This window comes from Modicisalibacter coralii, from assembly GCF_004117855.1.
GTDB classification, from domain to species: Bacteria; Pseudomonadota; Gammaproteobacteria; order Pseudomonadales; family Halomonadaceae; genus Modicisalibacter; species Modicisalibacter coralii.
In genome coordinates, this window is sequence record NZ_QWBW01000012.1 from 1 (window position 1) to 56892 (window position 56892).

The following is a 56892-nucleotide window of genomic DNA, read 5'->3' on the forward strand; positions in this document are numbered from 1 at the left end:
ACGGCCTCGCCGGCGTCCCGACAAACTCCATGCGGACAAGGCGTACGATCATCGCCGTTGCCGCCGAGCCTGTCAGCGACGGGGCATTCAGCCCCGTATTGCTCGTCGAGGTGTCGAGGATAGTCAGCGACTCGGCTGCCATCGCTGGGTTGTCGAACGAACCTTTGCGTGGCTGAGCCGGATGAGGCGACTTACCACGCGCTATGAGCGGCGAGTCGATATCCATTATGCCTTTACGCTGTTGGGCTGTTCCTTGGTCTGTCTGAACAAGCTTCAAGGCAGGTTTTGAAAGGCGCTCTAAGCGGCACTTCCTGGTTATCCAGTTGAAAAGAATGCCTGTGGCTATTCCCGACTCAACTGATCGATATAGTCGCCATAGGCGAACACCCGGTTGCGCTTCTGGCCGGTCAACTCCCGTACGATATTCAACTGCTGCGCCAGGGCTTCCAGCACCTTGCCGACGGTGGCCTGGGTCAGCCCGGTGTCCCGATGCAGCGTGGCGATATTGGCGATGGGGTGACGGTAGAGCGCTTCCAGCACCTGGGTCGCGGAACCGGATAGGCGGCCAAGCTCGCTCAGGCGCGCCTTGTCCCGGGCCAGTAGCGCATTGAGCGCCTGCGCCGTGGCAACGGCATGGTTGGCGGTATCGGCGATGGCATCGACGAAAAAGAGCAACCAGCTTTCCCAATCGCCGGTCAGGCGCACGTTCTGGAGGTGATCGTAATAGACCTGCCGGTGACGTTTGAAGAACACCGAAAGGTAGAGCAGCGGCTCCGTCAGAAAGCCTGCCTGCACCAGAATCAGCGGGATCAACAAGCGCCCGAGCCGACCATTGCCATCCATGAACGGGTGGATGGTTTCGAACTGCACGTGTGCCAGGGCGGCCTTGATCACCGGTTCCGTCGCCGCCGGCTCGTCATTGAGAAAGCGCTCGAAGGCGCCCCAGCAGTCAGCGAGTTGGTTGGCCGGGGGTGGCACGAACGCGGCTTCGTCCGCCCGGTGCCCGCCGATCCAGACCTGGTTCTGGCGGAACTCCCCCGGGCGGCGATGCGCACCGCGCCCGTGAGTCATCAAGGCGTCGTGTAGCTCACGCACGAGCCGGATCGTAATCGGCTGCCCTTCGCGAATGCGCTGAACGCCCAGGTTGAGCGCCCGCACGTAGCAGGAGACCTCCTGCACGTCATCCATCGGGACACCGGGAATGCCGTCCATCTCATAGATCATGAGATCGCTGAGCGACGACTGCGTGCCCTCGATCTGCGAGGACATCACCGCTTCCTTGCGCACATAGCTGTAGAGAAATAGCTGTGCGTCGGGCAGCAGCATCGAGATGCCATCGAGCCGCCCCAGGGCGATGTGGGCGGCGGAGAGCCGACGCTGTAGCTTGTCATCCAGTGACAGCGCGGGCTCGGGGGGCAGTGGCGCCGGAACGAACGCCTGGCAGCCGACGCCACCGGCGATGCTGGGGGTGTATTGGCCGGTCAGCCCGCGCTGCATGAGGGTATCCTGGCAAGGTGAAATAGACTGAAAGACTATTTCATTTTTACCCATAAATTGAAATAGTGGCCCTGGCTATTTTAACGTCCCGCCCTTCGCTCGAGCGTCCCAGCAGCACGGCGACCCCTCGTCCACGCTTCAGAAGGCGTTTTTCAGTCGCTATTCCCTCTTGGGCAGCACAGCCGGCCCCGTCACTCGAAGCGTACCCGCAACGCCTCCACCACGACCCGAAAGGCCGCGGTCTGCTGGCGGCGATTCGGGTAGTAGAGATGATAGCCCGTGAAGGGCTCGGACCAGTCGGCGAGGACCTCCTGCAGGTCGCCGCGCTCCAGGTGCGCCTGAACCAGCCCGTCGGGCAGTTGCGCCAGGCCCACCCCGGCAAGACAGGCATCGAGGATCTGTTCCACGCTGTTCATGATCAACGGGCCGCTGACGCGGACCCGAAATTCGCGGCCGCCGTTGCCGAACTCCCAGGCATAGAGACCGCCGTGGGTGGGCAGACGCAGGTTGATGCAACGATGGCTCGTCAACGCTTCCGGCGTCCGGGGCGTGCCATGTCGCGCCAGATACTCGGGTGAGGCCACGGTGACCAGCCGCATGCGCAGGCCGATCGGCACGGCGATCATGTCGGCGGCGACGGTGCCACCCAGGCGCACCCCGGCGTCGAAGCGTTCGGCGACGATGTCCGTCAGCCCGTAGTCGGTGGTCAGTTCGATGGTGAGTCCGGGGTAGGCTTCCAGCAGGGGGAGCAGCTTCGGCCACAGGACGTGACGCGCCGCGTATTCGTCGGCGGTGATGCGTACCGTGCCCGCCGGGCGCTCTCGCAGTTCGGTCACGGCGGTTACCTGCGCCTCGATCGCCTCCAGCAGCGGGGCGATCTCGCGCAGCAGCTTCTCGCCTGCCTCGGTACGCGTGACGCGACGCGTCGTGCGCGTCAGCAAGCGCACCCCGAGGCGCTCTTCCAGCCCTCGCAACGTCTGGCTCACCGCCGAGGGCGATACGCCGAGATGCGCCGCCGCGCGGGTGAAGTTGCCTTCGCGCCCCACCGTCACGAAGACGGCCAGATCGTCCAGCCGATACGCCGCCATTATGAAGCTCCCCTTCATTCTGCATTCAGGATCTTACATATACTCGGCTCAATCGCGGCCTGCTACCGTTCAACGGACACCACGACACGCAGCAATCGCAGGAGGTTGCCATGAATGAGACCCACGCCTCGTCAGCAGACATGCTGGTGCAGCGCGCCGGTTCCAGCGACGCCATCCAGGGGCCCAGCGAGTATTTCACCGGCCAGGTTCGCATCGACCGGGTCTTCAGTGCGCCGGCGCCTTCGCGGGTGGGCGTCGCCGTGGTCAATTTCGAGCCGGGTGCGCGTACCAACTGGCACACGCATCCGGTAGGGCAGATCCTGCTGGTGACCGACGGCGTGGGCTGGACCCAGTGCGAGGGCGGGCCGAAGACCGAGATTCGCCCGGGCGACCTGATCTGGTGTAACTGCGGTCGTCGCCATTGGCATGGCGCCACCGACAAGACGGCGATGCAGCACGTCGCCATTCAGGAGTCGCAGGACGGCTCGCCGGTCGAGTGGATGGAGCCCGTCCCGGACGCGGTCTACCTCGCCGGCCCGGTCAAGACGGACTGAGTGGTATCGATCGACAGGGGGCTGTCTCGGGCGACGTGCCCACCGGCTTGAGCCGGCGCGTCTCTCGAGAGCGGGCCCTTACGCCAGGGCCGCTCGCCTCAGATGGCGTTCAGGTTGCGGAACATCTTGCTCAGGCACTGGTTGACGTAGACGATCTCGTCTTTCTCCAGGCCGTCGAAGGCCTTTTCGACGATGCGCCCGGTGAGACCCCGGGCCTCCGCCAGCTTGGCCTCGCCATCCTCGGTCAACGCCACTTCCGTGACCCGGCCGTCCTGCGGCGAGGGTGCCGTCTCGAGCAGGCCGGTTTCCTGCATCTTGTAGACGATCTTGGTGACCGTGGAGAGCTTGGCCACGACATGGGTGGCGATGTCCGACATGCTCAGGCGGCCCTGCTCGTGGAGGATCATCAGCACGCGCCACTTGGAGGAACTCAGCCCGAGGGGCTTGAGCAGCGCGTCCACCTCGGCGCTGTACTTGGCATTCAGTCGCGCCACCCAGTAAAGCGGAAAATCCCGGGCGCGGTAGTCGTCGGAGAGCGGAAAGAAGGGAGAGGCCAGTTCTTCCTTGTCGACCATGCGTGAGCGCTCCAAGACGATAAAATAGTTGAATAGTCTAGCATATCGCCCTTTTGGAGAAAGCGCCTGGCGCTCGCGCTGCCCTGGCTGGCCGACTCTTCCGCGGTGAGGCCGCGGGTTCGACGCATCGCCCGCCGTCAGTCGCTGCGCGGTGTTTCGGAGGGGTATTCGCCGAACAGCGTGTAATAGCTCGCCGAGAAGTGGCTGAGATGGCGGAAACCCATCGCGTAGGCCACATCGCCCACCGAACTCTCGTCGGCGGACGACGCCATCAACTGGCGGCGCACGGCGTTGAGCCGGATGCTGCGCAGGAACTCCACCGGACGCATGCTCACCACCCGCTGGAAGCTGTTCTGCAACGTCTTGCGGCTGACGTGCAGCTGCTCGCACAGGTCCAGTACGCTGAGCGGTCGTTGCGGATCGGCCAGGGCCAGTTCCTGGCTGCGCTTGACCAGATAGGTGCTCACGGCGAGTTCGTTGCGGCGTTTCTCGCCATTGGCCTGCAGGAAGAGATCGAGCAGTACCGCCATCAGGGTGTCTTCGATACGTTTTTCGAGAACCGGGTCGTCGTGGCTGCCCCGCGCGACCAGGCCGTCGAGATCGCGAAAGAGCCCCACGCTGATCGCTTTCAGCAGCCGCATCGGGACATCCATGCCGGGCATCGCGGCGAACCGGGCGAAGCGCTCGGCCCCCAGCTCGACCTCGGCCAGGCGGCTGAAGCGCTCGAGGTCGACGCACAGAGCCAGAAACGCCAGGCCTTCCGGTGCGTGCAGCATGAATTCCTCGCCGTCGCGCAGCAGCAGCACGCTGTTCGAAACGACCTTGCAGCCCTGGATGACCGGGGTCCTGGCGGTGGAGAACGCCATGCAGAAACGCTTGCGGGGCGACTGGCCGTGCTGCACCACCCGCTTGTCGAGCACCTCGTGGAAGACCTGGAAGCGCTCCCCCGAGACCTGCAGGAGTTCACTGGAAGGGCGGCCGGCGCCTAGCTGGTCGTAGACCTGCTGCCAGCCAGCGATCGCCGCCGCATGTCGCTGAGAATCCTGAAAGGAACGCAACTCACATAACATACCCGCCCCCGTGGATGGCACTCGCCGGTTGGCCGCTGCCGCCTGTCGAGCCACGGCTTGGCGGCCTCTCGTCATGCCGATCCCTCAGAAGAACGCCGCCAGCACCAACTGCGCATACACATTGGTATCGTTATCCCCGACCTGGGTGCCCCCATCGGCCGCGCTCTTGTCGGGCTTGTAGAAGCCCACCAGGGGGCTGACGGCGATATGCTCGGTCGCCATCCAGCTCGCGTACAGGTCCAGCTCCCGAGCATCCAGATTACGCGCATCGCGGTGCTCCAGGGTAGTGAAGTCGAAGAACAGCGCTCCCAGGGACAAGCTTTGCGTCGGTCTGAGGCTCAGGCCGACATGATGGATTCCCGTGTTGCGCGCGAAGATGCCCGCGTAGTTGGAGGCCACCTCGCCCTGGAACCAGGTGCCCAGATCGGGACTGTTCTGGCCGGTGAACAGCGAGTCCCAATCCGCCGAGTAGCGGGTGTAGCGGTAGGTCAGCGTCGGCGTCCAGGCGAGGTCCGCGAAGGTGTACCGGGCCTGGCCGTACCAGGCAGTCTCGGTGCCGGCATCCTTGTACTGGCGGGCGTACTCGAAGGCGAAGTCGGCATTGGCGATGCCGAGGTCGCTGTCGCCGCGCAGGCTGTAGACGTTCATGCCGTCGCGCTGACGCAGGAAGTCGTCGGCCCAGGCGTCGTCGACGTCGAGCCCGTGCACCGCGGTCAGGCCGAGGGTACCGGCCTCACCGGTGTAGTCGAGGGTACCGGCGAGCAGCTCGGTGTCCGCCTGGGCGCGGTTGTCCGAGGCGAGCCAGGCGGCCGTGCCGTGCAGGCCGCGGTCACCGCCGATGCGTGCCACCGCGGTGCGGTCGAAGGCGTGCCGCGCCGCCAGGTAGTAGGCGCCGCCGCGATCGAGGGCGCCCCCGGCCGGCCCCTCGCCGAGATTCAGGCCGTCGTCGTTGATGATGAAGCCCTTGCCGAGCTGGACCACCTGCCGACCGGCGGAGAGATCCAGCCCATCCGTGCCGAGGAAGGGGAAGCGCTCGCCCGATCGCCAGCCCAGATAGGCTTCCTCGAGCGAGGTGCGCCGCTCCGAGCCGATGCTGTTGCCGCCGGCGTCACCATCGCCCCAGGTGGCGGAGCTGACCCAGTCGAGGGCACCGTAGACATCGCCGGTGCCACCCAGCGTGCGATGGCCACTGAAGCCGTACTTGGCGAAGCCCTCGCGCCAGCTCGAGCCACCGCTGCGACCGTCGTAATTCTTGCGGCTGTGCATCCAGCCATGCACGGCCAGCACGTCGATGTTGAGGGCGCCGTCGGGGCTCGACAGCAGTTCGTAGGCCTGTGCGGTGCCGGTCTGCGCGAGCGTGAAGCCCAGCACGGCGAGACCGCCGGCGAGCCGGGTCGTCTTGAGAAGTGTCATGTGAGTACCTTATCGGTGTTGTTGTTGTGACGTGGGAACCGACCACCGGGACAGCCGGTCGCGCCTGCGCGAAGGGCGGCTGGCCCGGCGCGCTCATTTCGTCGGGAACGTCCGGACGTAGTGCAGTTGCGGCGTGGTGAACTCGAGCAGCCCCTGGAGGCCGAACTCGACGCCGAAACCGGACATCTTGCAACCGCCGAAGGGCGTATTGGGCTGGATCTGCGCGTGGCAGTTGACCCACGCCACGCCACTTTCCAGGCGGCTGGCAACGGCCTGGGCACGGACCTCGTCGCTGCCCCAGACCGAGCCGCCCAGCCCCATCGACGAGGCGTTGGCGCGGCGCAGGGCGTCCTCGACGTCGCTATAGGCGATCACCGGCAGTACCGGACCGAACTGCTCCTCGTCCACCAGGCGCTGACCGTCGCTGACGCCGGTGACGATGGTCGGCGGATAGAAGAAGCCGGGGCGGTCCAGGCGCTCGCCGCCGCACAGCACCTCGGCGCCCTGGGCGCGGGCGTCGTCGACGAGTTCGCTGACCAGTGCGAGCTGGTCGGCATTCTGCACCGGGCCGAAGGTCACGCCAGCCTCCAGGCCATCGCCGACCACCTGGCGCCGCGCGATGTCGGCCAGCGCCTCGGCGAATTCACGATACTGGGATTCGTGGACGTAGAGCCGCTTCAGCGCCGAGCAGGTCTGGCCCATGTTGAGAAAGGCCGCCTGGAAGATTTCCTCGGCCACCGCCGCTACCGGCGTCTCCGGCAGCACGATGGCGGCGTCGTTGCCGCCCAGTTCCAGGGTCAGACGCTTGAGATTACCGGCCGAGGCTCGCATGACGCGCTGCCCGGTCTCGGTGGAGCCGGTGAAGACGATCTTGTCGATGCCCGGATGGCCGGTAATCGCGCTACCCAGGCCCTGCTGCCCGGTGACCACGTTGATCACGCCCCGCGGTACGTGGCGGGCGATGATCTCCACCAGCCGGATCGTGCTCAGCGGGGTCAGGCTGGAGGGCTTGCTCACCACGCAATTGCCCGCCCGCAGCGCCGGCATGATGTGCCATACCGCGATCATGAAGGGCCAGTTCCAGGGCGTGATCGAGGCCACCACCCCCACCGGCCGGTGGTGCAGCTCGATACGCTGGGTGGGCGTCTCCTCGATCCACTCCACCGGGATCTCCTGGCCCGCCGCGTAGCGCGTCCAGGCCACGCCGCCGGCGATTTCCGACTGGGCCAGCGCCAGCGGCTTGCCCTGCTCGCGAACGATCAGCCGCGCCAGTTCGTCCGCTTCGCGCTCGATGTCGTCGGCGACCCGGGTCAGCGCCTCGCAGCGTTGTGCGTGGCTCAGGGCCTGCCACTCGCCACAGGCGGCCCGGGCGGCATCGACCGCGCGATCCAACTGCGCGGGGGAACCCGCCGGGCAGCGCGCGAAGGCCTGACCGCTGGCCGGGTCGATCACCGCGAAGTGCCCGTCGTCACCCGGCACGCTGTCGCCACCGATCACTAGTTCATGGTCACGCATGACGCTCGTCCTTTTTCTGCATGTGGTGGAAATCGCCGTCTAGATTCGCTGGGCGCCGATCTGCTCGAACCGCGCCGGGGCCAGCCGACGCAGACGTATCGCCAGCATCCCGCCCACGCCGAGCGCCACCAGGATGAGCACGCAGAGCCCATAGGAGAGCAGCTGGCTCGACCCGGTCAGCACGTCGAAGTGGATGACCGCGATCACCATCACGGCGAGCAGCAGCAGACCGGAGATGGCCGGCAGGATTCGTCCGCGCCAGACCCCGACGTTCAGCTCGGGATGGCGTTGGAAGTAGAGCGTCACCGCCAGCGAGGTGATGGCCATCAGCAGGATCAACGACAGCGCCGCCAGGCTGGAGAACCAGGCGAACAGCTGCAGGATGGGATCGCTGCCGCAGGCGGCGAAGATCATCACCGCGGTCGCCGCGATCAGGGTCTGCAGGAGCGAACCGACGTGCGGGCTCTGGTGAACGGCGTGCGTCGTCCCCAGGGCGTCGTGCAGCAGGCCGTCGCGACCGATGGCGTAGAAGTAGCGCGCCGCCGAGTTGTGGAAGGCCAGCAGGCCGGCATAGAGGCTGATCAGGAACAGCACGCGGGCGATGTGCGTGAGCCAGCCCCCCACATAGTGGTCAGACAGGGTGTAGATCAGGGTGGTGGGATCCTGGAGTCCCTGCAGGGTCGTCACGATCTTGTCGGACCCCACGCCGATGATCATCGACCAGGTCGACAGGGCATAGAAACAGCCGATCAGCAGGATCGAGGCGTAGGTGGCCAGCGGAATGTCGCGGCGGGGGTTCTTCGCTTCCTCGCCATAGATGGTGGTCGCCTCGAAGCCGATGAACGCCGCGAAGCAGAACAGCATGCCGATGGAGGGGGCGCCACTGAAGATATGCTCGGGCTGGAAGGCGGCAAAGTCGACGCCACTGTCCCCGCCGCTGGAAACAATCGCGATATCCAGGATCAGGATGACCGCGTACTCGGCCATGACGATGAAGCACAGCAACTTGGCCGAAAGATCGATCTGCCGATAGCCGAGCAGGGCGATGCTCGCCATCGCGATCAGCGAATAGATCCACCAGGGCAGGCTCACGTCGAAGACCGCGCTCATGCTCCCCGCGGCGACACCGCCGAACATGCCGTAGATCCCGATCTGCAGGATGTTGTAGGCGAAGACCGCCAGCCCCGCGACCGCCCCGCCGGAGACCGGCCCCAGGCCTTTCGCCGAGAAGGCGTAGAAACCGCCCGCGTTGGTCACGTAGCGCGACATGGTGGTGTAGCCCACCGAGAACAGCAGCAGAATGAGCAGTACCAACACGATCAGTGACGGCGTCCCGGCGCCGTTGCCGAGCATGATACCGATGGGAAAGCCGCCCGCGAGCACACTGAAGGGGCTCGCCGCGGAGACCACGAAGAAGATGATGAAGCCGACACCCAGAGCGCCGCGCCGGAGCTCCGTCGAGGTCATCGCAGGGGAGGAGGTCACACTCATTGTTCTATGCCTTCGTATTATGATTGTTGGAATCGACAACGCGTCAAACTCGATGATAAGCACATCCAGACTGCCGACGTTATCCCAAATTGGAACCAATAATTCCTTTAAAAACAGTTAGTTGAAATAAAACTAAAGCGCCCCGAGCGGCCCGCATCAGCCGCTTGGCGCCACCGTCCGGCAGGCCGGCCCCGGACTCTTTCTTTCGAAAGCCGCCGGCCGGACGCTCCCGTCAGTCGTCGCGGGCGCCGACCATGACGAAATCGAAATCCACCTGCCATGTCGTGTCCCCCGCCGTGGCTTTTCGATAATCCACGATCAACGCTTCCTTGACGCCGAAGACGGCATCCGAGGTCAGGTAGTCGTCGCCCGAGACGAAGGTATGGGTGACGATCCGCTCGTGATCCGGGTGGGTGATCAGAAAGTGCATGTGGGCCGGCCGCCAGGGATGACGCCCGAGACGCGCCAGCATTTTGCCCACCGGCCCGTCGTCGGGGATCGGATAGGAGACCGGCTTGATGCCGACGAAGTCGTAGCGGCCGTCGGGGCCGGTGACGAACACGCCGCGGTTGTTCCATTTCGGCTGCCGGCCGGGCTGCTGGACGTCGTAGAAGCCCTCGCTGTTGTCCGACCAGACATCGAGGCGCGCGCCGGCGAGGGGCCGGCCTTCCAGGTCCAGCACGCGGCCCGTGTAGCGGCACGATTCGCCCTTGCCATCCAGCGAGATGCAGCTGCCCATGGGCAGCTCCGGGGCGCCGTCGACGTGGAAGGGGCCGAACACCGTGTTCTCGGTGGCGCCCGCCGGGCGGCGGTGGGCGATGGCGTCCACCAGCATGGAGACGCCGAGGGTATCGGAGAGCAGGATGAACTCCTGGCGCTCGGCATCGCACAACTGGCCGGTGCGGGTCAGAAAGTCGATCGCCGCCTCCCATTCGCGCTGGGTCAGCCCGACCTCCTTGACGAAGTCGTGCAGGTGGCGAACCAGCGCCGCCATGACCTCGCGCAGCCGCGGGTCGGTCGCCTCGCCCATGCGCGCGTTGACCGCCTCGACGGAGTTGGCTTCGGTGAAATAGTCGATCCGGGGCATGCTCTCTCCTCCTTGTCGGCCCGGTGACCGGGCCTCGATACGGGAACGCGGCCTTACACCGGGCGCTCGCCACGCCAGGCGCGGCCCAGCAGCTCGCGGATGGCGTCGCGCTCGATGGGGCGCGGGTTCCAGTAGGGATTCATGACCGCCAGCTCGGCGGCACGGTCCAGATCGGACTCGCGCAGCCCCAGGGCCTCGAGGGTCAGCGGTGCGCCCAGGCCGGCGGCGAAGTCGTGGAGGCCGCCACCCAGCTCGCCACCGAACAGGCGCGCCGCCGGCGCCAGGACATCGGCCGCCGCCTCGGCGTTGTAGGCGGCGGTATGCGGCAGCAGCACGGCGTGGGTCTCGGCGTGGGGCAGATCGAAGCTGCCGCCCAGGGTGTGGCACAGCTTGTGGTGCAGCGACATGCCCACGCTGCCCAGCACGCTGCCGCACAGCCAGGCACCGTAGAGCGCGTCGCTGCGCGCCTCGAGATCCCGCGGATGCTCGACGATCGCCGGCAGTGCCCGCTTCAGGCTGTCGAGCCCCTCCACGGCCATCCGCCCGGTCAGCGGGTTGCGGTCGCGGGCGTAGAGCCCCTCCACCGCGTGCGCCATGGCGTTAAGGCCACTGGTCACGCTGATCGCCGGTGGCAGCTCGAGGGTGAGCTCGGCGTCGTAGATCACCACCTCGGGCAGGATGCCGGGGCCCTTGAGCGTGGTCTTCACGCCGTTCTCGGTCTGCCCCAGGATCGGCGTGACCTCGGAGCCGGCGTAGGTGGTCGCCACCACGATCTGCGGGGCGTCGTTGCGGTGGGCGATCGCCTTGGCCAGGCCCACGGTGGAGCCACCGCCCAGCGCGACGACACAGTCGGCATCGGCCTGCGCGAACGCCGCCATGGCCCGCTCGGTCACCGCCACCGGGGTATGCATGGCGGCCTCGCTGAACACCCCCGCGGCCAGCTCGCCGAGCCGGGTCTGGAGCTCGAGCGCCGCGTCGCGGCGGGTGGGCGTGGCGAGCACCAGCGCCCGGCGGCACGCCAGGCGGCGGATCTCGTCGGCGATCCGGGCCCGGCTGCCGGGCCCGAAGAGAATACGCGCCGGGTTGCCCGTGTACACGAATTCGTGTGCCATGACGCCTCCTCAGTCCTTGAGCAGCACCGACTCGCTGGGATAGTCCGTCGCCCAGCCTTCCTGCAGCGGCGCCACGAAGACGTTCTCGGTGCGCGTGCGGGTGATCTTCCACTGCCCGTCGGGCTCCTTGCGGAAGGCATTGTTGAGCCGCGACGAACGCAGCAGCGCCTTGCCGTTGGAGAAGATCCAGGGCTGGCAGTGGACCCACTGACCTTCGGCGACGTCGCCGCGCACATGGATCTGCTCCGAGGTCAGATAGTGGACGTTGAGCAGCAGCTTGGGGTCCGCGTCCTGCTTCCAGAAACCCTCGAAATGCCGCCGGATCGCCGCCGCGCCCTCGGCGCGCCCGAACTGGTCGTCGTAGTACTCGCCGACGCCTTCCCAGACGGCATCCTCGGTATACAGCGCCATGATCCGGTCGATGCGTTCGGCGTCGCTGGTCACTCCGTACTCGGGGATCGGAGTGTCGCAGAGGAACATGTAGCGCGCCTGCAGGCGGCGGATCTCGGCTTCGGCCTCCAGCGTCTCGATGCGCGCCACCAGGGCGTTCACTTCAGCACTCGTTACTTCCGACATGGTCGGTCTCCTTGGTTTGCTTGGCTTTTTTGGCTTGCTTGCACATTGGCCTCTCGCTCGGAGAGGTCACGAAGGGGCGCCGAGACGCTCGATCACACGCCCCAGCCCCGACTTGAGGGCATCGGCCTCGTTAGGCGCCAGGCTCTCGAACAGGCGACGCTCGTAGTCGTCGGCCATCGCCAGCAGACGCAGCGCCAGGCTCTGTCCGTCCTCGGTGAGATGCACGTCCCGGGAGTCGTCCACGCCCAGAAGCCCCCGCTCCCGGAGTATCGCGAGGATGTCCTCGAGCTCCGCGAGCGGTTGTGCCACGCGCCGCGCCAGCACCTCGGCGGCCAGCGGCCCGCCATCGGCGAGCAGGGTCAGCACCCGCCACTCGTTGTCGTTGACGCCGAGGCAGGCGAGCCGCGGGTAGAAATCCCCCCGGTAGGCGGCCAGTGCCTGGCGCATCAGATAGAGCAGGTGCCGGCCCAGCCGGCCGTCCAGCGCCGTGTGCTCGCCGACGTCGAGCATCAGCGGATGCGGTTCGGGCACGGCGTAGCGGCCGTTGTGGAAGACCAGGGCGCTGCCCTCCTTGCGGTAGGCGTAGCGCAGCACTTCACCGACGATGATCAGGTGATCGCCGCCCTCGTAGACGTTCCAGGTCCGGCACTCGAAATGGGCCGCGGCCCCCGTCACCCGGGCGACGCCACCCAGGCCCTCGTCGATGGCGATACCGGCGAACTTGTCCTCGCCGCGCCGGGCGAAGCGGTTGGAGATGTCGACCTGCTCGTTGCCGAGCACGTTGACCACGAAGTGTTCGGCGTGGCGGTAGACATCGAGGCTGTAGGCCCCCTTGTCGATGCTCCACAGGATCAGCGGCGGATCCATCGACACCGAGTTGAAGCTGCTGGCGGTCACGCCGTGGTGCGTCTCGCCATCGCGGGCGGTGATCACCGTCACCCCGGTGGCGAACTTGCCCAGCGCGCTGCGGAAATCTCTCGTATCGAAGCTCATCGGCGACTCTCCGTTGCGGTCGTCAGACGCTGTTCAGCGGCCCAGGCGCTCGGCGGTCTCGCCGCCGATGCCGTAGTCGCTCTTGGGTATCTCGCTGATGATCACGCGCACGTTGGCCGGCGGTGCATCGAGGGAGTCGGCGACGGCATCGGTCACCTGACGAATCAGGGATTCCTTCTGGGTCGGGGTGCGCCCCGCGATCATGTAGACGTGAACGGTTGGCATTGTTGTGTTCCTTGGTGGATTCAGAGATCGAGAACGAGTCGCTTGCCTCGGGCCCGGGAACAGCAGACGCACATCTGGTCGCCGTCCTCGCGCTCGTCGGCGGTGAGAAAGTGGTCGCGATGATCGATCTCGCCGTCGAGGACGTCGGTCACGCAGGTGCCGCACACGCCCTCCTCGCATTTCACCTCGACCATGACCCCGGCCCGCGCCAGCGCCTTGGCGATGGTGTCCTCGGCGCCCACGTGGACGGTGACGCCGGAACGTTCGGCGACCACCTCGAAGGCCTCGCCCGAGACGTCGACGTCGGCGGAGAAGAACTCCCGGTGAATGCGGGCGTCGTCGATACCGAAGGCACCGGCGCGCCCAATCACCCAGTCCATGAAGCCCGGCGGGCCGCACACGTAGACGTTGACCCCGGCATCGGCCTCGGCCAGCGCGGCATCCAGGTCGAGCCGGGTCGCCGGGTCGTCGTCGTGGTGATAGACCACGGCATCGGCCAGGCCGGCGGCCGCCACCGCGTCGCGGAAGGCGGTGGCCTGCCGCGAACGCGTGCAGTAGTGCAGCGTGAAATCCCGCCCCAGCGCGTGCAGCCGCCGGGCCATGGCGATCATCGGCGTCACCCCGATGCCGCCGCCGAACAGCAGGCTCTGGGTGGCCGCCTCGTTGAGCGGAAAGTGGTTCTTCGGCCCCTCGACCTCGAGGGTGCCGCCGGTTCGCACGATGCGGTGCAGGGTTTCCGAACCACCGCGACTGTTGGGGTCGCGCAGCACGCCGATCTCGTAGAAGGCGGTCTCCGCCGGGTCGGAACACAGCGAGTACTGCCGCCACAGGTCGACGTCGGCGTCGCGGATGTGCACGTCCAGGTGGGCGCCGGCGGTGAACGGCGGCAGCGGAGCACCGTCGGCGGCGCGCAGCCGCAGTCTGGCGATATTGCCCGGCTCGTCGATGCGTTCGTCGATGGTCAGCGTCAAGCGCTCTTTTGGCGTCTCCATTGGCATCACCTCATGTAGATTCCGCCGTTGACGTCCCAGCAGGCGCCGTTGACGAAGGCCGCCCTGGGGCCGGCCAGCAGCGCCACCAGCTCGGCGACGAAGGACGGGTCGCCGAGTCGGCCCACCGGGATATTGGCGAGGGCCTGCTCGAGGTTGTCGCCCAGCACCGAACGCACCATGGGCGTGTCCATCGGTCCGGGGGCAATCGCATTGCAGGTGACGCCGAAGGGCGCCAGGTCGCGGGCGAAGATCTTGGTCAGGGTCAGGATGGCGCCCTTGGACGCGGCGTAGTGGGCGCCGGTCGCGGTGCCGCCGTTCTGTCCCGCCAGCGAGGCCAGATTGACGATGCGTCCGTAGCCCCGGGCCTTGAAGTGGCGGCCGAAGATCTGGCTGCCGGCGAAGGTGCCGCCGGCGTTGGTGGCGAGCACGGCGTTGAAGTCCGCGGGGTCGATCTCCAGCACGCCCTGGACCGCGGTGCGTGCGGCGTTGTTGACCAGCACCTCCACCGAGCCCCAGCGCTCGAGGCACTTGTCGAGCACGGCCTGGAAGTCGTCGGGACGGGTCACGTCGAGGGTCGCGGTGATCGCGGTCTCGCCGGAGAGGTCCAGCTCGCTGGCCAGCGCCGCGGCCGGCTCGGGGTCGATGTCGGAGATCACCACCCGGAAGCCGGCGCGATGCAGTGCACGCACCGCCTCGGCGCCGAAGCCGCGGGCGCCGCCGGTGACCACGGCGGTGTGGATCTTGTCGGGGGCAGGTAGCGTCATCAGAACAAATAGCTGAACGAATTCAGCATCCCGTCGGAGTTGAGCAGACGTGCCACCTTGTGGCGGATCTGGAAGCCGCCCGGGGTGACGATGAGGGTGTAGGTGAGGTCGGCGGCCCAGACGCGCTGGCGACCGAACTTGTCCTCGATCAGGTGTTCGGCGCAGCGCACCCTGACGTCATCGCCATCGACCGCCTCGATCACGAAGCGCGACAACGTGCGCACGGTGCGCGCCGGCGGCGCCGAGGAGATCGAGAAGCCCTGCTGGAAGCGCGTGATGCGCTCGCGCCGCATGTGGGCGTCGTCGTGGCACAGGTTGAGCGCGTCGTCGAAGTCCCGGGTATCGCCGATCGGCAGGGTATAGAAGCCGTCGTCGCTCCACAGGGCGAGCCACGCCTCGTAGTCGCGGTGGTCGAGCATGTCCGCCTCGGCCCAGATGAAGGCCTGGGCGTCCCACAGCAGTGAGTCGTTCCGGGTGTCGGTCGGGGTGTTCATGACTGCATCATCCTTTTCCACATGTCGTACGCCGCGCGCATGCCGGTCTCGGCACTGATATGCCCGCGCGGGCCCGCCTCGCCGGGTTGCTCGTCGTCGAGGCCACGGTTGATCAGGATGGGCAGCTCCGCCCCGCCCTGAACGCCGCGCTGGATGCGCTCCCATACCTCGGCATCGTCGGGCGAGCCGAACCCCATGGGGCCCTGGAAGTGCTCGTGCAGCCGCATTCGCGCCCGGTTGGCGGCGTCAGGACCGCCATCCATGCCGATGGCGATGTGGCGGATGTCGGTGCGATCGACGCTCACCGGCGTCAGCACGCGGAAGAAGGCCAGCGAGAACGACACGTTGGGGAACAGGTTGAGGTTGAAGCCGGCGCCACCCACGGCGCGCACGATGCGTCGCACCTGCGGCTCGTCATGGCCGGCGTCGCGCAGCTCCTGGGCCAGGGTCTGGAAGCGTTCGGGGATCGGCGCGTCGAGGTTGTCCTCGAGATCCACCAGCTCGGGGATCATCACCATCACCGAGTGGCCGTTGCCGAGATCCTCGACGTAGCCCTTGCCCTGGTCGAGGAACGAGAAGACCGCCTCGGTCTCGTCGTCCAGCGACTGCAGGAACGACTTGTGCACCACCGGGAAGTGATAGGCGTCGGTGGTGTTCTCGAGCTGGATCTTCCAGTTCATCGGCACGCTGAACTGATGCTCGCCGAGCACCTTGACCGGGTAGCCCGCGCCCTGCTTCATGAACAGGTCGATCCAGTGGGTCACCGGCCCGAGAAAATCGAGCAGCGGCTCGGCCTGCTCGTCGAAGGTGGCGAAGATCATCCCGGCGTAGGATTCGGTGCGCAGCTTGAGCAGGCCGTGCTGCGCCTTGTCGAAGTCGTCACCGTACTGCTCGGGATAGGGCAGCGCGCGCAGCGAGCCGTCCAGGGCGTAGCCCCAGCCGTGGTAGGGGCACTGGAACGAGGCGGTCTTGCCCTGCTTGACCTCGCACACCGTGGCCGCCCGGTGGCGGCAGCGGTTGATCATGACGTGGATCTTGCCCTTGCGGTCGCGCACCACGATCACCGGGTCGCGCCCCACCTGGGACAGCTTGAACGAGCCCTTGTCGGGAATTTCGCTCTCGTGAGCGACCCACACCCAGGTCTTCTTGAAGATGCGTTCCATCTCGGCGTCGAAAAGCGCCGGGTCGTCGTACATGGGGGTGCGGATGTGGTCCCTGAACACCAGTTCATCCGGTTCAGGGACGAGGTCGATCCTGTTGTCGATCGTCATGATGGCCTCGCGCTAGCGGTTGTCGGGTCGTTGTCGAAACGCCTGTCGTGACACGTCTTTCTGAAAACGTCGGTGACGCTGTCCGTCACTCGGGGACGACGAGTTCGCGGCCGATGCGCGCCTCGACACGGCAGTATTTCCAGAGCTTGTAGGTACCGTCCCCCACCGGGGTGGTGCGGAAGAAATTGCAGGCGTCGACGATGGCTTCGTAGGTCTCGACGTCGGCCATGATGTAGAAGGTCCAGGGCGCGGCGAGGGAGGGGCCGACCTGAATGCGGTCGTCGTCCATGATCCCCAGGATGGTGACGCCGGGCAGACCGTCGATGCCCTGCAGCATGGTGCGGGTGGCTTCCCAGACCTGCTTGGCCTCGTCGGCGGTGGCGCTCATGAAGTTCTGGTTGATGCCGCAGCAGAACAGTACGCGATGTTGCATGTCGTGATTCTCCGTTAGCGAGTGATTGGCCCGGCTCACAGGTAGCCCGGCAGCGGGTCGTGGTCGAAGAAGATGGCGCCGGCGTTCTTCCAGGTGATCTCGCCCATGAAGGCGTGCTGAGTACACAGCATCGAGTCGCGCAGGATGCGCGACAGCGGGTGCCCGTTGTCGGCGCCGCTCATGCCGCTGAGCTGGTACACGCCGCGGATCGCCTCGGCACACTCCCGGGTCAGGTGGGTGGTGGACAGACGCAGCAGGTTGATCTGGTCGCGACTCGGCTCGCCGCCCGCCTCGACGGCACGCCAGGCGGCCTCGGTGCTCTCGTAGAAGAAGGCGCGGGCGGCACGCACCTGGGCCTCGGCCTTGGCCAGGCCGATCTGGGCGTATTCGCGTTCGCCGAGGTTGGGCGCGCCGGTGACCGACTTGCGCCCCCCGGCCGAGGCCCGCATCACGTCGAGCGCCTCGCGGGCCAGGCCCAGGGTGGTCGCCGCCAGCACCTGGGCGGCGAAGGCCAGCGCCGGGTAACGGAAGAAAGGGGCATCGATGGTCGCCCGGGCGCCGCGCACGAAGGTCCACTCCTCGGCGACGTAGGCGTCGTCCACCACCAGGTCGTGGCTGCCGGTGGCGACCATGCCGACCATGTTCCAGGTGGGATCGATGCGTACCCTGTCGGGGGGAAGCACCGCCATGCGCGGCGCGGCATCGGGCTCGTCGGGCTGGATGCCGACGCCGCACAGGGTCGCGCCCATGCAGCCGCTGGCGAACTTCCAGCGACCCTTGATGCGGTAGCCGCGATCGACCCGCTCGGCGGGATGCGGCGGAAAGATGCCGCCGGCGAACACCACGTCCGGGGAGTCCGCCCAGATCCGGGTGATGGTTGCCTCGGGCAGCGCGGCCAGGTAGGCGGGATTCATGCCGAAACTCGCCACCCAGCCGGCGGAGCCATCAGCCGCCGAGATCGCCTCGACCATCTTCAGGAACTCGGCGGGGGATTTCTCGTCGCCGCCGTAGCGCTTGGGCACCAGGGCCCGGTAGACCCCGATAGCCTTGAACGCGTCGACGATGTCCGCCGAGATATGCCGTTGCGCCTCGAACTCCTCGCGGCGCTGACGAATCTCGTCGAGCAGCGCATCGAAACGCGCCTCGCCGCCCCATTGGGCCTTATCGACCAGGCTGTACATACGCATCTCCTGTGGTTGTGGGGGTTGCCGCCGGGCGTGTGCCGAGCAGGTGGCGCGCAGCCCGGCAGACCCCGGCGTCGTCGCCGCGCCGACCGACCAGCTGCAGGCTCACCGGGCGGTCGCGATCCGGCGCCAGGGGCAGGCTCAGGGCGGGATGCCCCGACAGGTTGAAGGGCCGCACCAGGGCCGAAATGGTCAGGTCCTGCTGCCCGCCTTCGGCGGCGGCGCGGGTCAAAGGAAAATGCGGCAGCGTCGGCAGCGCCAGCACCGCGTGGGTCTCGAGCAGCCGGTCCACGGCGGCGGTGAAGGCGCGGCGCACCGCCTCGGCCTCGCGCACCTCGGCGTCGGTGGTCTCGGCGGCGGCACGCAGGCGGCGCTCGACATCGGCACCCAGGCGGCCGCTTTCCAGCCAGGGCCGGCAGGCGAGATAGGTCTCGCGATTGATCAGCGCCATGCCCGCCGCGTAGGCCTCGTCCATCAGCGGCAAGGATCGCGTGGTAGCGTCCAGCCCGGCGCTTTCCAGACAGGCCGCAACCGCTCCGTGGATTGCCGGATCGGCATCGACGTCCAGCGCTCCCAGCCGGGGCGGCGCACCGCCAGCGGCGGTGGCGTCGAACGTGGGATCGACCGCCGCCATGAACGCGATGAGGGTGTCGAGATCGGCGCTCAGCGGCCCCACGCAGTCGAGACTGCTGTGCGCCGGCATGACGCCCCGGCGGTCGAGCCGGCCAAAGGTGGGCTTGAGCCCGTAGACGCCGCAGCACGCCGCGGGTACCCGGATCGAGCCGCCGGTATCGGTGCCGATGCCGATCTCCGCCAGCCCCGCGGCGACCGCCGCCGCCGAGCCGCTGGACGAGCCGCCCGGGATCAGCGCCGGGAAGCGCGGGTTGTCGGGCGTTCCGGTCCAGGCGTTGAGCCCGCTCATGCCGAACGCCAGCTCGTGCAGGTTGGCCTTGCCGACGATGCGGTAGCCCGCGGCCAGAGTGCGCTCGACGATCGCCGCATGGCGCGTCGCCGCCGGGACCTCGGCCAGCGCCTCGCAACCGGCGCGGGTGGGCTGGCCGGCGATGTCGATGCTGTCCTTGACCACGACCCGGGCGGGGCCGGTGCCGAGATCCAGGGATTGAACGAGTACGGACTTGGGCGATTTCATTGACTTATCACATGAATTTTCAAGTTTTTGTGTAAAAAATGGACGGCCACCAGCCCTCAGAGGACGAAGGTCACCAGCCCGGGCACCAGCAGCAGCAAGGCGATACACAACAGATAGGGCATCAGAAAGTAGCCGACGCCACGGAAGATCTCGCCGATGCCAAGCTCGGGATCGAGACGCTTGACGATGAAGGCGTTGACGCCCACCGGCGGCGTGATCGCCCCCATGCTGGTCACGATGCAGACCATGATGCCGAACCATACCGGGTCGTAGCCCAGCGCCAACGCGACCGGAAAGAAGATCGGGATCGAGATGATCAAGAACCCCATGGCATCCATCAGCGCCCCGCCGATGACATAGATCAGCAGCACGCAGGCCATCACCAGTATCGCCGGCAGGGGGAGCGCGGCCGCCCACTCGCCGACCATGAAGGGCAGCCGGGTCACGGTGAGGAAGCGGCCGAAGACCACCGCGCCGGTCACCAGCATCAGGATCATCGCCGAGGTCGCCAGCGAGTGGCTCAGCGAGTCCCGCAGCACCGCCCAGGACAACCGCCCGCGCAGGCCGACGACGATCATGGCGCCCACGCAGCCCACGGCCGCGGCCTCGGTGGAGGTGAACCAACCGGCGAACAATCCGCCCAGCACCAGCATGAAGAGCGCGGCGATCTCCATCAGCCCCTGGAGAGATGCCAGGCGGGCACGCCAGGTGGAACGCTGACCGGCCGGCGCCAGCGACGGATCGCGCCAGCAGAGATAGGCGATGGTCAGCACGAAGAGCAGCATCAGGATCAGCCCGGGCACGATGCTGGCGACGAACAGATCGCGAATCGCCAGTTGGGCCTGCAGGGCGATCACCACCAGCACCGCACTGGGCGGGATGATCACGCCCAGAGTGCCGCCGGTGGCCACGCTCCCGGCGCTCAGCGCCTTCTGGTAGCCGAACTTCTTCATCTCCGGCAGGGCGATGGTGCCCACCGTGGCCGCGGTCGCCGTATTGGACCCGCACACCGCGGCGAAACCGGCGCTGCTCAGGATCGTGGTGGTGGCCATCGAGCCCCGGCGGTGCCCCGTCCAGGCATAGGCGGCGGCGAACAGCTTTTCGGTGATGCCCGAGCGAAACAGCAACTCGCCCATGAACACGAACAGCGGTATCACGCTCAGCGAATACGCCGAGAGCTGTTCCCAGATCCCCGAGCTGACGATGTTGTAGGCCGCCAGTGGACTGGTGATGCCGAGCATGCCGAAGAAGCCGACGATGAACATGGCGAAGCTGATCGGCATCTGCAGGACGATCAGGCCGAACAGCACCAGCACGCCGACCAGGGCCATCAGGGTCAGGCTCATGTCCGCACCCTCCGGGTCAGGCACGCCATCAGGTCCGTCAGCAGCACCAGGCAGAACGCAGAGAAGCCGAAAGCGACCAGATAGATGATGGGATAGATCGCCAGGCGCAGGGATTGCGATACCGTGTCGCGCTGCATGGCGAGCAGGCCGTAGTGCCACAGCTGGTAAGCCACCATGGCGAAGAACGCGAGGCTCGCCAGCAGCACCAGGGCCTGTACACCGGTCTGCAGCCGCCGCGGCAGGCGGGCGACCACCAGATCCAGCTCGATGTGTGCCTTCTTCGACTGGGCATGGGCCAGCGACAGGGACACCACGGCGGCCGTCAGCCAGCCGACGACCTCGGTGGTGCCGCCGAACGACGCCGACACCTGACGCAGCACGATGTTGGCCACCACCAGCAGCGTCATCGCCAGCAACGCCGCCCCGGCGAGGACGAGCAACGACCGACTGACCACAAGCGAGAAGCGATACATGATCGAGACCTCCTCTAGGCGCATGTCGCCGGGCTCAGTCCCGGACGCCATCGCTCTGCCGATAGTGGTCGAACAACTCGAGCATGCGCGTCTCGAACGCCTCGGCGGGAAGGCCCATCTCGGCCACACGGGTCAGGCGCTGCTGATTGACCGGCGCCAGGCGTTCGTCCCAGCGGGCCGCTTCGGCCTCGCTCAGGGGCAGCACCTCGACCCCTTCCTCCTTGCGCGCCCACGCCAGCGACTCGGCGACGTGGCCATCGAGGTAGTCACCGGCATAGCGGGCCATTTCCGGCCCCAGGTCATCGATGACCGCCTGCACGTCCTTGGGCAGCGACTCCCAGCGCTGGCGGTTCATGACCGCCACCAGCACGGCGTTGGTCAGGGGGTAGTCGGTGACGTACTTGACGGTCCGCGCGTAGCGCAGATCCATCAGCACCTCCCGGGAGCTCACGTAGCCGTCGACGACGCCGGCCTGCAGCGCCTCGCCGGTATCCGACTGCGCCAGGGCGATCGGCACGCCGCCCAATGCCGCCAGGACGTCGGTGGCATCGCCGGGGACCCGGATCTCCTGACCTTGCAGCGCCTCAAGGGACGTCACCGGGTCCTTGGTCTGCAAGTAGCCCGGCTCGGCGGTGAAGGCGGTGATGACCTTGAAATCCTCGAGTCCGAGTTGCTCGGGCGGGAATTCCTGAATCAGCTCGTAGACGGTCTGGCTGGCCACGCTCGAATCGACCTGCAGCCCGGTCAGGCTGCCGGCCAGGTTGAGCAGCGGAAAGCGGTTGGGTTCGTAGGAGGTGATCGACAGGCCGATGTCGGCGACGCCGCTACGCACGCCGTCGTACATGTTGTCGGCGGTCAGCAGCGTGCCACCGGGAAAGGTGTTCACGGTCACGCGGCCATCGGTGCGACGCTCGATTTCCTCGGCCCAGTGCTCCATCTGCACGCCGGGGAAGGTGCTGGTGGGCGAGATGAAGGCATAGCTGAGGGTGATATCGCCGGCGGCGGCCAGCGGACTCGCCAGCACGCCCGCCAGGCCGATGGCCCCGGCCAGGCACGCGATGCCCGGCACGACTGTCTTCTTCGTCATGGGTCCTACCTCGGTTGTCGTTGTTATTGATGCGTCTCGGCATCCATTACAGGCAATATCACATGAATTTTCAAGTATTGCAAAGAGCGCGCACATGTTCGCACTGCGGCCACCATGGCTTCATGCCACACTGTCACACGGTCGTCACCGCCGCACCGCATCGTCGACGGTTTGGACAGAAGCGGGAGCAGTGCCCATGCCGGAGCAGCGTACCGCCGGGTCGCCCGGCGAGGTCTTCAAGGCCTTCCTGATGCTCGGCCTGACGTCGTTCGGCGGCCCCATCGCCCATCTGGGCTACTTCCGCAGCGAGTTCGTCGAACGTCGCCGCTGGCTGACGGAACGCGATTATGCCGACCTGGTGGCGCTCTGCCAGTTCCTGCCCGGGCCGGCCAGCAGTCAGGTCGGTTTCGCGCTGGGGCTGATGCGCGCCGGTTGTCGGGGGGCGGCCGCCGCCTGGCTGGCCTTCACCCTGCCCTCCGCCGTGCTGATGACGCTCTTCGCCCTGGGCGCGGCACGCCTCGACGCGCCACTCGGCGAGGGCCTCCTCGAGGGCCTGAAACTCGCCGCGGTGGCCGTCGTGGCACACGCCGTGCTGGGCATGGCCCGGACCCTCTGCCCGGATCGACGGCGCAGCGCCATCGCGCTGGCCGCCGTCGCCGTCGTCACGCTGGTCGGCGGACCGCTCGGCCAGCTCGCCGCCATCCTGACCGGCGCGCTCGGCGGCATGCTGCTCTGCCGCACGTCGAGTGCGTCGGCCCCGCCGATCGCCATCATGCCGCTGTCACGACGCGCGGGACACGCCGCCCTGGCATTCGCCCTGGCGCTGTTCGTCGGCCTTCCGCTGCTGGTCTGGCTGGAAGCGGCGCCCTGGACACGGATGCTGGATGCCTTCTACCGGGCCGGGGCGCTGGTCTTCGGTGGGGGGCACGTAGCGCTGCCGCTGCTGGAAAGCGCAGTGGTGCAGCCCGGCTGGGTTTCCCAGGAGGCGTTCCTGGCCGGTTATGGGGCCGCACAGGCGGTCCCCGGCCCGCTGTTCACCTTTGCCGCCTACCTGGGGGCGGTGATCGCCCCGCTGGACGATCCTTTGCTGGGGGCTGGCGTGGCGCTGGGCATGATCTTCTTGCCCGGGCTGTTGCTGCTGCTGGCCGCCCTGCCCCACTGGAATCGCCTGCGTCGGCTGAGCGGCATGCAGGGGTCGATCCGAGGGGCCAACGCCGCCGTGGTGGGCATCCTCGGCGCGGTGCTCTATCAGCCCTTGTGGACCGGCACGGTCCAGGGCTCGGCCGAGTTCCTGCTGGTGCTGACGGGCTTCGTGCTGCTCGGCGTCTGGAAGGCGCCGGCCTGGCTGGTGGTGCTCATCCTCGCCGCCGGCGGCGCGCTGCTCCCTGCCTGACGGCGGCCTTGCCGCGCTCCCGGGTTTCTGTAAACCTGAAAGCGCAGTCATGTTGAACCGCCAGCCGGCCTGAGCCGCGCCCCGGCCGGGTCCATTCAGCGGCTGACAGGCCAAGCGACCGGCCTTTCCCGCGGGCCAGCGGATGGACTCGACAAAAGCGTCTTCGCTACCACCGAGGGCGCCATGCCGGGCGGGCCACACCATGGCATGGGGCGCTCGTCGGGCAAGGCATCGAACACCAGGCGTATCCGACGATAATCGCCCGCGCGAGCGAACGGCTTGCGGTCGCCATGGACGGTGACCCGACACAACCGACGAGACGGAATGGCATGAACTACAGGGACGTGATCCGGCAGTACCCGGCGGTACTGGCGTTCGGCTTCATCGCGATCTTCTCGGGCAACCTGGGCCAGACGTTTCTGGTCGGCTATCTCCAGCCGGCGATTTCCGCGGCCTTCTCGCTGAGCAGCGCCACGTTCGGCATCCTCTATTCGTCGCTCACGCTGGCCTCGGGATTTCTGATCTTCTTCATCGGGCCCATGCTCGACTGGATACCGCCGCGCCGCTTCGGGCTCTTCGTGGTGCTGGGCATGAGCCTGGGCATCCTGCTGCTGACCCTGTCGCCATGGCTGTGGCTGGCGATACCGGGGCTGGGGCTGATCCGCTTCTGCGGTCAGGGGCTGTTCACCCACCTCGGCACCACCACCGTCGCCAAGCAGGTCAGCGAGGCACGCGGCAGCGCACTGGCCCTGGTCACGCTGGCCATGCCCATCGGCGAGGCTGTGCTGCCGTCGATTACCACCGCCGCCCTGCAGGTCGTCGAGTGGCGGCAATACCTCTGGGCGTTGCTGGGCGTTCTGATCATTGTATGGCTGCCCCTGCTGCTCCGGGCACCCGACGGCGGCACGCCACCCGCCGCGCGATCGCCCGAGCGGTCGGGAGCATCCGCGAACCCGGTTCAGCCCCTGAAGGACGGCCGGTTCTGGCGGCTGAGCCTGATGATGATGTCGATCGCCATCGTCAACACCGGGATCTTCGTCTTCCAGGCCGACCTGACCACCGAGTTCGCCACCACGTCCGCCGTGTTCGCGCTGGGCTTCGCCCTGGCGGCCTCGGGGCGGGTGATCGGCTCGCTCGTCGCCGGGCGGCTCGTCGACCGGCTCGGCGCCTCGCTGATGGGGCGCCTCTACCTGCTGCCGCTCGTCGCCGGGCTGGTCGTCGCCATCGTCCTCGAGAACGGCTACGGCATCCTCGCCTACATGCTGCTCTCCGGGCTGGTCACCGGCATGCAGGAACCCATCGTCACCAGCCTGCTCATCCAGCTCTGGGGCAGCGACAACCTGGCCCGGCTGCGCTCGGTCTTCACCGCCGGCATGGTGTTTTCCTCGGGGCTGGCGCCGGCCTTCTTCGGCGTGCTGCTGGATGCGGGCGTCGCCTTCGTCACCATCCTCGCGCTGATGGCGGCCATGGTCGCCGCCGGCTGGCTGCTGGCCCTGAAGCCGCTGAAGGAAGCCGCCCGCCGGCCGGCATGAGAACCGCCCCCGGCGAGCGGCCTCAGGATCGGCAGGGGGTGGGTGTCCGGCGGCGCTCCACCCACAGCCCCACGGCGAAGATCACCAGCCCCGCGGCGGCCAGGGCGGCACCGACCAGCCCGGTCGACGACCAGGGGAAGCCCAGCTTGACGGTCACCCCGGCGAGCCAGGCACCCAGCGCGTTGGCACCGTTGAAGGCGGCGTGGTTGAGCGAGGCGGCCATGGTCTGGGCGTCCTCGGCGACGTCCATCAGCCGGGTCTGCAGGGTCGGCCCCAGCGCCATGCTGGTACCCACCAGGCCGACGAACAGCAGGCCCCAGGCCACGCTGTTGGCGGCCACGTAGAACAGCCCCTGGACGACCAGGCACCAGACCAGGATGCCGGGGATCGCCCGCATCAGGTTCTTGTCGGCGGCCCGCGCCCCGACCAGGTTGCCGAGGATGGTGCCAAGGCCGAACACCACCAGCACCAGCGGCCCCCAGGCCTCGGCCATGCCGGCCTGGCGGGTGAGGGTGGGCATCACGTAGCTGAATACCGCGAACATGCCGCCGAAACCGATGCTGGCGATGCCCAGCGTGAACAGCACGCGCTGCTTGACCAGGGCTCCCAGCTCGCGCTTCGGGCTGGCATGCGGGTCGGCGGGCTGTGCCGGCACCCACAGCCGGATCAGCAGCGCGGTGACCAGGGCGATCGCCCCCACGCCGGAGAAGGCGATCTGCCAGCCCAGCAGGTTGCCGGCCCAGGTGGCGAGCGGCGCGCCGATCAGAATCGCCGTGGTCAGCCCCAGCATCACCCGGCTCACCGCGCGGGCGCGCTCGTCGATGGGCACCGCCGCCGCGGCGACCAGGGCGGCGACACCGAAGTAAGCGCCATGCGGCAGCCCGGCGAGAAAGCGCAGCAGCACGAAGCTGCCGAAGCCGGGGGCGAAGGCACTGGCGATGTTGCCGAGCGCGAAGACCAGCATCAGGCCGATCAGCAGTAGACGCCGGGGCAAGCGCGCGGCCAGCGAGGAGATCACCGGCGCCCCCACCACCACGCCCAGCGCATAGCTGCTGATGGCGTAGCCGACGTCGGGCACCGCGACCTGAAGATCGTCGGCCACCCGGCTCATCAGCCCCATGATCACGAATTCGCCGGTGCCGATACCGAAGCCGCCCAGGGCCAGGGCGAACTCGGCCAGACGCGGATGGGCCACGCCTGGGTTGTCTGTCGCACGCTCGACAGCCGTCATAGGTACCTCCCTGTACGGGGTAGCGAACAAACGGGACCGGTGTCACCCGACGCGAGTACCGGCAGACCACGACGAACGACGCCGCGCGGCCGGTGAACAGCGCGGTCGTCGCCGTCAGTAAAGCGCGCCATTCTTGCAGAATTGCGACTTAAGTATAAGACCGGGATCGCCTATCGATGAGATCACCCTTGACGATGCGCGCGCATCGCGCGTTACCGAGCTGATAGCATCAGGGGACTGCCAAGGATTGGAGAACGCCCATGAACGCCTTGATCCGCCGTCCCTTCGTCTTCCTGCGCCACGGTCAGAGCGTCAGCAACGCCGCCCGGGAGATGGCCGGCAGCCGCGACGTGGCACTGACCGCCCGCGGCGAGGCCGAGGCCCGTGCCGCGAGCGACTTGCTCGGCGAGGTGGCCTGGCCGCTGGTCGCCGCCAGCCCGCTGCAACGCGCCCGGCGCACCGCGGAACTGGCCGTGGGGCGCGCGCCCGACCGCCTCGTCGAGGGGCTGATGGAGCGCGACTGGGGCGAGCTGCAGGGGCGTCCGATCCCCGCACGGCTCGACCATCTCGCCACGCCCGAGGGCGGCGAGCCTTGGCGGGACTTCGTCGCGCGCATCGTCGCCGCGCTCAACGATCTGTTCGAACAGGACGACATCCCGCTGGTGGTGGGCCATGCCGGGCTGCCGCGGGCGATTCGCTATCTGGCCACCGGCCGGCCCGAGGGGCCGCGCACCGCCAATGCCACGCCGTTGTGGATCGCCCCCGAGAGCGACACCGGCTGGACGCTGCGCGATCTCGAACCGGCGGATCTCGTCCGGCTGCCGCGACGCACCCCGGCCTGACTCATGCCCGGCGCCGCTCGAGCATCAGCCACGCCGGCAGCAACGCCACCAGGAACACCAGCGCCACCGCCAGGAAACTCTCGCGAAAGCCCATCATCTGACTCTGCAGCGCGATCACCTGATCGAGATAGCCGCTGGCGGCAGCCTGGCGGGCCGGTTCGGCCACCCCACCACCGGCCAGCAGCGAGTTGGCGGCATCGAGAAAGGCGCCGGTGGTGCTGTTGCGGCCGTCCTGGGTCGCCGTGAAGGCCTGGGCATAGAGCTGACTGCGGTGGGCGAGCAGGATCGACAATAGATTGACGCCGAACGCCCCGCCCAGTTGGCGAACGAAGTTGATCGCCCCGCTGCCCTGGCCGAGCAGCTTGCGCGGCAGCGCCGACAGCGCCCCGGCATTGAGACTGGGCAGCACCAGGCCCAGACCGATGCGCCCCACCATGATCCAGATGGCGAACGTCCAGAAGCCGGTATCGGTGTCCGCGTCGGTCATCAGATAGCAGGACAGCGCGAACACCGCCAGGCCGACACTGATGATCATCGGCGGCGGAGCCCTGTCGGTAATGCGCCCGGCGATCGGGAAGACCACCGCCAGGATGAGCCCCGCCGGCATCAGCAACAGCCCCGAGCGGGTCGGCGTATAGCCCTGGATGGTCTGCACGAACAGCGGGATCAGGTAGGTCGAGCCGTAGATGCCGGCACCGAAGATGAACGCCACCAGTGCCGCCCCCGAGAACACCCGGCGCGAGAACAGCGTCAGGTTGAGCAGCGGCGTCGCCGTCCACAGCTCCCAGGCAATGAAGGCGACACAAGACAGCGCGGCGAGGCAGAAGTCGCCGAGGATGGCATCCGACAGCCAGCCTTCACGCTGGCCGTTGGACAGCCCATCGAGCAGTGTCACCAGAAACAGCGTGAGCAGGCCGAAGCCCGGCCAGTCGAAGCGCGAGGCCGGGCCTTCGCCCTCGCGCCCGGGCAGGAACAGCATGGCCAGAAAGGGCCCCAGCAGGCTGAACGGCAGGGCGATGAAGAACACATAGCGCCAGCTGAAGCTGTCGACCATGATCCCGCCCAGGGTCGGGCCCAGTGCCGGCGCCAGCACCACGCCGATGCCGTAGATGCCCATCGCCGAGCCGCGCCGCTCCGGCGGGAAGACCTGGAAGATGACCTGCATCGCCAGCGGCTGGAGAATCCCCGCGGCGCAGCCCTGGAGAATCCGCCCGGCGATCAGCAGCGTCTCGCTGGTGGCCAGCCCACCCATCACCGAGGCGGCGCTGAACACGCCCATGGCGATCAGGTAGGTGATGCGCTGTCCCACCGCCTCGACCAGCCAGGCGTTGAGCAGCATGGTCCCGGTCATCGCCGCCAGGAAGCCGGTGGAGAGCAGTTGCGCCTTGTCCTGGCCCATGCCGAAGGCGCCCATGATATCGGGCAGGGCGACATTGATGATGGTCGCGGTGAGCACCGTCGAGATGGTGCCCATCATCGCCGTCACCGTCGCCAGATAACGGTAGGCGGACCCGTAGCGCGCGAACAGGCCTTCGATGCTGTCGGCGCGGATGGCGTCAGCCACCGCTGGTGGTCTCCAGCTCGACCATCATGCCCGGCTTGAGCAGGCCGTCGGTCTGCTCGACGGCGATGCGCACCGGCAGGCGCTGGGTGATCTTGGTGAAGTTGCCGCTGGGATTGGGGCTGGGCAGCAGCGCGAACTCGCTGGTCGCCGCCTGGCCGACCCGCTCCACGGTACCCTCGAAATGCCGGTCGGGCAGGGCGTCGACATGCACGTCGACCGACTTGCCGGGCGTGAAGTGGCGAAAGTCGGTTTCCTTGACGTTGGCCTCGACGCGCACCGCCCGCGGATCATGGACCATCACCAGCCGCTGGCCGGCGGTGACATACTCGCCGTCGTCGATGAAGACCCGGTCGATGACGCCGTCGAAGGGCATGCTCAGGGTACGGTCGTGCAGGTCCAGGCGCGCCTGCTCGCGTTGCGCGCGCAGTTGCTTGGCCTGGGCCTCGAGTCCCGCCAGTTGCTTGTGCAGCACACCGAGCTGCCCGCGGTCGGCGCGCGCCTCGGTGAGTTCGGCCTTGGCATTGTGGAGCTGGGCTTCGGCGCTGCCCACGGCCTCCCTGGCGGTGGCCAGGGCAGTACGGGTCTGGTCGAGTCGCGACCGGTTGATCGCCCCCTGATCGGCCAGCTTGGCGATCCGCCGATTGTCGAGACGCGCCAGATCGCGCTCGGCCTCGGCCGAGCTCAATGCCGCGCGGGCGACATCGATCGCCGCCTGCCTGGCCTCGATGGCGCTGCGGGTCTGTCGATCGACCATGGCGAGGCGCGCCCGGGTCTCCTCGCGGCTGTCCTCGAGCGCCTCGATCCTGGCGTCGAGTTCGTCGAGGCGCAGGCGGTTCCGGCGGTCATCGATGGTCACCAGCACCCGCCCCCGGGCCGCCTCGTCGCCCTCAATCACCTCGACCCCGGTCACCCAGCCGGGCACCCGGCTGCTGAGCACGATCATGTCGGCGGCGACGCGGGCATCGATGACATTGACGTGGGTGAACTGCCGATAGACCCAACCACCCCCCACGGCGACCGCCACCACGACCACGGCCAGCACCACCGCCAGCCGCCAGCGGCGTGGACGCGCCTCGGACGCCTCGCGCGAATCGTCGCTCACGTCGCCTGCTCCGGCGCATCCGGATTACCGCCGAGCCGACCGGCGATCCGCGCCAGCACGTCCAGGCACAGCGCCAGCTCACTCTCGTCGACGGGGCCCAGGATCTCGGCGCGCACGCTGGTTACCACCGTCTGGATACGTTCGAGGATGGGCGTCGCCCGGGCCGTCAGGTGAACCACCTTGACCCGCCGATCGCCGACCACCGCCCGCCGCTCGATCAACCCCTCGCTCTCCAGGCTGTCCAGCGAGCGCACCAGGGTCGGGCCCTGGACGTTGACCGCCGCGGCCAGGGCTTTCTGGGTCAGCGGCTCGCTGGCCTGCGACAACTGCCAGAGGATGCGCCAGCGCGACTCGGTCAGCCCATAGGGCGCCAGGCGGCGGTCGATCTCGGCGCGCCACAGCCGGGCGACCTGGCCCAGTTGCGCGCCGAAGCGATCGCGCGGGGAAACGGAATGATCGGCCATCGTGTTCTCGAGCAACAAAATAGATAGCTAACTATCATAATACCTGAACGCGATATCGCCAACCCGCCCGCACCACGCTCGTGTCACACCGGCAGCGGGCGGCTCTCGGCCAGCGCCTCCATGGCGAAATAGGAGGTCACGGTGTCGATCTCGAAGCCGTCGATCAGGCGCTGATAGATCCGGTCGAAGGCGCCGATGTCGCGGGCCACGATCTTGAGCATGTAGTCGTAATCGCCGCCGATACGATAGAAGTCGATCACCTCGGGGATGCCCAGCACGTGCTCGCGGAAGGCCGCCAGCCAGGCACGTGAATGGCTGCGGGTGCGGATCATCGAGAACACCACCAGCCCGAAGCCGAGCGCCTGACGGCTCAGCACGAGCCGCCGCGCCTCGATCACGCCGGCCTCTTCGAGCTGTTTGACCCGCCGCCAGCAGGCGTTCTGGGAGAGATTGACGCGCTCGGCCAGCTCGCGCTGGGCGCAGCCGGGGTGCTGCTGCAGCTCGCGCAGGATGGCAAGGTTGAAATGATCCAATTTCACGCCGCTCATGGGGTCAAATCACTCAATATTTGGGTCGATGCCGGGTCATAACGAGAAATCTACCCGCCCGAGACGGGATATCATAGCCTCGTATACCGCGCTTGCATGTCCTCCTCTGTGACGAGGCCTCCATGACCACACTCGCCGACTTCACACACGTTCTCTCCGGCCCCGACCTGGTGGCGCGCCTGCGCCAGGGCCTGATCGGCGACGATATGCCGATCACCACGCCCTTCGGTCAGCGCCGCCTGCTCTACGCCGATTATGTCGCCTCCGGGCGCGCGCTGCGCCAGGTCGAGCGCTTCGTCAGTGAAGAGGTCCTGCCGTTCTATGCCAACTCGCACACCGAGGCGTCGCACTGCGGGCAGACCATGACCCGGCTGCGCCAGGAGGCAAGGACGCTGATCGCGCGGGAGCTCAACGCCGAGGATTGCCATGTGGTATTCAGCGGCAGTGGCGCCACCGCCGGTATCAACCGGATCGTGGCACTGCTCGATATCGCCGCCGGGGTGCACCGCGGCGAGCGCATCCGCGTGCTGGTCGGCCCCTACGAGCATCACTCCAACCTGCTCGCCTGGCGCGAGAGTGGCGCCGAGGTGGTCGAGATCCCCGAAGGCGAGGCCGGCGGGCCGGACCCGGCGGCGCTGGAGCGGGCACTGGTGGAGGCCGCCGGCAGTGACCTGATCGTCGGCGCCTTCTCGGCCGCCTCCAACGTTACCGGCATCATCAGCGACATCGACGACATCACCCGCCGGCTCAAGCGCCACGGCGCCCTGGCGATATGGGATTACGCCGGTGCCGGCCCCTATCTGGCGATGGACATGGCGCCCGCGCCGGACTGCCGCAAGGATGCCATCGTCTTCTCACCGCACAAGTTCGTCGGCGGTCCCGGGGCCTCCGGGGTCATGGTGGTGCGCGACAGCGTGGCACGGCGGCACACGTCTTCGCTGCCCGGCGGCGGCACGGTCAGCTTCGTTTCGCCCTGGGCGCACCGCTACAGCGCCAACCTGGCGGCGCGCGAGGAGGGCGGCACGCCCAACGTGATCGGTGACATTCGCGCCGCGCTGGCGCTGATGGTCAAGGCAGCGATCGGGCTGCCCGAGATCGCTCAGCGCGATGCCAAGCTGCGCCGCCGCGCCCTCGCCCACTGGGCCGACGAACCGCGGCTGGTGCTGCTGGGGCGCCAGGACGTGCCGGCACTGCCGATCTTCTCCTTCCGCGTACACGACACCGACGGCGGCCTGATCCACCATCAGCTGTTCACCCGCATGCTCTCGGACCTCCACGGTATCCAGGCCCGCGGCGGCTGCGCCTGCGCCGGGCCCTATGCCCATCGCCTGCTGGGGATCGACGCCTCCGCCTCGGCAGCCCTGGTCGAACGTCTCGACCAGGGGCAAGAACTGGAAAAGCCCGGCTGGGTAAGGCTGAGCCTGCATCTGCTCCACAGCGAGGAGCAGGTGGCGCGCCTTCTCGATGGCGTGCTCACCCTGGCCCGGGAAGCGCCGACCTGGGCCCGCCACTACCGCGCCGACCCGGCCACCGCACGCTTCCGAGCCGACACCGCCGAGGGATGACAGCCGCGCCGAGGCGGGTAAGATGATCCCCTTGGCTGGTCTTGCCGCGCATGAAGGCGTCACGCTCTAGCGCGATGCCTTCAGTGATCGTTAACAGATAGGTCAGGTGCAAAGGCAACGCCTAGTGCCTGGCTATCGCTTCTCTTTGGACTCGTCATCCTTCATGCTTAACGCTATCAGGCGTTGGCAAAAAGCCCCTCGCAGCCATCCATGTCGTTGCTTACCGACCCACATTCATGAATATTTCACTGTCTAAAAATGAAACCTCCACTTCGCCGTCACTGCTCGACCTGGCAAATCGTACGGTGTTGCGCGAAGACGCGGAGAGTAGTGACTATGTGACTTTCTACGAGGCGTTCAAAGGGCGAAAATTCCACATCCTCGTGAAAGAGGTGGGTGAGGGGCAGGTTGGTGTCGCCTTCCGCGAAGGCGAAGGCCTACAGAGTCTCGTCACCTCGGAGAGCCAACAGCTGCTCCACGAACAGCTCGAGACCTCAGGTCTGGAGCTGCGTGAAGTGACCGGCTTTGCCATCTTGCGCATGACGGAAAGCGTTGAATTCGTGCTCGGCATCATGGAAGGCGCAGAGGAGAAAGATTGGTTTTTCTTGACGCATGATCAGCTAGTGCTGCTGTACCGTATAGCCAACATCCAAGCGGCCCCGGCCGATGCAAGGTCGCTGGATGACCATCAGGTTTACAAGATGTACCCCAAGGCCTTCCTCGACTGGCTCTATCGCTACTGTCGCGAAAACCCGGATATCGAGCGATGCTGGTTCGTCATTGTGGCCATTGGTTCAGCCAACAACCTCGATGTCGTCGTCGTTCTCGACAGTCAAAGCGACACCCCCCATTTGGCACGGATTCGCGAACGTGCCAAGCCGGAATTCGCGGCAAATGTCAGTGTCCTCGACGAACAGGGCCTGGTGAACATTGCAGAGCAGGACGTGTCGACCACCATTCGGGCCAACAAGCCCCTTTTCGACCGTCGCCACAAGCAGCACCCCTTGGCGCGACTGGCTCGTGCGCTGCGCCGTCACCCCTTTACCTTTCTGACGGTCAACCTGACACAGGAGTAAGGCGTTAAATGAAGGGGGTGAGGGAGGCCATCGAAACACCGATCTCCTCCCCGAGCCCCTCGCTCCCGATGCGCGGAGAAGCCACCGCTCAGCCGTTACTACCCTCATGCTTGGCCACGAGATCCAACCCGACCACCCGCCCGTGCCAGCTGTCGTTCCGGCGGGTGGCGATAACGAGCGCGTCATGGTCATCGGCTACGGCCAATGGGCCTGAATCGGTCCAGAAGCCGCTGCCCCCGATCGCCGTCATGCCGCCGCCGACGCCGTTGTGGTTGGCCATGCCGACCAGCATGGCATAGCGCTCGGCGATCTCGGCCAGGCGCCGGGTATCGGCGTCATAGCCGCCCGCGGTGATCAAGGCGGCGGCGAGATAGACGGTCGCGCCCAGCGATGCACACTCGTCCCCATGCGCAGGGGCGTTGGTATCGGCACAGATGGCGAAGGCCACACGCTCACCGCCGATTTCGCAAACGATCTGCGTCTCGCCGACCTCGAAAGCGGCCTCTTCCCCGGGATGCAGATAGCGCTTGGCATAGGTCAGAGGCTCACCGCCCGCCGGGTCGAAGATCACCACCCCGACCCGGGGCCGGGTTTCACCGTTCAGCGGCAGCCCCGCCACCACGTGCATGCCGCAGCGCTCGGCCGCTGCACGCAATGGCGCCAGACGCGCGCTGCGCGGCGACAAGGCCAGCGCGGCGGCCAGACCGGGCTCGTAGCCGGTCAACGAGAGTTCGGGAAACACCAGCAGCGAGACACCTTGGCGTGCGGCCGCCTCGACCGCCGCCACGTGCCTCGCCAGATTGGCGTCGAGATCGCCGGCCTGCGCCGCCAGCTGCGCCAGGCCGATCACCAGCTCGGATCGCGAAGACGTCGCCTCAGTCATTCAGCGTCGTCTTCCAGGTCAGCGATTCACCGGCCTTGTAGGGTATGAAAGTGTTCTCGCCCTCGCCCACGCTGGGCGCCACCGGCGTGGGCCGGCGCGTCAGCGTGACGGTGCCTTCATTCAGCGGCAGACGGTAGAAACGCGGGCCGTTCTCGGAGCAGAAGGCTTCGAAGTGATCGAGCGCCCCCTCCTGCTCGAAGACATCGGCGTAGACCGACAGCGCCGCCTCGGCATTGAACACTCCGGCGCAGCCGCAGGCGGTCTCCTTGGCGGCACACACGTGCGGCGCGGAGTCGGTGCCGAGGAAGAAGCGCGGATGACCGCTGGCCACCGCGCGGCGCAGGGCCGCCTGATGCTCCTGACGCTTGAGAATCGGCAGGCAGTAGAGGTGCGGGCGGATACCGCCGACCAGCATGTCGTTGCGGTTCTGGGCCAGGTGCTGCGGGGTCAGGGTGGCGCCCAGATACTCATCGCCCTCGAGCACGAACTGGGCCGCATCCTTGGTGGTGATGTGCTCGAACACCACGCGTAGCTCGGGGAACTGGCGGCGGATATCGCTCATCACCTCATCGATGAAGACCTTCTCGCGGTCGAAGATATCGATCTCGCCCCGCGTCACCTCGCCGTGTACCAGCAGCGGCATGCCGATGCGCTGCATCGTCTCCAGCAACGGGTAGACGTCGCTGATGCGCTTGACCCCGTGCTGGGAGTTGGTGGTGGCGTTGGCCGGATAGAGCTTGGCCGCAGTGAAGACGCCTTCGGCGTGTCCACGGGTCAGCGTCTCGGCGCTCACGCTCTCGTTGAGATAGCAGGTCATCAGCGGGGTGAAGTCGTGACCGGTGGGCAGCGCGGCAAGAATACGCTCACGATAGGCCGCGGCGGCCTCGACCGTGGTCACCGGCGGCGCCAGGTTGGGCATGACGATGGCGCGGGCAAAGGTCGCGCTGGTGTAGGGCAGCACGGTGCGGGTGATCGCGTCGTCGCGCAGGTGCAGGTGCCAGTCGTCGGGGCGGCGGAGGGTGAGCGTGTCGGGCGCGGCGGTCATCGGAAACTCCTGGCAGGGGGTGAACGAGGGGCCCGTAGCATATCAGAGCGCGGTGCCCCGGGCGCGGCGGCTCTCCAAGGCGGCTCCGTCGCGCCGCCGCTTGGGCGCACGGCCGCTAGTCGTGGCGCCCGATATCAGCGTAAGACCTCGGCCCGCCCCACCGGACCATCACTCCGGGGCATGGCAAACGGCCTCCACGTTGTTGCCATCCGGATCGATCAAAAAAGCGCCGTAGTAGTTCTCGTGATACAGCGGGCGCAGGCCGGGCTTGCCGTTGTCGCTGCCACCGTTGGCCATGCCCTGGCGATGGAACTCCTCGACCTCTGCCCGGGACGGCGCCGAGAACGCCACGTGCCGGGGCGTGAAGCGCACCTTGCTTTCGATGACCCAGTAGGAAGGCTTGCCGTCGCGGCCGAAGGCACACATTCTCTGGGTTGGGAAATCCTGATTCCACTCCGCCACGAACTCCGTTTGCACGGAATACCCCAGCGGCGCAAACACCGCCTCGTAGAATGATTTTGTCGCGCCGTAATCCGTGGCATAGGTACTGATATGGTCAAACATGGTCTCTCCCCAAGCTCTGTCTGAAAAATCGACGAGCGATGGCCAGACAAGGCAAAAATTGACGAAAAAGCGGAGTTTACAAACCGTAAATGAGCATTTTGAGTCAAATTTTAACGCCGTATGGGCGAGCGCAGACATTTTTCAGACCCAGCGTAAGGGATTATGACACTGCACGAGAGCTTACTTTAGGCTTTGTACGAAAAACTGCCTTCGCTCGTCGACTTTTCGTACAAACCCATGCCATACGACTTACCCTTTCACCCCGCCTTGACCGCCAGTACGCCACAGCAACACAAGCGCCACGCAACAGAGCAGCGCCACCGCGCCGGAAAACCCCACTCCGGTGGCCGCCAGGCCGATCGTCCGTGACACCAGGCCGATGCCCACCACCGGGATCGACAGCGCCACGTAGGCGACGACGAAGAAGGTCGAGGTTACCGCGCCGCGATGCGCGGCGGGGCTCGCCGCGGCGAGCGCCCCCAGTCCGGCGCGAAAGGCCACCCCCTGGCCGAGTCCGGCGATGAGCGCCCCGCACAGGAAGGTAGCCAGCGAAGCCAGGGCGATGCCCGCGCCGATCGTCAGCGCGCCGACGAGCATCACCGCACAGCCCAGCGGCAGGCGCCACGCCGCGTCGACCCGCCCCTGCAGCCACTGCCCCAGGGTCGAGGCGAAGAACACCACCCCGGCGACCAGCCCGATCAGCGCCAGATTGGTCTGGCCCAGCACCTGCTTCATGAATGCCGGCACGGTGGCGGTGAAGAAGCCCAGCACCGCAAAGCCGGCGAACCCGGCGATCGCCGCCGGCACGAAGACGCCGCGCACCGACTCGGGCACGCTCAGCCGCTGGAACTCGAGGCGCGGACGCGGCGGCCGCTCGACCGTCTCCGGGGCGCGCCACACCGCCAGCACGCCGAGCACGGCCAGCGCCAGATGCAGCGCATAGGGCAGGTGCAGCGGCCAGGGCGCGTATTCGCCGAGCAACCCGGCGCATACCGGCCCCAACCCCAGGCCGCCCATGTTGACCGCGGTGGCGACTAAGGTCGCGCGACGCTTCCATGCCTCGGGGGCCAGCTCGATCACCGCCACCGTGGCCGTGCCGGTGAAGATGCCCGCCGAGACACCCGAGATCACCCGCGCGATCAACAGCAGCGGCAGTGAACCGGCGAGCAGGAACACCGCGTCGCTGAGCACGCTCGCGGCGAGCCCGGCGAGCAGCAGCGGTCGGCGGCCAAGCTGATCCGACCAGCGCCCGGTGACCAGCAGCGCGCCGATCACGCCCACGGCATAGGCGGCGAAGATCACCGTGATGGTCAGCTGCGAGAAGCCGAAGGCGTCCCGGTAGATCGGGTACAGGGGCGTCGGCAGGGTGGTGCCGAGCATGGTCAGCAGGAAGGCGGCGGCACCGCCGACGAAGGCGAAGGGCGAGACTGGGCGTTGGCTCATGGGTGTCCTTGCAGGGCAGCGCCGTACGGCGCGGGTGGGCGACGAGTCGACCCGCAACAGTGTAGTGGTCACGACCAATGTGCGATAATGCGCGATTCCCTTTCGCATCGGCTCAAACGGACTCGTCCACATGTCCCACGGCACGCTCTACATCGTTTCGGCCCCGTCGGGCGCGGGCAAGACCAGCCTGGTCCGCGGCCTGATCGACCGCCTCGACGACATCCAGGTTTCGGTATCGCACACCACGCGGGCGATGCGCCCCGGCGAGGTCGACGGGGTCAACTACCACTTCGTCGACGTCGGCACCTTCGAACGCATGATCGCGCGCGGCGACTTCTTCGAGCACGCCCGGGTCTTCGACAATCACTACGGCACCTCGCGGCCGGCGGTCCAGGCACTGCTCGCCGCGGGTACCGACGTGATTCTCGAGATCGACTGGCAGGGTGCGCGTCAGGTGCGTGAACAGATGCCCGAGGCCGTGTCGGTGTTCATCCTGCCGCCCTCGCGCGAGGCGCTCCGTCAGCGCCTTTCGGCGCGCGGCACCGACGGTCCCGAGGTGATCGCCCGGCGCATGCGCGACGCGGTCAGCGAGATGTCGCACTTCGACGAATACCAGCACGTGATCATCAACGACGACTTCGACGATGCCCTGGCCCAGTTGAGTGGCCTGGTGCTCGGCGAGCGCTCGCGGCTGGCGCGGGTCCGCGAGCGCCATGGCGCCCTGCTGGAAGCGCTCTTGTCACGCATCGAAGGGGTCGAGTAGACTCATCTGTCCTACCGCGCGATCATCGATCGCGCCCGCGAATCACGCTCTCAAGCTCAAGCAGGAATACCGTTCATGGCGCGAGTTACCGTAGAAGACTGTCTCGACCACGTCGAAAATCGTTTCAAGCTGGTGATGATCTCCACCCAGCGCGCGCGCCAGCTGGCTCGCGGCACCCGCGACGCCCAGTTGCCGTGGGAAAACGACAAGCCCACCGTGATGGCGCTGCGCGAGATCGCCGCCGGCAAGATCGACGAAAACGTGCTCGACGAGCCGGTCGAGGCGCCGGTGCGGCCGCGGCCCGAACCGAGCATCGATCCCGAGGCCTGACCGCGGGCTCACGGCGTCACGTCCGACGACCACACCGCACGCCCGTGATCCGGGCCGGTGCCCGACCACGAGGTTGCTGATCATAGGCGCGCTGCATGTTTACCATCGATGACCTGGCCGACCGCCTCGGCGGATATCTCCCGCAGGACGAGATCCAGCAGGTCAAGCGTGCCTTCTACTACGCCGAGCAGGCCCACGACGGCCAGCGGCGGCGTTCCGGCGAGCCCTACGTCACCCATCCGCTGGCGGTCTCCAACATCCTCGCCAACATGCACATGGACCATCAGAGCCTGATGGCCGCCATGCTGCACGACGTGATCGAGGATACCGGGGTGACCAAGGAGGCCCTGGCCGCGCAGTTCGGCGAGGCGGTGGCGGAACTGGTCGACGGCGTCTCCAAGCTCACCCAGATCACCTTCGAGGACAAGGCGGTCGCCCAGGCCGAGAATTTCCAGAAGATGGTGATGGCGATGTCCCAGGACATCCGGGTGATCATCGTCAAGCTCGCCGACCGCCTGCACAACATGCGCACCCTGGGGGCGCTGCGCCCCGACAAGAAGCGGCGCATCGCCCGCGAGACGCTGGAGATCTACGCCCGCATCGCCGGCCGGCTGGGCATCAACACCATCCGCGTCGAGCTCGAGGATCTCTCCTTCCAGGCGCTGTATCCGATGCGTGCCGAACGCATCAAGCGTGCCGTGTCGAAGGCCCGCGGCAACCGCCGGACGATGATCCGCCAGGTCCAGAACAGCCTGCAGAACTGCCTCGACGACGACGGCCTGCCGGGCACCGTGGTGGGCCGCCAGAAGCACCTGCTGTCGATCTATCGCAAGATGCGCGACCAGCGCAAGTCGTTCGCCGAGATCATGGACGTGTTCGGCTTTCGCATCATCACCGACGACGTCGATACCTGCTATCGCATCCTCGGCGCGGTGCACAACCTCTACAAGCCGGTGCCCGGGCGCTTCAAGGATTACATCGCGATCCCCAAGGCCAATGGCTACCAGAGCCTGCACACCACGCTGTTCGGCGCCAACGGCATGCCCATCGAGGTGCAGATCCGCACCCGCGAGATGGAGGCGATGGCCAACAACGGCATCGCCGCGCACTGGCTGTACAAGGCCGGTCAGACCGAACGGCCGATCGCCGCCGGCAGTCACGCCCGGGCACGGGAGTGGGTGCGCGGCCTGCTCGAGATGCAGCGCCACGCCGGCAACCCACTGGAGTTCATCGAGCACGTCAAGAACGACCTGTTCCCCGACGACATCTACGTGTTCACGCCCAAGGGCGACATCATGGAGCTGCCCCAGGGGGCCACGGCGGTGGACTTCGCCTACATGGTCCACACCGACATCGGCAACAGCTGCATCGCGTGTCGCATCGACCGCCACCTGGCGCCGCTGTCGAGCCGCCTGGAGAGTGGCCAGACCCTGGAGATCATCACCGCCCCGGGGGCGCGACCCAATCTCGCCTGGCTGAATTTCGTGGTCACCGCCAAGGCGCGTTCGGCGATCCGTCACGCGCTCAAGAACCAGCAACGCACCGAGTCGATCCAGCTCGGTCGGCGGCTGCTCAACAAGGCGCTGGCCGATTTCGAGACCAGCCTCGAGGAGCTGCCCGAGATGCGCCTGCCGGCGGTGCTCGACGACCTCGAGATCCGCAGCGTCGACGACCTGCTCGAGTCGATCGGCATGGGCACCCGCATGGCCTACGCCATCGCCCGGCAACTGGCGGAGGCGCCGGCCGGCCTGGAAGCCTCCCGGCCGTCCGCCGGCGACGGCTCATCGGCCGCGCCGGTGCTGATCAGCGGCACCGAGGGCATGGTGCTGAGCTTCGCGCGCTGCTGTCATCCGCTGCCCGGCGATCCGATCATCGGCCATCTCTCGGTGGGCAAGGGAATCGTCGTCCACCGGGTGGACTGCCGCAACCTCGACGATTTCAAGCGCGACGACCCCGACAAGCTGTTCACCCTGGAGTGGGCCCAGGACATCAGCGGCGACTTCCCGGTGGGCCTGCGTATCGAGATGGAGACGCGCCGCGGCCTGGTCGCCGAACTGGCTGGCCTGGTCACCGATGCCGATGCCAACATCGAGCGCATCGGCATCGAGGAGCGCGACGCCCGGCTGTCGATCGTCAACCTGACGCTGGCGGTGCGCGACCGGGTGCACCTGGCCAGTATCATCAAGCGGATTCGTCACCAGCCGCACGTCGGCCGGATCAGCCGCATCCGCAACTGACACCCAGCGCCCGTCCCGTCAGGCATGGCCTGGCGGGACGGGCGCCGTGTTTTCGGACGCCGCCCGGCAAAGACCGGGCACGACGCACTGAAGGAGTCTCGTCATGAGCAACAAGGCCGTCATCCAGACCGCCAAGGCGCCCGCCGCCATCGGTCCCTACTCCCAGGCCATCAAGGCCGGCAACACCGTCTACCTCTCCGGGCAGATCCCGCTCGACCCCGAGCGCATGGAGATCGTCGCCGGCGACGTCAAGGCCCAGGCCCGCCAGGTGTTCACCAACCTCGCCGCCGTCTGCGAGGAAGCCGCCGGCTCGCTGCAGGACATCGTCAAGCTCAACCTCTACCTGGTGGACCTGGACAACTTCGCGCTGGTCAACGAAGTGATGGAGGAATTCTTCCAGCCGCCCTACCCGGCGCGCGCCGCGGTGGGCGTGAAGGCGCTGCCGAAGGGCAGTCAGGTCGAGGCGGAAGGCGTCATGGTCATCGGCGACTGAGCGCCGCCGAACCGCTCGCTGCCGGACGCCGCCCCTCAGGCCAGCGTCCGGCTGGACATGACCGGCTGCTGCGCGGTTTCCGGTAGCTCGCCGCGCAGCTGGGTCACGTCCGCCCGCGGCGGCACCCCGAACATGCGGCTGTATTCGCGGCTGAAATGGGAGGGGCTGCTGTAGCCGACCCGGAAACTGGCCGTGGCCGCCTCCATCCCCTCGGCCAGCATCAGCCGACGCGCCTCGTGCAGGCGCAGGCGCTTCTGGAACTGCAGCGGCGACATCCGCGTCACCTGCTTGAAGCTGTGGAACAGCGACGACTCGCTCATGTTGACCAGCTCGGCGAGATCGCGCACTCGCAGCGGCTCCATGAAGCGCTCCTTGAGTACCGCAATCACCCGGGACATGCGCTGGGTCTGGCCGTCGGCCAGCGCGAACTTGCGCATGTAGGGCGCCAGCTCGCCGACCAGCGCCCGGTAGAGAATCTCGCGCCGTACCAGCGGCGCCAGGATGGCGATGTCCCACGGCGTGTCGAGCAATCCGACCAGTCTGGCCATCGCCTCCAGCATTCCCGCATCCGCCCTCGCCAGGCCGAGCCCGCAGACCCCATCCGGACACTCGTCCTCCGACGCCCGCGCCACCGGCGCGCCCATCGCCAGCATCAGGTCGGCGACCTCCTGAGCGTCGACCGTGAGCTTGATGCCCAGGTAAGGCTTCTGCGGCGAGGCATCGGTCACCTTGCCGAGAATCGGCAGCGGCACCGCCGAGACCATGCAGTTGAGCGGGCCATAGTCGATCTGGCGATCCCCCAGCCACACCGTCTTGGCACCCTGGGCGATCAGACACAGCGCCGGCTCGTAGACCCGCGAGCCCATGCAGCCGGTGGGCGAATCGGCACGCACCAGCTCGAGGCCGGGGACGGCACTGGCGATGAACCCCTCACCATGGGCGTGATCGAGAATTCGACCCACGAGAGTATTCATCAATTCATCGAACGACGGCTCGGCTTGCCTGGAGATGGGCTGTGCGGCGGTCACGAATTCTCTCCCGAACTGGCAGATGGCAAAGCAACAGAGGGTGACCGGGAGTATAAGCCCGATTTCACGGCACTTGGCGGCAAAACGCCGAGCTTTGCAGGATTGGGCAAGCACGCCGAAGGATTCGACAATCCTCGCCGAGAATCGCGTCAGGCAAGACTCGACAGGCGACATCGGCACGGTGGCCGCTTCCTAGACCTCGGAGAATCGGGCAAGCAATCGGGAGAAAACCGATAACGTCGTTCGCCGCGCCCCCGCTACAGTTCCCTTCCTGACTCCCGCCCCTCGTTCGACGACGGCGCTCCCCGGAGCGCGCACGGTCGCCGACGCCACCCTGACGAAAATGCGGAGCGAAGCATGAACGCGAGGATCCTTCAGGACACCGGCGGCAGCCGGAGGCCGGCGGCCCTGCTGCCGATATCGTTGTTGCTGGCGGCGCTGCTGCTGGCCGGCTGCGATGCCCACGGCGAGCCCCAGGCCGCTGCCCCGCCACCGCCCGAAGTCGATGTCGCCACCGTCACGGCCGAGCCGATCACCCTCACCGAGACCTTCACCGGGCGCATCGAGGCGCCCGAGACCGTGGCACTACGCCCGCGGGTGAGCGGCTATGTCGATGAGATCGCCTTCACCGAGGGCCAGCTGGTCAAGGCCGGCGACCTGCTGTTCCAGATCGACCCGCGCCCCTATGCGGCGCGCGTCGATGCCGCCAAGGCGGCCCTGGCCCAGGCGCGTAGCCAGCGTCAGCTCGCCGATGTCGAAGCCAGCCGCTCGCGCCGGCTGATCGGCCGCCACATGATCTCCCAGGAGCAGCACGACCAGCGCCAGGCAGCGGCCCAGGACGCCCGCGCGCGCGAAGCGCAGGCCCGCGCCGCGCTCACCAGCGCCGAACTCGACCTCGCGTACACCCGCGTCACCGCGCCGATCTCCGGGCGCATCGGGCGGGCGCTGGTCACCCGCGGCAACCTGGCCAGCGCCGACCAGACGCTGTTGACCACGCTGGTTTCGGTCGACCCGCTCTATGTCTACTTCGACAGCAACGAGAGCGGCGCCGAGAACACGCTGGCGAGCGTCGACCCCGACCACCCCGTGGCGGTGCGGGTGAGCCTCACCGGCGAGAGCGGCTTCCCCCATCGCGGTCGGCTCGACTTCGTCGACAACCGTATCGATCCCACCACCGGCACCCTGACCTACCGCGCCGTGCTCGACAATCCGGACGGGCGCATCCGCCCCGGCCAGTTCGCCCGCGTCGAGATGCCCGTCGCCGCGCTCACCGCGGCGCTGCTGATCGACCGCCAGGCGGTGCTGACCAACCAGGATCGGCGCTTCGTCTATCGGGTGGCCGATGACAACAGCGTCACGCCGCAACCGGTGGTGACCGGCGCCGCGGTGGGCGACCGAGTGGTGATCCGCGACGGTCTCGCCCCGGGAGACCGCATCGTGGTCAACGGCACCCAGAAGATCTACGCCCCCGGCATGACCATCTCACCGCATCCGGTCGACCCACGACCGACCGACCCGCAGCCGGCGGCCCAGGGCGCGCTCGCCGCGCGCTCTTGACAGGCGGCGGCGCTCACCACGCGCCGCCTGCGCCAACCATTCCCGGGAACGACGACAAGCGGCGGGCATCGCATCCGCCGCACAGGAGCCCCAAGGCATGAATGTTTCGCGTTTCTTCGTCGACCGCCCGATCTTCGCCGCGGTGCTGTCGATCGTCATGTTCGCGCTCGGCGCGATCTCGATCCCCAACCTGCCGATCGGCGAGTATCCGGAGGTGGTGCCGCCCTCGGTGCTGGTCCGCACGGTCTACCCCGGCGCCAACCCCAAGGAGATCGCCGACACCGTCGCCGCGCCGCTCGAGGAGGCGATCACCGGTGTCGAAGGGATGATGTACTACAAGTCGGTCGCCGGTTCCGACGGGGTGCTGCAGATGACCGTCACCTTCCGCCCCGGCACCGACGCCGAGCAGGCCACGGTGCGGGTGCAGAACCGGGTCAGCCAGGCCCTGGCGCGCTTGCCCGAGGCGGTGCGCCGCCAGGGCGTGACCACCCAGAAGCAGTCGCCGACCTTTCTGATGGTGGTGCACCTGGTCTCGCCGGACGACCGCTACGACACTCTCTACCTGCGCAACTACGCCCGCCTGCACGTGCGCGACCAGCTGGCGCGCATCCCCGGCGTGGGCGAGGCGCAGCTGTTCGGCGGCGGCGACTACGCCATGCGCGTGTGGCTCGACCCGGACCGGGTCGCCGCCCACGGCCTCACCGCCGGCGACGTGGTGGCGGCGATCCGCGACCAGAACGTGCAGGTCTCCGCCGGGCAGATCGGCGGCGAACCGATGCCGGACAGCGACTTCCTGACCCTGATCAACGCCAAGGGGCGCCTGACCAGCGAGGCGGAGTTCGGCGACATCGTGCTCAAGACCGGCGCCGATGGCGACATTCTCAGACTCAAGGATGTCGCCCGGCTGCAGCTCGGCGCCGGCGACTACACCCTGCGCGCCCGTCTGGATGGCAAGGACGCGGTGGCGATCGGCATCTTCCAGTCGCCCGGGGCCAACGCGCTGGAGATTCGCGATCAGGTGATCCATACCATGGACGAGCTGGCGACCCAGTTCCCCGCCGGGCTCGAGTATCGCAGCGTCTACGACACCACGCTGTTCGTCACCGATTCGATCCACTCGGTGATCCAGACCCTGCTGGAAGCGGTGCTGCTGGTGGTGCTGGTGGTGACGCTGTTCCTGCAGACCTGGCGCGCGTCGCTGATCCCGCTGCGGGCTGGTGCTGGCGATCGGTATCGTCGTCGACGACGCCATCGTGGTGGTGGAGAACGTGGAGCGCAACATCGAGCAGGGGCTGGCGCCACGCGCCGCGGCGCATCAGGCAATGCGCGAGGTCTCGGGGCCAATCGTGGCCATCGGCCTGGTGCTGTGCGCGGTGTTCGTGCCGATGGCCTTTCTCTCCGGGGTGACCGGCCAGTTCTATCGCCAGTTCGCGGTGACCATCGCCATCTCCACGGTCATCTCGACGATCAACTCGCTGACGCTGTCGCCGGCCCTGGCGGCGATGCTGCTCAGGCCCCACGATGCGCCCAAGGATCGCCTGACGCGGGTGATCGACGCCCTGTTCGGCTGGCTGTTCCGGCCCTTCAACCGGCTCTTCAACGCCGGCTCCGAGCGCTACCGGGGCGTGGTGTCGCGCAGCCTGAAACGCCGCGGCGCGGTGTTCGTGATCTACCTGATCCTGCTCGGGGCCACCAGCTATCTGTTCAAGACGGTGCCGCCCGGGTTCATTCCGGTGCAGGACAAGATGTACCTGATCGCCGGCGTCAAGCTGCCCGAGGGCGCCTCCCTCGAGCGCACCGACGCCCTGCTGCGTCAGGTGGTGGATATCGCCATGCACACCGATGGGGTCGAGCACGCGATCTCGTTCCCGGGGCTCAATGCGCTGCAGTTCACCAACACCTCCAACACCGGCCTGGCGTTTCTGACCCTGACGCCGTTCACCGAGCGCACCCGCACGGCAGCGGAGATCAATGCCGAGCTCGCCGGCAAGCTCGCCGCCCTCAAGGACGGCATCGCCTTCTCGTTCATGCCGCCACCGATCCTGGGGCTCGGCAACGGCTCCGGCTATCAGCTGTTCCTCGAGGATCGCGGCGGCCTCGGCTACGGCCCGCTGCAGGAAGCGGTCAACGCCTTCCAGGGCGCGGTGATGCAGACCCCGGGGATGTCCTATCCGATCACCAGCTATCAGGCCAACGTGCCCCAGCTCGATGCCGACGTCGACCGCTTGAAGGCCAAGTCCCAGGGGGTGGCGGTGGCCGATCTCTTCGACACCCTGCAGACCTATCTGGGCTCGACCTACGTCAACGATTTCAACCAGTTCGGCCGCACCTGGCAGGTCATTGCCCAGGCCGATGCCCCCTACCGCGACAGCGTCGAGGACATCGCCCGCCTGCGCACCCGCAACGCCCAGGGCGAGATGGTACCGATCGGCTCGATGATAAAGGTCCACCAGACCTTCGGCCCCGACCCGGTGCTGCGCTTCAACGGCTACCCCGCCGCCGATCTCGCCGGCGAGGCCGACCCGCGGGTGCTCTCCTCGCCCCAGGCGATGGCCGAGCTGACCCGGATCGGCGCCCAGGTGCTGCCGGCAGGGATCGACTTCGAGTGGACCGATCTCAGCTATCAGCAGGCGACCCAGGGCAACGCCGCGCTGATCGTGTTCCCGCTGGCGGTGATGCTGGTGTTCCTGGTGCTGGCCGCGCTCTACGAGAGCTGGACCCTGCCGCTGGCGGTGATCCTGATCGTGCCGATGTGCGTGCTCTCGGCGCTGATCGGGGTGCGCCTGGTGGGCGGCGATACCAATATCTTCGTCCAGGTGGGGCTGGTGGTGCTGATCGGGCTGGCGTGCAAGAACGCGATCCTGATCGTCGAGTTCGCCCGCGAGCTGGAGCTCGAGGGTCGCGAGACCGTGGCCGCGGCGCTGGAAGCCTGCCGTCTGCGCCTGCGCCCGATCGTCATGACCTCGATCACCTTCACCGCGGCGGTGATACCGCTGGCGCTGGGCCACGGCGCGGGCGCCGAGGTCCGCCAGGCGCTGGGAGTCGCGGTGTTCGCCGGCATGCTCGGGGTGACCCTGTTCGGCCTGCTGCTGACCCCGGTGTTCTATGTCGCGCTGCGCAAGCTGGCCGGGCCGCTGAAGCACGCCCATGCGTCTACGCTGGAGGGGGAGAACGTCGGGCAGCCGAAGGATGGCCACGCCTGACGCCCCATGCGCGCCAGACACCGGAGTCGACATCGTGACACAGCCCTATCGGCTCTTCTTCGCCCTGTGGCCGGACAGCGAGTTGCGCGACCGCCTGGCGACGCTGGCCCACGAGGCGCGGCGCCATTGCGGCGGGCGCGCCACGCCGCCGGACAAGCTGCACCTGACGTTGGCGTTTATCGGCGAGGCTGGCGCGGCGCAGGCCGAGTCGCTGACGGCGGCCACGCGCCGGCTATGCATGGCGCCGGGTACCTGGCGGCTCGACCATGGCGGGCACTTCCGCGGCGGCGGGATCGTCTGGCTGGGCGGCGACGACGGCGCCGAGACGCTGACGGCGCTGCACCGTCGACTCGCCGCGCTGGCCGAGGCGGCGGCCGGCCTGCCGTTGCCGTCCGACCGGCCCTTTCGCCCCCACGTCACCCTACGCCGACGCGCCAAGCCGCCACCCGCCGCCTGGCCGGGGGTCACCCTCGACTGGCACTATCGACGGGTGGCGCTGGTGGCATCAAGCCAGCGAGACGGCCAGCACCGCTATCGGACGCTGGCCGTCTCGGAGACAGCGTCTGGCTGAGGGACCGAGAAGAGATCAGGCCTTGGCGGGCTTGGCCGGGTCGGCGCTGGCCAGCACCTGGGCATAGCCCTCGCGGAAGGTCGGGTAGCGGAAGTGGTAGCCGGTCTCGCGCAGACGGGTATTGTCGCAGCGCTTGCTGGAACGACGCTTGAGCGGCGATTGCATGGTCTCGCTGCTCTCGATGCCGAGGCGCTGGGCCAGCCAGGCGGTCACGTCGTGCAGCGGCACCGGTTCGCAGTCGCTGGCCAGATACAGCGGCTCGAGCGGCTGGTCGTCCAGGGCCCGGCCGATCAGGTGGGCGAGCACCCCGGCACAGTCGTCGCGATGGATGCGATTGGTATACATCGGCGGCACGGCAGCGGCCATGCGACCCTCGCGAACCTGCTGGATCAAGCGGTCGCGGCCGGGGCCGTAGATCCCCGAGAAGCGCACCACGGTGCCCGGCAGGGCGTGCTCGGTCAGCGCGCGTTCGGCGGTCAGCATCAGTTGCCCGGAGAAACCGCGCGGCTCGGTCGGCGAGGTCTCGTCGACCTGTTCGCCGTCCTGCTGGGCATAGACGCTGGTCGAGGAGACGAAGAACACCCGCTTCGGCGCCTTGTCGCGCCGCTCGAGTTCGCCGAGTACCGCCTTCAGCCCGTCGGGATAGGCGGCCCGGTAGGCGCTCTCGTCGAAATGATCGGCGCTGGCCACGTAGACCACGATGTCGGCGTCGGGCAGCGACGCCAGCGCGGCCTCGTCGGTGAGGTCGAGAGCCAGCGGCTCGATGCCGGTCCCCTCGAGCGCCTGCGGACGGCGCCGAACGCCGACCACGCGATGGCCGGCATCGACGAGCAAGCGGCCGAGCGTCGTTCCGATGTCGCCACAGCCGAGAATCAGACTGGTATTCTTCACCTTTACCTGGCTCCTTGGTAAAAACGAAAGCATCCATTGTTGCAACAGGACAGCCCATTGCGGGCCACACCATGACTCTAACAGAACTTCGCTATATCGTAACCTTGGCGCAGGAGCGCCATTTCGGCCGGGCCGCCGAGCGCTGCTTCGTCTCGCAGCCGACGTTGTCCGTGGCCGTGAAGAAGCTCGAGGAGGAGCTCGGGGTGGCGCTGTTCGAGCGTTCCAAGTCGACGGTTCAGGTCACGCCGCTGGGCGAGAAGGTGATCGAGCAGGCCCAGCGCGTGCTCGAACAGGCCAGCCTGATCCGCGAGCTGGCCAACGAAGGCAAGGATCAGTTGAGCAGCCCGATCCGTATCGGCGCGATCTACACCATCGGCCCTTACCTGTTTCCCTACCTGATTCCCGAGCTGTCGCGCAGCGCACCGCAGATGCCGCTGTACATCGAGGAGAACTTCACCGCCGAACTGCGACGCAAGCTGCGCAGCGGCGAACTCGATGCGATCATCGTCGCCCTGCCCTTCACCGAGGCCGACGTGGTCACCCGCGCGCTCTACGACGAGCCCTTCGAGGTACTGATGCCCAGCGGCCACCCCTGGGCGCAGAAGAAATTCATCGACAAGGACGACCTGGCCCGCGAGCGCCTGCTGCTGCTCGGCGAGGGCCACTGCTTCCGCGACCAGATCCTCGAGGCCTGCCCGGCGATCGGCAGCCAGCTCAACAACCCGTCCAACACGCTCACCGCCGAGGGCGGCTCGCTGGAGACCATTCGTCACATGGTCGCCTCCCGGCTGGGCATCACGGTACTGCCCAGTTCGGCGATCGGCACCAACCACTACGAATCGGGGCTGCTGGAGAGCCGGCCGTTCGCCCCCGAGGCACCCAGCCGCACCGTGGCGATCGCCTGGCGCGCCAGCTTCCCGCGGCCCAAGGCGATCGACGCCCTGATCGAGGCCATCGAACGCTGCCGCCAGCAGCAGGCCGACCCCGTTCCGGCATGAATGATCTGGCGCAACCGGTCACCGAACTGACCGGCGTCGGCGAGGCGCTCGCCGCCAAGCTGGCCCGGCTGCGCGTCCAGACGATCGCCGACCTGCTGTTTCACCTGCCGCTGCGCTATCAGGACCGCACCCGGATCACCCCGATCGGCACCCTGCGCGCCGGCATGGAGGGCGTCGTCGAGGGCGAGGTGTCGGCCGCCGACGTGGTCAAGGGGCGCCGGCGCAGCCTGCTGGTGCGGCTCAAGGACGACTCGGGGATCATCAGTCTGCGTTTCTTCCACTTTTCGCCGGCCCAGCAGCAACAGTTCCAGCGCGGCACCCACGTGCGCTGTTTCGGCGAGGCGCGGGCCGGCGCCACCGGGCTCGAGATCTACCACCCCGAGTACCGGTTGATCGGCACCGGCGAGGCACCGGTCGAGGATCACCTGACGCCGATCTACCCCACCACCGAGGGGCTCACCCAACCGCGCCTGCGCGGGCTGATCGGCCAGGCGCTCAAGCGGCTCGCCGAGGCCCCCGAGTCGCTGCCCGACGGCATCCCCGAGCCGCTGCGCGAGCGCTTCCGCCTGCCCGGGCTCCACGAGTGCCTGCGCTACCTGCACGAGCCGCCGCCGGACGCCGATCTCGAGCGCCTCGCCGAGGGCCGTCATCCCACCCAGCGGCGCCTGGCCCTCGAGGAGCTGCTCGCCCACCAGTTGAGCCTGCGCCAGGTGCGCCTGCGCATCCAGGCCGACGGCGCTCCCGCGCTGCCCTCGGGCCGCGGCCTGCAGGCGCGTTTCGTCGCCCAGTTGCCGTTCTCGCTGACCGGCGCCCAGCAACGTGTGCTCGACGAGATCGCCCGCGACCTGGAGACCGAGTGCCCGATGCTGCGGCTGGTTCAGGGCGACGTCGGCTCGGGCAAGACGGTGGTCGCGGCGATGGCCGCGCTGGCCGCCATCGCCGGTGGCTGCCAGGCGGCGGTGATGGCGCCCACCGAGATTCTCGCCGAGCAGCATTTCCGCAACTTCCGCGAGTGGTTCGCGCCGCTGGGCATCGAGGTCGCCTGGCTCGCCGGCAAGCTCAAGGGCAAGGCGCGCCTCGATACCAAGGCGGCGATCGCCGACGGCCGCGCCCAGGTGGTGGTGGGCACCCATGCGCTGTTCCAGGAGGACGTCCACTTCCAGCGCCTGGGCCTGGCGATCGTCGACGAGCAGCATCGCTTCGGCGTCCACCAGCGTCTGGCGCTGCGCCAGAAGGGCGAGGCCGGCGGGCTGACCCCGCACCAGTTGATCATGACCGCCACGCCGATCCCGCGCACCCTGGCGATGAGCGCCTACGCCGATCTCGACCTGTCGGTGATCGACGAGCTGCCGCCGGGACGCACCCCGGTGCAGACCGTGGCGGTCCCCGACGAGCGCCGTCCCGAGGTGGTGGCGAGGATCCGCAACGCCTGCGCCGAGGGGCGCCAGGCCTATTGGGTCTGCACGCTGATCGAGGAGTCCGAGGCCCTGCAGTGCCAGGCCGCCGAGGCGACCCGCGACGCCCTGACCGAGGCTCTGCCGGAACTCGCCGTGGGACTGGTCCACGGGCGCATGAAGGCCGCCGAGAAGGCGGCGGTGATGGCGGCTTTCAAGAGCGGCGAACTCGACCTGCTGGTCGCCACCACGGTGATCGAGGTGGGCGTCGACGTGCCCAATGCCAGCCTGATGATCATCGAGAACCCCGAGCGGCTGGGGCTGTCGCAGCTTCACCAGCTGCGCGGGCGGGTCGGACGTGGGAGCACCGAGAGCTTCTGCGTGCTGCTCTATCATCCGCCGCTGTCGGCCCACTCCCGGGAGCGCCTGGCGGTGATGCGCGAGAGCACCGACGGCTTCCGCATCGCCGAGAAGGATCTCGAACTGCGCGGTCCCGGCGAGGTGCTGGGCACCCGCCAGACCGGCCTGGCGCAGATGAAGATCGCCGACCTGGAGCGCGACCGCGACCTGCTCGAACGGGTCAGCCCGCTGGCCCGGGCGCTGCTCGAGGAAGCCCCGGATGCCAGCGAGCCCTTGATCCGGCGCTGGCTGGGCGACGAGGCGGGACGCTATGGGCAGGTGTGAGGCATTTGCCTCGATACGCCATCACCCGTCTACAAGCCTCCCGCTGACCGATCCACAGGAGCACGCATGAGCGCGACCGAGCAATGCGACATCATTGAGCACAGTGTCAGCCCGCCACTGAGTGACCAATCATTTGCGGACACATTGCCCGCCGATGTCGTCATCGGTATGTCCTTGAGACCCACCGCCAATGACACGAACAACGGAGGCAAGGTATGCAGCCCGTGAATCGTGCTCGGGATATCGATCTGGTCGATGAATTACGCAGCCACCCCGCAGAATTGCCTTGGCTGGAGTTCAAGCAGGACAACATCGATCCGGACGTAATCGGCAAGCGCTGTTCCGCCCTCGCCAACGCGGCGCGCGTCGAGGGGCAAGATTGCGGCTATATGCTCTGGGGTATCGACGATGCCACGCATGCCGTGGTGGGCACCCGTTTCCAGCCCGACGGCCAGCGCGTCAAGGGGCAGGAGTTGCAGCTCTGGCTCGCCAATCAGCTGCAGCCCAGTATCGCTTTCACCTTTCGCGTGATCGATCATCCGGAAGGCCGAGTGGTCATGCTCGAGATCCCCGCCGCTACGACAGCGCCGATCGCCTTCAAGAATATTGCCTATATCCGCGTCGGTAGCACGACACCCAAGCTAGCCGACTATCCCGAGCGCTATAAGCAGCTCATCGAGTCTCTCCGTCCTTATGTCTGGGAATACGGCGTGGCACTGTCTTACCAGACGGGCGACGACGTACTGGCACTGATCGACTATGCCCAATATTTTCGCTACACGCGTCAGCCCCTGCCGGACAACCGGGCGGGGATCTTCGAACGCCTGTCCGCGGATCGGCTCATCGAACGCGATGTCGGCGAGCGATGGAACATCACCCACCTGGGTGCGATGCTTTTTGCCGTGCGCCTCGAGGACTTCGAGGCGTCGCTATCGCGCAAGGCGGTGCGCCTGGTCGTCTACGATGGCCACAACCGCGCCGCGACAGTCACCCACCGCCTGGATGGCAAGAAGGGTTACGCCTGTGGCTTCGAGGGGCTGGTCGACTATATCAACGATGTCGTACCGCATAACGAACACATCGGCCGAGCACGCCGCGAATCTCGACCACTGTTTCCTGAACTGGCCGTTCGTGAGTTGGTGGCGAATGCGCTGATTCACCAGGACATGACGATTACTGGAGCAGGCCCGCAGATCGAGATATTCCGTGACCGGATGGAAATCACCAACCCGGGGCGGCCATTGATCCAGGCAGAACGCATGATCGATCTGCCGCCGCGCTCTCGCAATGAAACGCTGGCTTCTCTCATGCGACGGATGAGATTCTGTGAAGAACAGGGCAGCGGCCTGGACAAGGTCGTTGCCGAGGTCGAGCTGTACCAGTTACCGCCCCCGCTGTTTCGAGAAGAGGGCGACGCCACGCAGGTAGTGCTCTATGGGCCGCGGAAATTCGCTGACATGACGCCTGACGAACGCGTTCGAGCCTGTTATCAGCACGCCGTGCTGAAGTTCTTGAGTGGCGGGGAGCGGATGAAAAACGCCACGCTTTGCCAACGTTTCGGCATCGATCCCAGAAACGCATCGCAGGCCTCGGCCGTGATCAGGAAGACGCAGGCAGCAGGACTGATCAAGGTTGCCGACCCCGATCACCCACGCGCCGGGTACGTCCCGGGCTGGGCGTGATTTCTTGATCGAGTTTTCATTCTGGGCGATACCGGCCCTTTCAACCCCTTTTAAAATTCATATAAAACAAAGACTTAAAGACACCATCCATAGCAAGTTTTCTTGATCGGGTTTTGATCGACGGGAAGCAGCACGGGCGTCTGTCTCAATCCAGCGGCAGCCGGTTGGTCGACTTCACCTCGCGCAGCGACAGGCTGGAGCGGATATTGGTCACCCCTGGCAGCCGTCGCAGCTCGCGCTCCACGAACTGGCTGTAATCGTCTAGGTCCTTGGCCACGATGATCAGCAGGAAGTCGTCGTCGCCGGTACGGCACTTCCACTAAACCCTCCAGCGTACGAGTCATCGCCATGAAAGCCGTGGTCTTCGAAAGCTTCCAGACACCTCCCAGTATCCAGACCGTTCCCGATCCCTCTCCTGCCCCCCACGGCGTGGTGGTGCGGGTAGAGGCATCGGGGCTGTGCCGCAGCGACTGGCACGCCTGGATGGGGCACGACAGCGACATCGTGCTGCCCCACGTGCCCGGGCACGAGCTGGCCGGCACCATCGTCGCGGTGGGCAAGGAGGTCACTCGCTGGCAGCCGGGCGCGCGGGTCACCGTGCCCTTCGTCAGCGGCTGCGGCGCCTGCCACGAGTGCCGCAGCGGCCACCAGCAGGTATGCCACCACCAGGTGCAGCCCGGTTTCACCCAGTGGGGCTCCTACGCCGAGTACACCAGCCTGCAGCATGCCGATCTCAACCTGGTCGCGCTGCCCGAGAGCATGGACTTCGCCACCGCCGCGGGCCTCGGCTGCCGTTTCGCCACCGCCTTCCGCGCGGTGGTCGATCAGGGCCGGGTCAGCGGCGGGCAGTGGGTCTGCGTCTATGGCTGCGGCGGGGTCGGGCTGTCGGCGATCATGATCGCCAGCGCCCTGGGCGCTCAGGTGGTGGCGGTGGATATCGACGACGCCAAGCTGCGCCTGGCGCGGGAACTCGGCGCCACGGCGACGCTGAATGCCACGCAGTGTGCGGATGTCGTCGCGGCGGTCCGCGAGCTGAGCCAGGGTGGCGCCCATGTCTCGCTGGACGCGCTGGGCAGCCGGCTCACCTGCCAGAACTCGATCCTGAGTCTGCGCACCCGAGGCAAGCACGTGCAGGTGGGGCTGATGGCGGGGGACCAGCAGTCGCCGCCGCTGCCCATGCACCGGGTGATCGCCGAGGAGCTGGAGATTCTGGGCAGCCACGGCATGCAGGCGCACCGCTACGGCGCCATGCTCGACATGGTGCGCCACGGCCGGCTCGACCCGGCGCGGCTGGTCGGCCGGCGTATTGGCCTGGCCGAAGCGCCGGCGGCGCTGATGGCGATGGATTCGTTCCAGGGTGTGGGGGCCACGGTGATCACCGACTTCCGCTAGGCCTGTCTGAAAAGGACGGTCCGGCCCCGTCAGACCGCCTCGGCGGCCGGCGTCTCGTCGTCGGCTTCGACCGGCCGGGCCACCAGCCGCGCGGCGGCTTCGCTCAGCGGCACCAGTTGCCGGCTGAGATGCAGCAGCTGGGTCTGGACCACGCGGCGTTCGTCGTCGGCGTCGTCCCGGGCAGCGACGGGCTCGCGCTCGAAGATGGCGACCAGGGCGTCCTGCTCGTCACGCGGGTCGGCGATGGGCTCGCGGGCCTGCAGGCGGGCGGCGATGGCATCGAGGTCGTCGGCGAGCCGCCGCGCGGCGGCGTAGAGCTCAGCGTCGTCCGCACTGGCCACCAGGGTGCCCCGGTGAGCCCCCAGCGCGGAGAGATATCCCAGCAGGGTGTGCGAGACGACCAGAAAGCGAAAGCCCTCGTCGGCGTCCTTCTTGCGGTAGTGCCCGGGTTCCTGAAGCATGTTGCCCAGCACCGTGGAGAGCGCGGCGTCGGCATTGTGGGCGTTGCGTCGCGCCAGCCGGTAGGCGAGATCGTCCTGCTTGCCGCTCTCGTACTGGTGGATGATCTCGCGCAGGTAGGCGGTGCTGTCGGCGAGCGCCCTCGACGCGACCTTGTGCAGCCGGCGCCCCTGCCAGTCCGGCAGGATGAAGAACACCGCCAGCCCGGCGATCAGGGCGCCGACCAGGGTATCGAACAGGCGAGGCAGGATCAGGTCGAAGCCATCGCCGACCTGGTTGAAGCTCGCCAGCACCAGCGTGGTGATGGCCGCGGTGGCGACGATGTAGTGGCGTTCGCGGTTGGCGAAGAACACCACGCCGGCGATGACCGCGATCAACGACTGCACCAGCGGGTCGGGAAACAGGCTGATCAGCGCCCAGCCGACCACCAGCCCCAGCACCGTGCCCTGGATCCGCTGGCGCAGGAAGCGTCGTGTGGCGCCGAAGTTGGGCCGACACACGAACAGCGTGGTCAGCAGGATCCAGTAGCCCTGGGTAGGGTGCACCAGGTGCAGCACGGCGTAGCCCGCCAGCAACGCGATGGGCAGGCGCAGGGCGTGGCGGAAGGTCGGCGAGCCCGGCGTCAGCTGCAGGCGCACGCGCTCCCAGGCGTCCGTGATGCTGCGCGGCGAGCGATCGAACAGGCTGGCGTCCTGCTCGTCGACCGCCGCGTCCGGGTTCTGGGCGCTGGAAAGCTGATTCTCCAGCGTCGTCAGGTTGCGCGCCAGGGCCTGCAGCGAGCGCAGCAGCAGCGTCCAGTCCGGGTTGCGCTGCGCGCGCAGGTAGACGATCGAGGCGTGCAGATCCTCCAGGGCCTGTTCGCTCTGGTCGTGATCGAAGGGCTGGCGCAGCAGCAGGGCCCGGGCCAGCCGCTTGCAGGCGCGGCCCTGCTGGTCGAGCAGGCGCTGGCAGCGGAACAGCACGTCGTGGTGGAAGAAGGCCTCGGCCAGCGCCGAATAGGGGTAGTGCGAGGCGCTGACCCGTTCGTGGATGTCCTGGGCGATGAAATAGAGCCGCAGGTAGCGATTGAGCTTGCGGCTGCCGCGCTGGCCTTCCAGGCGCCGGAAGATCATCTCCTTGGCCTGGTTGAGGGCGGTAACGACGCGGCCGTTCTGGCGCGCCAGCGCCACCCGGCGCTCCTCGACGTCGAGCCCGCGCAATGGCTCGAACAGGGTCGCCTTGATGATCAGGTACTCGCCCAGCTCGCGATAGAGCTGAGCCATGCTCTGCTTGAGCGGCTGGCGCGAGAACAGCGCGCACCAGATCACCGAGATCAGCCCGTACCAGGCCGCCCCGCCGACCAGCAGCAGCGGCTGACGCCAGACATTCTCGCTGGTCCCGCCGTGCTGCTCGATGCTGATCATCGAGTAGACCGACAGGATCAGCGTCGCCGAGGCGATGGTCGCGTAACGCGGTCCCACGGCGCCCAGCATGATGAAGACGAAGGCGGACAACGCCAGGCCGGGCGCGAACAACCATGGCCAGGGAAACAGCAGCTCCACCGAGAGCGAGGCGACGGCGAAACACAC

Annotated in this window: 53 protein-coding genes and 2 pseudogenes (1 of these 55 only partly in view); 20 read left to right on the forward strand and 35 right to left on the reverse strand. The window is 67.5% G+C overall.

The features are described from left to right. The coding region (locus D0901_RS07370) for a transposase (RefSeq protein ID WP_162500836.1) at positions 1-289 on the forward strand (289 nt) is incomplete at its 5' end. A 53-nt stretch (positions 290-342) separates the two neighbouring features. On the opposite strand, the gene D0901_RS07375 is transcribed toward D0901_RS07370, so the two are convergent. Both D0901_RS07375 and D0901_RS07380 read right to left on the reverse strand, forming a co-directional pair. After that, positions 343-1497 (reverse strand): Fic family protein, encoded by a 1155-nt coding sequence (locus tag D0901_RS07375; protein WP_129139662.1) that lies wholly within the window; start codon positions 1495-1497, stop codon positions 343-345. Positions 1498-1688: 191 nt separating this feature from the next. Next, positions 1689-2585 (reverse strand): LysR family transcriptional regulator, encoded by an 897-nt coding sequence (locus D0901_RS07380; RefSeq protein WP_129139663.1) that lies wholly within the window; start codon positions 2583-2585, stop codon positions 1689-1691. A gap of 110 nt (positions 2586-2695) precedes the next feature. Between D0901_RS07380 and D0901_RS07385 the strand changes: the two genes are divergently transcribed. Continuing rightward, entirely contained in the window at positions 2696-3139 is a 444-nt protein-coding gene (locus tag D0901_RS07385) for a (R)-mandelonitrile lyase (protein WP_129139664.1), read from the forward strand. Positions 3140-3237: 98 nt separating this feature from the next. Here the strand turns inward: D0901_RS07385 and D0901_RS07390 are convergent, their stop codons facing one another. The 20 genes from D0901_RS07390 to D0901_RS07485 all read right to left on the reverse strand — a co-directional run bounded on the left by D0901_RS07390 (position 3238) and on the right by D0901_RS07485 (position 22390). Then, positions 3238-3714 carry a MarR family winged helix-turn-helix transcriptional regulator gene (locus D0901_RS07390; protein WP_129139665.1) on the reverse strand — a complete coding sequence of 159 codons (477 nt, stop codon included), beginning with the start codon at positions 3712-3714 and terminating at the stop codon, positions 3238-3240. 137 nt (positions 3715-3851) lie between these two features. Beyond that, the gene (locus tag D0901_RS07395; protein ID WP_129139666.1) at positions 3852-4784 is read right to left on the reverse strand and encodes a helix-turn-helix domain-containing protein; all 933 of its coding nucleotides are present in this window, start codon (positions 4782-4784) and stop codon (positions 3852-3854) included. Between the two features lie 84 nt (positions 4785-4868). Next, positions 4869-6197, reverse strand: coding sequence for an alginate export family protein (locus tag D0901_RS07400; protein ID WP_129139667.1), 1329 nt, complete (start codon positions 6195-6197; stop codon positions 4869-4871). A 93-nt stretch (positions 6198-6290) separates the two neighbouring features. Beyond that, positions 6291-7712, reverse strand: coding sequence for an aldehyde dehydrogenase family protein (locus D0901_RS07405; RefSeq protein WP_129139668.1), 1422 nt, complete (start codon positions 7710-7712; stop codon positions 6291-6293). Between the two features lie 39 nt (positions 7713-7751). Then, positions 7752-9203 (reverse strand): APC family permease, encoded by a 1452-nt coding sequence (locus D0901_RS07410; protein ID WP_129139669.1) that lies wholly within the window; start codon positions 9201-9203, stop codon positions 7752-7754. A 232-nt stretch (positions 9204-9435) separates the two neighbouring features. Next, the gene (locus D0901_RS07415; protein WP_129139670.1) at positions 9436-10290 is read right to left on the reverse strand and encodes an intradiol ring-cleavage dioxygenase; all 855 of its coding nucleotides are present in this window, start codon (positions 10288-10290) and stop codon (positions 9436-9438) included. 53 nt (positions 10291-10343) lie between these two features. Continuing rightward, positions 10344-11402 carry a maleylacetate reductase gene (locus D0901_RS07420; protein WP_129139671.1) on the reverse strand — a complete coding sequence of 353 codons (1059 nt, stop codon included), beginning with the start codon at positions 11400-11402 and terminating at the stop codon, positions 10344-10346. Positions 11403-11411: 9 nt separating this feature from the next. After that, entirely contained in the window at positions 11412-11978 is a 567-nt protein-coding gene (locus D0901_RS07425) for a nuclear transport factor 2 family protein (RefSeq protein ID WP_129139672.1), read from the reverse strand. A 66-nt stretch (positions 11979-12044) separates the two neighbouring features. Beyond that, complete coding sequence (locus D0901_RS07430) at positions 12045-12971, reverse strand: flavin reductase (RefSeq protein ID WP_129139673.1); 927 nt, start codon at positions 12969-12971, stop codon at positions 12045-12047. A 33-nt stretch (positions 12972-13004) separates the two neighbouring features. After that, positions 13005-13196 (reverse strand): 2-hydroxymuconate tautomerase, encoded by a 192-nt coding sequence (locus tag D0901_RS07435; protein ID WP_129139674.1) that lies wholly within the window; start codon positions 13194-13196, stop codon positions 13005-13007. A 20-nt stretch (positions 13197-13216) separates the two neighbouring features. Further along, complete coding sequence (locus tag D0901_RS07440) at positions 13217-14188, reverse strand: PDR/VanB family oxidoreductase (protein ID WP_129139675.1); 972 nt, start codon at positions 14186-14188, stop codon at positions 13217-13219. 5 nt (positions 14189-14193) lie between these two features. Then, a complete protein-coding gene (locus D0901_RS07445; protein WP_129139676.1) occupies positions 14194-14952 on the reverse strand; it encodes an SDR family NAD(P)-dependent oxidoreductase in 759 nt (252 codons plus the stop codon). Next, a complete protein-coding gene (locus D0901_RS07450; RefSeq protein ID WP_129139677.1) occupies positions 14952-15446 on the reverse strand; it encodes an aromatic-ring-hydroxylating dioxygenase subunit beta in 495 nt (164 codons plus the stop codon). Before D0901_RS07450 ends, D0901_RS07445 begins: the two co-directional genes overlap by 1 nt. Next, complete coding sequence (locus D0901_RS07455; RefSeq protein WP_129139678.1) at positions 15443-16717, reverse strand: aromatic ring-hydroxylating oxygenase subunit alpha; 1275 nt, start codon at positions 16715-16717, stop codon at positions 15443-15445. Before D0901_RS07455 ends, D0901_RS07450 begins: the two co-directional genes overlap by 4 nt. An 85-nt stretch (positions 16718-16802) precedes the next feature. Next, positions 16803-17150, reverse strand: coding sequence for an IacB protein (locus D0901_RS07460; protein WP_129139679.1), 348 nt, complete (start codon positions 17148-17150; stop codon positions 16803-16805). Positions 17151-17185: 35 nt separating this feature from the next. Then, positions 17186-18331 (reverse strand): acyl-CoA dehydrogenase family protein, encoded by a 1146-nt coding sequence (locus D0901_RS07465; protein ID WP_129139680.1) that lies wholly within the window; start codon positions 18329-18331, stop codon positions 17186-17188. Beyond that, positions 18312-19484 carry an amidase gene (locus D0901_RS07470; RefSeq protein ID WP_129139681.1) on the reverse strand — a complete coding sequence of 391 codons (1173 nt, stop codon included), beginning with the start codon at positions 19482-19484 and terminating at the stop codon, positions 18312-18314. The genes D0901_RS07465 and D0901_RS07470 overlap by 20 nt, the downstream gene beginning before the upstream one ends. A gap of 56 nt (positions 19485-19540) precedes the next feature. Beyond that, the gene (locus D0901_RS07475; protein WP_129139682.1) at positions 19541-20830 is read right to left on the reverse strand and encodes a TRAP transporter large permease; all 1290 of its coding nucleotides are present in this window, start codon (positions 20828-20830) and stop codon (positions 19541-19543) included. Then, positions 20827-21327: a TRAP transporter small permease gene (locus D0901_RS07480; protein ID WP_233440377.1), complete on the reverse strand. Its 501-nt coding sequence runs from the start codon at positions 21325-21327 to the stop codon at positions 20827-20829. Before D0901_RS07480 ends, D0901_RS07475 begins: the two co-directional genes overlap by 4 nt. Positions 21328-21337: 10 nt before the next feature. After that, on the reverse strand, positions 21338-22390 hold the full coding sequence (locus D0901_RS07485) for a TRAP transporter substrate-binding protein (protein WP_129139683.1): 1053 nt from the start codon (positions 22388-22390) through the stop codon (positions 21338-21340). 196 nt (positions 22391-22586) lie between these two features. On the opposite strand from D0901_RS07485, the gene chrA reads away from it, so the two are divergent. Then, complete coding sequence (gene chrA, locus D0901_RS07490; RefSeq protein ID WP_129139684.1) at positions 22587-23783, forward strand: chromate efflux transporter; 1197 nt, start codon at positions 22587-22589, stop codon at positions 23781-23783. A 329-nt stretch (positions 23784-24112) separates the two neighbouring features. Continuing rightward, positions 24113-25315 (forward strand): MFS transporter, encoded by a 1203-nt coding sequence (locus tag D0901_RS07495; protein WP_162500837.1) that lies wholly within the window; start codon positions 24113-24115, stop codon positions 25313-25315. 22 nt (positions 25316-25337) lie between these two features. On the opposite strand, the gene D0901_RS07500 is transcribed toward D0901_RS07495, so the two are convergent. Beyond that, positions 25338-26546 carry an MFS transporter gene (locus D0901_RS07500; RefSeq protein WP_129139686.1) on the reverse strand — a complete coding sequence of 403 codons (1209 nt, stop codon included), beginning with the start codon at positions 26544-26546 and terminating at the stop codon, positions 25338-25340. Positions 26547-26806: 260 nt separating this feature from the next. Between D0901_RS07500 and D0901_RS07505 the strand changes: the two genes are divergently transcribed. Next, complete coding sequence (locus D0901_RS07505) at positions 26807-27388, forward strand: histidine phosphatase family protein (protein ID WP_129139687.1); 582 nt, start codon at positions 26807-26809, stop codon at positions 27386-27388. Position 27389: 1 nt separating this feature from the next. On the opposite strand, the gene D0901_RS07510 is transcribed toward D0901_RS07505, so the two are convergent. The 4 genes from D0901_RS07510 to D0901_RS07525 form a co-directional block, all read right to left on the reverse strand. Next, a complete protein-coding gene (locus D0901_RS07510; protein ID WP_203234818.1) occupies positions 27390-28952 on the reverse strand; it encodes a DHA2 family efflux MFS transporter permease subunit in 1563 nt (520 codons plus the stop codon). Further along, a complete protein-coding gene (locus D0901_RS07515) occupies positions 28945-30054 on the reverse strand; it encodes an HlyD family secretion protein (RefSeq protein ID WP_129139688.1) in 1110 nt (369 codons plus the stop codon). Before D0901_RS07515 ends, D0901_RS07510 begins: the two co-directional genes overlap by 8 nt. Then, on the reverse strand, positions 30051-30518 hold the full coding sequence (locus D0901_RS07520) for a MarR family transcriptional regulator (protein WP_129139689.1): 468 nt from the start codon (positions 30516-30518) through the stop codon (positions 30051-30053). Before D0901_RS07520 ends, D0901_RS07515 begins: the two co-directional genes overlap by 4 nt. Positions 30519-30601: 83 nt before the next feature. After that, entirely contained in the window at positions 30602-31057 is a 456-nt protein-coding gene (locus D0901_RS07525) for an Lrp/AsnC family transcriptional regulator (protein WP_203234819.1), read from the reverse strand. 131 nt (positions 31058-31188) lie between these two features. Here D0901_RS07525 and D0901_RS07530 point away from each other — a divergent pair, with 131 nt between their 5' ends. Together D0901_RS07530 and D0901_RS07535 are read left to right on the forward strand one after the other, a co-directional pair. Then, positions 31189-32631 (forward strand): aminotransferase class V-fold PLP-dependent enzyme, encoded by a 1443-nt coding sequence (locus D0901_RS07530; RefSeq protein WP_129139691.1) that lies wholly within the window; start codon positions 31189-31191, stop codon positions 32629-32631. 236 nt (positions 32632-32867) lie between these two features. Beyond that, the gene (locus D0901_RS07535; protein WP_129139692.1) at positions 32868-33707 is read left to right on the forward strand and encodes a hypothetical protein; all 840 of its coding nucleotides are present in this window, start codon (positions 32868-32870) and stop codon (positions 33705-33707) included. An 88-nt stretch (positions 33708-33795) separates the two neighbouring features. Here D0901_RS07535 and D0901_RS07540 read toward each other — a convergent pair whose 3' ends face one another. The 4 genes from D0901_RS07540 to D0901_RS07555 form a co-directional block, all read right to left on the reverse strand. Further along, entirely contained in the window at positions 33796-34590 is a 795-nt protein-coding gene (locus tag D0901_RS07540; RefSeq protein ID WP_129139693.1) for a carbon-nitrogen hydrolase family protein, read from the reverse strand. Further along, entirely contained in the window at positions 34583-35635 is a 1053-nt protein-coding gene (gene pyrC / locus D0901_RS07545) for a dihydroorotase (protein WP_129139694.1), read from the reverse strand. The genes D0901_RS07540 and pyrC overlap by 8 nt, the downstream gene beginning before the upstream one ends. Positions 35636-35803: 168 nt before the next feature. Continuing rightward, positions 35804-36199, reverse strand: coding sequence for a VOC family protein (locus tag D0901_RS07550; RefSeq protein WP_129139695.1), 396 nt, complete (start codon positions 36197-36199; stop codon positions 35804-35806). A gap of 249 nt (positions 36200-36448) precedes the next feature. Next, positions 36449-37642, reverse strand: coding sequence for an MFS transporter (locus tag D0901_RS07555; RefSeq protein ID WP_129139696.1), 1194 nt, complete (start codon positions 37640-37642; stop codon positions 36449-36451). Between the two features lie 130 nt (positions 37643-37772). On the opposite strand from D0901_RS07555, the gene gmk reads away from it, so the two are divergent. The 4 genes from gmk to D0901_RS07575 all read left to right on the forward strand — a co-directional run bounded on the left by gmk (position 37773) and on the right by D0901_RS07575 (position 41465). Next, positions 37773-38405, forward strand: coding sequence for a guanylate kinase (gmk, locus tag D0901_RS07560; RefSeq protein WP_129139697.1), 633 nt, complete (start codon positions 37773-37775; stop codon positions 38403-38405). Between the two features lie 75 nt (positions 38406-38480). After that, positions 38481-38735: a DNA-directed RNA polymerase subunit omega gene (gene rpoZ / locus D0901_RS07565; RefSeq protein ID WP_129139698.1), complete on the forward strand. Its 255-nt coding sequence runs from the start codon at positions 38481-38483 to the stop codon at positions 38733-38735. Between the two features lie 95 nt (positions 38736-38830). After that, positions 38831-40972, forward strand: coding sequence for a bifunctional GTP diphosphokinase/guanosine-3',5'-bis pyrophosphate 3'-pyrophosphohydrolase (gene spoT, locus D0901_RS07570; protein ID WP_129139699.1), 2142 nt, complete (start codon positions 38831-38833; stop codon positions 40970-40972). A gap of 103 nt (positions 40973-41075) precedes the next feature. Then, a complete protein-coding gene (locus D0901_RS07575; protein ID WP_129139700.1) occupies positions 41076-41465 on the forward strand; it encodes a RidA family protein in 390 nt (129 codons plus the stop codon). A 35-nt stretch (positions 41466-41500) separates the two neighbouring features. Here the strand turns inward: D0901_RS07575 and D0901_RS07580 are convergent, their stop codons facing one another. Further along, positions 41501-42427 (reverse strand): AraC family transcriptional regulator, encoded by a 927-nt coding sequence (locus D0901_RS07580; protein ID WP_233440378.1) that lies wholly within the window; start codon positions 42425-42427, stop codon positions 41501-41503. Between D0901_RS07580 and D0901_RS07585 the strand changes: the two genes are divergently transcribed. The 4 genes and pseudogenes from D0901_RS07585 to thpR all read left to right on the forward strand — a co-directional run bounded on the left by D0901_RS07585 (position 42401) and on the right by thpR (position 47824). Continuing rightward, entirely contained in the window at positions 42401-42730 is a 330-nt protein-coding gene (locus D0901_RS07585) for a hypothetical protein (protein ID WP_129139702.1), read from the forward strand. The two genes, D0901_RS07580 and D0901_RS07585, sit on opposite strands and share 27 nt — an antisense overlap. 120 nt (positions 42731-42850) lie before the next feature. After that, entirely contained in the window at positions 42851-44050 is a 1200-nt protein-coding gene (locus D0901_RS07590) for an efflux RND transporter periplasmic adaptor subunit (RefSeq protein ID WP_129139703.1), read from the forward strand. A 97-nt stretch (positions 44051-44147) separates the two neighbouring features. Next, a pseudogene (locus D0901_RS07595) lies at positions 44148-47253 on the forward strand (efflux RND transporter permease subunit). Positions 47254-47287: 34 nt separating this feature from the next. Beyond that, the gene (thpR, locus tag D0901_RS07600) at positions 47288-47824 is read left to right on the forward strand and encodes an RNA 2',3'-cyclic phosphodiesterase (RefSeq protein WP_203234820.1); all 537 of its coding nucleotides are present in this window, start codon (positions 47288-47290) and stop codon (positions 47822-47824) included. 15 nt (positions 47825-47839) lie between these two features. Here the strand turns inward: thpR and D0901_RS07605 are convergent, their stop codons facing one another. After that, positions 47840-48715 carry an SDR family oxidoreductase gene (locus D0901_RS07605; protein ID WP_129139705.1) on the reverse strand — a complete coding sequence of 292 codons (876 nt, stop codon included), beginning with the start codon at positions 48713-48715 and terminating at the stop codon, positions 47840-47842. Positions 48716-48786: 71 nt separating this feature from the next. On the opposite strand from D0901_RS07605, the gene D0901_RS07610 reads away from it, so the two are divergent. From D0901_RS07610 to D0901_RS07620, 4 genes are all read left to right on the forward strand, one after another. Further along, entirely contained in the window at positions 48787-49713 is a 927-nt protein-coding gene (locus D0901_RS07610) for a hydrogen peroxide-inducible genes activator (protein WP_129139706.1), read from the forward strand. Continuing rightward, positions 49710-51791 carry an ATP-dependent DNA helicase RecG gene (gene recG, locus D0901_RS07615; RefSeq protein WP_129139707.1) on the forward strand — a complete coding sequence of 694 codons (2082 nt, stop codon included), beginning with the start codon at positions 49710-49712 and terminating at the stop codon, positions 51789-51791. Before D0901_RS07610 ends, recG begins: the two co-directional genes overlap by 4 nt. 66 nt (positions 51792-51857) lie before the next feature. Then, the gene (locus D0901_RS20870) at positions 51858-52019 is read left to right on the forward strand and encodes a hypothetical protein (protein ID WP_162500838.1); all 162 of its coding nucleotides are present in this window, start codon (positions 51858-51860) and stop codon (positions 52017-52019) included. Next, positions 52007-53473: an ATP-binding protein gene (locus D0901_RS07620; protein ID WP_203234821.1), complete on the forward strand. Its 1467-nt coding sequence runs from the start codon at positions 52007-52009 to the stop codon at positions 53471-53473. The genes D0901_RS20870 and D0901_RS07620 overlap by 13 nt, the downstream gene beginning before the upstream one ends. A 145-nt stretch (positions 53474-53618) precedes the next feature. Here D0901_RS07620 and D0901_RS07625 read toward each other — a convergent pair. Then, positions 53619-53768 (reverse strand): annotated as a pseudogene (locus tag D0901_RS07625) (Lrp/AsnC ligand binding domain-containing protein); the annotation flags it as partial. Positions 53769-53821: 53 nt separating this feature from the next. Between D0901_RS07625 and D0901_RS07630 the strand changes: the two are divergent. Beyond that, positions 53822-54865 carry a zinc-dependent alcohol dehydrogenase family protein gene (locus tag D0901_RS07630; RefSeq protein WP_129139709.1) on the forward strand — a complete coding sequence of 348 codons (1044 nt, stop codon included), beginning with the start codon at positions 53822-53824 and terminating at the stop codon, positions 54863-54865. A gap of 29 nt (positions 54866-54894) precedes the next feature. Here D0901_RS07630 and yccS read toward each other — a convergent pair whose 3' ends face one another. After that, on the reverse strand, positions 54895-56892 hold the 3' portion of the coding sequence (gene yccS, locus D0901_RS07635; RefSeq protein WP_129139815.1) for a YccS family putative transporter. Its footprint extends 222 nt past the window's final position; the window shows 1998 of its 2220 coding nt (coding positions 223-2220); the start codon falls outside the window, past its right edge; the stop codon is at positions 54895-54897.

Coding starts and splice junctions, on each gene's coding strand:
- D0901_RS07520 (WP_129139689.1), bottom strand. CDS start 30,518: ATGGCCGATCATTCCGTTTCCCCGCGCGATCGCTTCGGCGCGCAACTG.
- D0901_RS07480 (WP_233440377.1), bottom strand. CDS start 21,327: ATGCGCCTAGAGGAGGTCTCGATCATGTATCGCTTCTCGCTTGTGGTC.
- D0901_RS07590 (WP_129139703.1), top strand. CDS start 42,851: ATGAACGCGAGGATCCTTCAGGACACCGGCGGCAGCCGGAGGCCGGCG.
- D0901_RS07415 (WP_129139670.1), bottom strand. CDS start 10,290: ATGCCCCGGATCGACTATTTCACCGAAGCCAACTCCGTCGAGGCGGTC.
- D0901_RS07470 (WP_129139681.1), bottom strand. CDS start 19,484: ATGAAATCGCCCAAGTCCGTACTCGTTCAATCCCTGGATCTCGGCACC.
- D0901_RS07445 (WP_129139676.1), bottom strand. CDS start 14,952: ATGACGCTACCTGCCCCCGACAAGATCCACACCGCCGTGGTCACCGGC.
- D0901_RS07530 (WP_129139691.1), top strand. CDS start 31,189: ATGACCACACTCGCCGACTTCACACACGTTCTCTCCGGCCCCGACCTG.
- D0901_RS07630 (WP_129139709.1), top strand. CDS start 53,822: ATGAAAGCCGTGGTCTTCGAAAGCTTCCAGACACCTCCCAGTATCCAG.
- D0901_RS07450 (WP_129139677.1), bottom strand. CDS start 15,446: ATGAACACCCCGACCGACACCCGGAACGACTCACTGCTGTGGGACGCC.
- spoT (WP_129139699.1), top strand. CDS start 38,831: ATGTTTACCATCGATGACCTGGCCGACCGCCTCGGCGGATATCTCCCG.
- D0901_RS07495 (WP_162500837.1), top strand. CDS start 24,113: ATGAACTACAGGGACGTGATCCGGCAGTACCCGGCGGTACTGGCGTTC.
- D0901_RS07575 (WP_129139700.1), top strand. CDS start 41,076: ATGAGCAACAAGGCCGTCATCCAGACCGCCAAGGCGCCCGCCGCCATC.
- D0901_RS07555 (WP_129139696.1), bottom strand. CDS start 37,642: ATGAGCCAACGCCCAGTCTCGCCCTTCGCCTTCGTCGGCGGTGCCGCC.
- D0901_RS07465 (WP_129139680.1), bottom strand. CDS start 18,331: ATGTACAGCCTGGTCGATAAGGCCCAATGGGGCGGCGAGGCGCGTTTC.
- D0901_RS07585 (WP_129139702.1), top strand. CDS start 42,401: ATGGGCGTGATCGAGAATTCGACCCACGAGAGTATTCATCAATTCATC.
- chrA (WP_129139684.1), top strand. CDS start 22,587: ATGCCGGAGCAGCGTACCGCCGGGTCGCCCGGCGAGGTCTTCAAGGCC.
- D0901_RS07475 (WP_129139682.1), bottom strand. CDS start 20,830: ATGAGCCTGACCCTGATGGCCCTGGTCGGCGTGCTGGTGCTGTTCGGC.
- D0901_RS07400 (WP_129139667.1), bottom strand. CDS start 6,197: ATGACACTTCTCAAGACGACCCGGCTCGCCGGCGGTCTCGCCGTGCTG.
- pyrC (WP_129139694.1), bottom strand. CDS start 35,635: ATGACCGCCGCGCCCGACACGCTCACCCTCCGCCGCCCCGACGACTGG.
- D0901_RS07535 (WP_129139692.1), top strand. CDS start 32,868: ATGAATATTTCACTGTCTAAAAATGAAACCTCCACTTCGCCGTCACTG.
- D0901_RS07410 (WP_129139669.1), bottom strand. CDS start 9,203: ATGAGTGTGACCTCCTCCCCTGCGATGACCTCGACGGAGCTCCGGCGC.
- recG (WP_129139707.1), top strand. CDS start 49,710: ATGAATGATCTGGCGCAACCGGTCACCGAACTGACCGGCGTCGGCGAG.
- D0901_RS07375 (WP_129139662.1), bottom strand. CDS start 1,497: ATGCAGCGCGGGCTGACCGGCCAATACACCCCCAGCATCGCCGGTGGC.
- D0901_RS20870 (WP_162500838.1), top strand. CDS start 51,858: ATGAGCGCGACCGAGCAATGCGACATCATTGAGCACAGTGTCAGCCCG.
- D0901_RS07610 (WP_129139706.1), top strand. CDS start 48,787: ATGACTCTAACAGAACTTCGCTATATCGTAACCTTGGCGCAGGAGCGC.
- D0901_RS07420 (WP_129139671.1), bottom strand. CDS start 11,402: ATGGCACACGAATTCGTGTACACGGGCAACCCGGCGCGTATTCTCTTC.
- D0901_RS07455 (WP_129139678.1), bottom strand. CDS start 16,717: ATGACGATCGACAACAGGATCGACCTCGTCCCTGAACCGGATGAACTG.
- D0901_RS07380 (WP_129139663.1), bottom strand. CDS start 2,585: ATGGCGGCGTATCGGCTGGACGATCTGGCCGTCTTCGTGACGGTGGGG.
- D0901_RS07390 (WP_129139665.1), bottom strand. CDS start 3,714: ATGGTCGACAAGGAAGAACTGGCCTCTCCCTTCTTTCCGCTCTCCGAC.
- D0901_RS07435 (WP_129139674.1), bottom strand. CDS start 13,196: ATGCCAACCGTTCACGTCTACATGATCGCGGGGCGCACCCCGACCCAG.
- D0901_RS07440 (WP_129139675.1), bottom strand. CDS start 14,188: ATGGAGACGCCAAAAGAGCGCTTGACGCTGACCATCGACGAACGCATC.
- D0901_RS07485 (WP_129139683.1), bottom strand. CDS start 22,390: ATGACGAAGAAGACAGTCGTGCCGGGCATCGCGTGCCTGGCCGGGGCC.
- D0901_RS07430 (WP_129139673.1), bottom strand. CDS start 12,971: ATGAGCTTCGATACGAGAGATTTCCGCAGCGCGCTGGGCAAGTTCGCC.
- rpoZ (WP_129139698.1), top strand. CDS start 38,481: ATGGCGCGAGTTACCGTAGAAGACTGTCTCGACCACGTCGAAAATCGT.
- D0901_RS07505 (WP_129139687.1), top strand. CDS start 26,807: ATGAACGCCTTGATCCGCCGTCCCTTCGTCTTCCTGCGCCACGGTCAG.
- D0901_RS07405 (WP_129139668.1), bottom strand. CDS start 7,712: ATGCGTGACCATGAACTAGTGATCGGTGGCGACAGCGTGCCGGGTGAC.
- gmk (WP_129139697.1), top strand. CDS start 37,773: ATGTCCCACGGCACGCTCTACATCGTTTCGGCCCCGTCGGGCGCGGGC.
- D0901_RS07385 (WP_129139664.1), top strand. CDS start 2,696: ATGAATGAGACCCACGCCTCGTCAGCAGACATGCTGGTGCAGCGCGCC.
- D0901_RS07620 (WP_203234821.1), top strand. CDS start 52,007: ATGCAGCCCGTGAATCGTGCTCGGGATATCGATCTGGTCGATGAATTA.
- D0901_RS07540 (WP_129139693.1), bottom strand. CDS start 34,590: ATGACTGAGGCGACGTCTTCGCGATCCGAGCTGGTGATCGGCCTGGCG.
- D0901_RS07550 (WP_129139695.1), bottom strand. CDS start 36,199: ATGTTTGACCATATCAGTACCTATGCCACGGATTACGGCGCGACAAAA.
- D0901_RS07395 (WP_129139666.1), bottom strand. CDS start 4,784: ATGTTATGTGAGTTGCGTTCCTTTCAGGATTCTCAGCGACATGCGGCG.
- D0901_RS07460 (WP_129139679.1), bottom strand. CDS start 17,150: ATGCAACATCGCGTACTGTTCTGCTGCGGCATCAACCAGAACTTCATG.
- D0901_RS07425 (WP_129139672.1), bottom strand. CDS start 11,978: ATGTCGGAAGTAACGAGTGCTGAAGTGAACGCCCTGGTGGCGCGCATC.
- D0901_RS07500 (WP_129139686.1), bottom strand. CDS start 26,546: ATGACGGCTGTCGAGCGTGCGACAGACAACCCAGGCGTGGCCCATCCG.